49 protein-coding genes (1 of these 49 only partly in view) are annotated in these 57,671 nt (G+C 65.4%); 37 read left to right on the top strand and 12 right to left on the bottom strand.

Annotated features, from left to right (window positions below; all coding sequences use genetic code 11):
• Nucleotides 1-175 precede the first annotated feature (175 nt).
• The 3 genes from pcaG to ABIC50_RS25645 form a co-directional block, all read right to left on the bottom strand.
• A complete protein-coding gene (pcaG, locus tag ABIC50_RS25655) occupies nt 176-769 on the bottom strand; it encodes a protocatechuate 3,4-dioxygenase subunit alpha (protein ID WP_354167751.1) in 594 nt (197 codons plus the stop codon).
• Between the two features lie 3 nt (nt 770-772).
• Complete coding sequence (gene pcaH, locus ABIC50_RS25650) at nt 773-1,480, bottom strand: protocatechuate 3,4-dioxygenase subunit beta (RefSeq protein ID WP_011658600.1); 708 nt, start codon at nt 1,478-1,480, stop codon at nt 773-775.
• A 305-nt stretch (nt 1,481-1,785) separates the two neighbouring features.
• Nucleotides 1,786-2,349 (bottom strand): YiiX/YebB-like N1pC/P60 family cysteine hydrolase, encoded by a 564-nt coding sequence (locus ABIC50_RS25645; protein ID WP_354167748.1) that lies wholly within the window; start codon nt 2,347-2,349, stop codon nt 1,786-1,788.
• A gap of 120 nt (nt 2,350-2,469) precedes the next feature.
• Here ABIC50_RS25645 and ABIC50_RS25640 point away from each other — a divergent pair, with 120 nt between their 5' ends.
• The 13 genes from ABIC50_RS25640 to ABIC50_RS25580 all read left to right on the top strand — a co-directional run bounded on the left by ABIC50_RS25640 (nt 2,470) and on the right by ABIC50_RS25580 (nt 16,576).
• Nucleotides 2,470-3,207 carry a helix-turn-helix domain-containing protein gene (locus ABIC50_RS25640; protein WP_006751195.1) on the top strand — a complete coding sequence of 246 codons (738 nt, stop codon included), beginning with the start codon at nt 2,470-2,472 and terminating at the stop codon, nt 3,205-3,207.
• Between the two features lie 77 nt (nt 3,208-3,284).
• Nucleotides 3,285-4,271, top strand: a complete 987-nt coding sequence (pcaQ, locus tag ABIC50_RS25635; protein WP_175698341.1) for a pca operon transcription factor PcaQ — start codon at nt 3,285-3,287, stop codon at nt 4,269-4,271.
• Between the two features lie 134 nt (nt 4,272-4,405).
• On the top strand, nt 4,406-4,765 hold the full coding sequence (locus ABIC50_RS25630) for a type II toxin-antitoxin system RelE/ParE family toxin (RefSeq protein WP_354167745.1): 360 nt from the start codon (nt 4,406-4,408) through the stop codon (nt 4,763-4,765).
• Between the two features lie 69 nt (nt 4,766-4,834).
• A complete protein-coding gene (locus tag ABIC50_RS25625; RefSeq protein WP_012365874.1) occupies nt 4,835-5,131 on the top strand; it encodes an XRE family transcriptional regulator in 297 nt (98 codons plus the stop codon).
• 556 nt (nt 5,132-5,687) lie between these two features.
• Nucleotides 5,688-7,103 carry a TolC family outer membrane protein gene (locus ABIC50_RS25620; protein WP_354167743.1) on the top strand — a complete coding sequence of 472 codons (1,416 nt, stop codon included), beginning with the start codon at nt 5,688-5,690 and terminating at the stop codon, nt 7,101-7,103.
• The gene (locus ABIC50_RS25615; RefSeq protein ID WP_354167740.1) at nt 7,103-8,899 is read left to right on the top strand and encodes a type I secretion system permease/ATPase; all 1,797 of its coding nucleotides are present in this window, start codon (nt 7,103-7,105) and stop codon (nt 8,897-8,899) included. Before ABIC50_RS25620 ends, ABIC50_RS25615 begins: the two co-directional genes overlap by 1 nt.
• Nucleotides 8,900-8,907: 8 nt before the next feature.
• Nucleotides 8,908-10,275 (top strand): HlyD family type I secretion periplasmic adaptor subunit, encoded by a 1,368-nt coding sequence (locus ABIC50_RS25610; protein WP_354167737.1) that lies wholly within the window; start codon nt 8,908-8,910, stop codon nt 10,273-10,275.
• Nucleotides 10,276-10,312: 37 nt separating this feature from the next.
• Nucleotides 10,313-11,164, top strand: coding sequence for a hypothetical protein (locus ABIC50_RS25605; RefSeq protein ID WP_354167734.1), 852 nt, complete (start codon nt 10,313-10,315; stop codon nt 11,162-11,164).
• A 213-nt stretch (nt 11,165-11,377) separates the two neighbouring features.
• The gene (locus tag ABIC50_RS25600; protein WP_354167732.1) at nt 11,378-11,650 is read left to right on the top strand and encodes a hypothetical protein; all 273 of its coding nucleotides are present in this window, start codon (nt 11,378-11,380) and stop codon (nt 11,648-11,650) included.
• 36 nt (nt 11,651-11,686) lie between these two features.
• Nucleotides 11,687-11,941 (top strand): hypothetical protein, encoded by a 255-nt coding sequence (locus ABIC50_RS25595; protein ID WP_354167729.1) that lies wholly within the window; start codon nt 11,687-11,689, stop codon nt 11,939-11,941.
• Nucleotides 11,942-12,145: 204 nt separating this feature from the next.
• A complete protein-coding gene (locus tag ABIC50_RS25590) occupies nt 12,146-12,709 on the top strand; it encodes a hypothetical protein (protein WP_354167726.1) in 564 nt (187 codons plus the stop codon).
• Between the two features lie 167 nt (nt 12,710-12,876).
• A complete protein-coding gene (locus tag ABIC50_RS25585) occupies nt 12,877-13,668 on the top strand; it encodes a hypothetical protein (protein ID WP_354167723.1) in 792 nt (263 codons plus the stop codon).
• A 76-nt stretch (nt 13,669-13,744) separates the two neighbouring features.
• Nucleotides 13,745-16,576 (top strand): hypothetical protein, encoded by a 2,832-nt coding sequence (locus ABIC50_RS25580; RefSeq protein ID WP_354167720.1) that lies wholly within the window; start codon nt 13,745-13,747, stop codon nt 16,574-16,576.
• Nucleotides 16,577-16,737: 161 nt separating this feature from the next.
• Here the strand turns inward: ABIC50_RS25580 and ABIC50_RS25575 are convergent, their stop codons facing one another.
• The 3 genes from ABIC50_RS25575 to ABIC50_RS25565 form a co-directional block, all read right to left on the bottom strand.
• Nucleotides 16,738-18,009 carry an APC family permease gene (locus ABIC50_RS25575; RefSeq protein WP_354167717.1) on the bottom strand — a complete coding sequence of 424 codons (1,272 nt, stop codon included), beginning with the start codon at nt 18,007-18,009 and terminating at the stop codon, nt 16,738-16,740.
• Between the two features lie 128 nt (nt 18,010-18,137).
• Nucleotides 18,138-22,664 (bottom strand): DEAD/DEAH box helicase, encoded by a 4,527-nt coding sequence (locus ABIC50_RS25570; protein WP_354167714.1) that lies wholly within the window; start codon nt 22,662-22,664, stop codon nt 18,138-18,140.
• Between the two features lie 243 nt (nt 22,665-22,907).
• On the bottom strand, nt 22,908-23,432 hold the full coding sequence (locus tag ABIC50_RS25565) for a metal-dependent hydrolase (protein ID WP_212081998.1): 525 nt from the start codon (nt 23,430-23,432) through the stop codon (nt 22,908-22,910).
• A gap of 397 nt (nt 23,433-23,829) precedes the next feature.
• On the opposite strand from ABIC50_RS25565, the gene ggt reads away from it, so the two are divergent.
• Both ggt and ppk2 read left to right on the top strand, forming a co-directional pair.
• Entirely contained in the window at nt 23,830-25,551 is a 1,722-nt protein-coding gene (gene ggt / locus ABIC50_RS25560) for a gamma-glutamyltransferase (protein WP_105832710.1), read from the top strand.
• Nucleotides 25,552-25,816: 265 nt separating this feature from the next.
• A complete protein-coding gene (ppk2, locus tag ABIC50_RS25555) occupies nt 25,817-26,767 on the top strand; it encodes a polyphosphate kinase 2 (protein ID WP_175702331.1) in 951 nt (316 codons plus the stop codon).
• 54 nt (nt 26,768-26,821) lie between these two features.
• Here the strand turns inward: ppk2 and ABIC50_RS25550 are convergent, their stop codons facing one another.
• Both ABIC50_RS25550 and ABIC50_RS25545 read right to left on the bottom strand, forming a co-directional pair.
• A complete protein-coding gene (locus tag ABIC50_RS25550; RefSeq protein ID WP_011658615.1) occupies nt 26,822-27,109 on the bottom strand; it encodes an H-NS histone family protein in 288 nt (95 codons plus the stop codon).
• Between the two features lie 206 nt (nt 27,110-27,315).
• Entirely contained in the window at nt 27,316-27,903 is a 588-nt protein-coding gene (locus ABIC50_RS25545; RefSeq protein WP_012365880.1) for an IMPACT family protein, read from the bottom strand.
• 304 nt (nt 27,904-28,207) lie between these two features.
• Here ABIC50_RS25545 and ABIC50_RS25540 point away from each other — a divergent pair, with 304 nt between their 5' ends.
• The 18 genes from ABIC50_RS25540 to ABIC50_RS25455 are packed head-to-tail and all read left to right on the top strand — an operon-like array spanning nt 28,208 to nt 45,124.
• Nucleotides 28,208-28,903: a beta-ketoacyl synthase chain length factor gene (locus tag ABIC50_RS25540; RefSeq protein ID WP_354167712.1), complete on the top strand. Its 696-nt coding sequence runs from the start codon at nt 28,208-28,210 to the stop codon at nt 28,901-28,903.
• The gene (locus ABIC50_RS25535) at nt 28,887-29,681 is read left to right on the top strand and encodes a lysophospholipid acyltransferase family protein (protein ID WP_175674498.1); all 795 of its coding nucleotides are present in this window, start codon (nt 28,887-28,889) and stop codon (nt 29,679-29,681) included. Before ABIC50_RS25540 ends, ABIC50_RS25535 begins: the two co-directional genes overlap by 17 nt.
• Nucleotides 29,656-29,961, top strand: coding sequence for a phosphopantetheine-binding protein (locus ABIC50_RS25530; protein ID WP_011658619.1), 306 nt, complete (start codon nt 29,656-29,658; stop codon nt 29,959-29,961). The genes ABIC50_RS25535 and ABIC50_RS25530 overlap by 26 nt, the downstream gene beginning before the upstream one ends.
• Entirely contained in the window at nt 29,958-30,206 is a 249-nt protein-coding gene (locus ABIC50_RS25525; protein ID WP_011658620.1) for an acyl carrier protein, read from the top strand. Before ABIC50_RS25530 ends, ABIC50_RS25525 begins: the two co-directional genes overlap by 4 nt.
• Nucleotides 30,203-30,844, top strand: a complete 642-nt coding sequence (locus ABIC50_RS25520; RefSeq protein ID WP_354167710.1) for a COG4648 family protein — start codon at nt 30,203-30,205, stop codon at nt 30,842-30,844. Before ABIC50_RS25525 ends, ABIC50_RS25520 begins: the two co-directional genes overlap by 4 nt.
• Entirely contained in the window at nt 30,841-32,532 is a 1,692-nt protein-coding gene (locus tag ABIC50_RS25515) for an ApeI family dehydratase (RefSeq protein ID WP_354167708.1), read from the top strand. Before ABIC50_RS25520 ends, ABIC50_RS25515 begins: the two co-directional genes overlap by 4 nt.
• A complete protein-coding gene (locus tag ABIC50_RS25510) occupies nt 32,529-34,235 on the top strand; it encodes a glycosyltransferase family 2 protein (protein WP_354167827.1) in 1,707 nt (568 codons plus the stop codon). The genes ABIC50_RS25515 and ABIC50_RS25510 overlap by 4 nt, the downstream gene beginning before the upstream one ends.
• Nucleotides 34,222-35,844, top strand: a complete 1,623-nt coding sequence (locus tag ABIC50_RS25505; protein WP_354167705.1) for an HAL/PAL/TAL family ammonia-lyase — start codon at nt 34,222-34,224, stop codon at nt 35,842-35,844. Before ABIC50_RS25510 ends, ABIC50_RS25505 begins: the two co-directional genes overlap by 14 nt.
• Nucleotides 35,841-36,269 (top strand): acyl-CoA thioesterase, encoded by a 429-nt coding sequence (locus tag ABIC50_RS25500; protein WP_011658625.1) that lies wholly within the window; start codon nt 35,841-35,843, stop codon nt 36,267-36,269. Before ABIC50_RS25505 ends, ABIC50_RS25500 begins: the two co-directional genes overlap by 4 nt.
• Nucleotides 36,260-36,937 carry a LolA family protein gene (locus ABIC50_RS25495; protein WP_354167703.1) on the top strand — a complete coding sequence of 226 codons (678 nt, stop codon included), beginning with the start codon at nt 36,260-36,262 and terminating at the stop codon, nt 36,935-36,937. Before ABIC50_RS25500 ends, ABIC50_RS25495 begins: the two co-directional genes overlap by 10 nt.
• Entirely contained in the window at nt 36,934-39,345 is a 2,412-nt protein-coding gene (locus ABIC50_RS25490; RefSeq protein WP_354167701.1) for an MMPL family transporter, read from the top strand. The genes ABIC50_RS25495 and ABIC50_RS25490 overlap by 4 nt, the downstream gene beginning before the upstream one ends.
• Nucleotides 39,342-40,529, top strand: coding sequence for a beta-ketoacyl-[acyl-carrier-protein] synthase family protein (locus ABIC50_RS25485; protein ID WP_354167698.1), 1,188 nt, complete (start codon nt 39,342-39,344; stop codon nt 40,527-40,529). Before ABIC50_RS25490 ends, ABIC50_RS25485 begins: the two co-directional genes overlap by 4 nt.
• Before the next feature lies 1 nt (nt 40,530).
• Nucleotides 40,531-41,034, top strand: coding sequence for a hotdog family protein (locus ABIC50_RS25480; RefSeq protein ID WP_011658629.1), 504 nt, complete (start codon nt 40,531-40,533; stop codon nt 41,032-41,034).
• Nucleotides 41,031-41,756, top strand: coding sequence for a 3-ketoacyl-ACP reductase FabG2 (locus tag ABIC50_RS25475; protein WP_354167695.1), 726 nt, complete (start codon nt 41,031-41,033; stop codon nt 41,754-41,756). The genes ABIC50_RS25480 and ABIC50_RS25475 overlap by 4 nt, the downstream gene beginning before the upstream one ends.
• A complete protein-coding gene (locus ABIC50_RS25470; RefSeq protein ID WP_354167693.1) occupies nt 41,756-42,985 on the top strand; it encodes a beta-ketoacyl-ACP synthase in 1,230 nt (409 codons plus the stop codon). Before ABIC50_RS25475 ends, ABIC50_RS25470 begins: the two co-directional genes overlap by 1 nt.
• Nucleotides 42,982-44,220, top strand: a complete 1,239-nt coding sequence (locus ABIC50_RS25465) for a beta-ketoacyl synthase N-terminal-like domain-containing protein (RefSeq protein ID WP_354167691.1) — start codon at nt 42,982-42,984, stop codon at nt 44,218-44,220. The genes ABIC50_RS25470 and ABIC50_RS25465 overlap by 4 nt, the downstream gene beginning before the upstream one ends.
• A gap of 32 nt (nt 44,221-44,252) precedes the next feature.
• The gene (locus ABIC50_RS25460; protein WP_175659377.1) at nt 44,253-44,678 is read left to right on the top strand and encodes a signal peptidase; all 426 of its coding nucleotides are present in this window, start codon (nt 44,253-44,255) and stop codon (nt 44,676-44,678) included.
• A gap of 11 nt (nt 44,679-44,689) precedes the next feature.
• Nucleotides 44,690-45,124 (top strand): excinuclease ABC subunit A, encoded by a 435-nt coding sequence (locus ABIC50_RS25455; protein ID WP_354167689.1) that lies wholly within the window; start codon nt 44,690-44,692, stop codon nt 45,122-45,124.
• Between the two features lie 44 nt (nt 45,125-45,168).
• Here the strand turns inward: ABIC50_RS25455 and ABIC50_RS25450 are convergent, their stop codons facing one another.
• Nucleotides 45,169-45,888, bottom strand: coding sequence for a class I SAM-dependent methyltransferase (locus ABIC50_RS25450; RefSeq protein ID WP_354167825.1), 720 nt, complete (start codon nt 45,886-45,888; stop codon nt 45,169-45,171).
• 110 nt (nt 45,889-45,998) lie between these two features.
• Between ABIC50_RS25450 and ABIC50_RS25445 the strand changes: the two genes are divergently transcribed.
• Entirely contained in the window at nt 45,999-47,246 is a 1,248-nt protein-coding gene (locus tag ABIC50_RS25445) for an NAD(P)/FAD-dependent oxidoreductase (protein WP_354167686.1), read from the top strand.
• Between the two features lie 65 nt (nt 47,247-47,311).
• Here ABIC50_RS25445 and ABIC50_RS25440 read toward each other — a convergent pair whose 3' ends face one another.
• Together ABIC50_RS25440 and ABIC50_RS25435 are read right to left on the bottom strand one after the other, a co-directional pair.
• Nucleotides 47,312-49,513: a glycoside hydrolase family 3 C-terminal domain-containing protein gene (locus tag ABIC50_RS25440; protein WP_354167684.1), complete on the bottom strand. Its 2,202-nt coding sequence runs from the start codon at nt 49,511-49,513 to the stop codon at nt 47,312-47,314.
• A 455-nt stretch (nt 49,514-49,968) separates the two neighbouring features.
• Nucleotides 49,969-51,228 (bottom strand): oligosaccharide flippase family protein, encoded by a 1,260-nt coding sequence (locus ABIC50_RS25435; RefSeq protein WP_354167681.1) that lies wholly within the window; start codon nt 51,226-51,228, stop codon nt 49,969-49,971.
• Between the two features lie 581 nt (nt 51,229-51,809).
• Here ABIC50_RS25435 and ABIC50_RS25430 point away from each other — a divergent pair.
• A complete protein-coding gene (locus ABIC50_RS25430) occupies nt 51,810-53,666 on the top strand; it encodes a serine aminopeptidase domain-containing protein (protein WP_354167679.1) in 1,857 nt (618 codons plus the stop codon).
• A 161-nt stretch (nt 53,667-53,827) separates the two neighbouring features.
• Here ABIC50_RS25430 and ABIC50_RS25425 read toward each other — a convergent pair whose 3' ends face one another.
• Nucleotides 53,828-54,319, bottom strand: a complete 492-nt coding sequence (locus ABIC50_RS25425) for a hypothetical protein (RefSeq protein WP_354167676.1) — start codon at nt 54,317-54,319, stop codon at nt 53,828-53,830.
• Nucleotides 54,320-54,394: 75 nt separating this feature from the next.
• On the opposite strand from ABIC50_RS25425, the gene ABIC50_RS25420 reads away from it, so the two are divergent.
• Both ABIC50_RS25420 and ABIC50_RS25415 read left to right on the top strand, forming a co-directional pair.
• Nucleotides 54,395-55,618 (top strand): polysaccharide biosynthesis/export family protein, encoded by a 1,224-nt coding sequence (locus ABIC50_RS25420; protein WP_354167673.1) that lies wholly within the window; start codon nt 54,395-54,397, stop codon nt 55,616-55,618.
• Nucleotides 55,619-55,676: 58 nt separating this feature from the next.
• A protein-coding gene (locus tag ABIC50_RS25415; RefSeq protein WP_354167670.1) for a polysaccharide biosynthesis tyrosine autokinase crosses the window boundary here: on the top strand, nt 55,677-57,671 show its 5' portion. The gene runs 288 nt beyond the window's last position; 1,995 of the gene's 2,283 nt are visible here — the first part of the coding sequence; the start codon lies at nt 55,677-55,679; the stop codon falls past the right edge of the window.

Here is a 57,671-nt window from a genome sequence, read left to right as displayed (position 1 = left end):
GACGCCGAGGTCGGAGGCCGCCAACCATGGACTTGGGCCATGGTCGTCGGGCGTGCTGCGCCACAACATCGAATGTTGTCGCCCGAAAACGAAAACCGCCGCATGACGCGATGCCTGTCGGTATCGCGCCACACGGCGGTTCGGTGCGAGCAGCCGGCCTGCGCCGGCTCGCGCGTCACACGTCGAAGAACACGGTTTCGTCCGGCCCCTGCATGCGGATGTCGAAGCGGTACACGACGGGGCGGCCCGGCTGCGCATCGCGTTTCGCGACGAGCGTCGCACGGCGTTCGGCCGGCACCAGGTTCAGCACCGGATCGGCCGCGTTCGCCGCGGCTTCGTCGTCGAAATACACGCGGGTGAACGCGTGCGTCAGGATCCCGCGCATCATCACGGTCACGTTGATATGCGGCGCTTCGTCGGCGGCGACGCGGCCCGGCTTTACCGTCGGGACCACGAAGCGGTTCTGCGGGTCAGTGCCCGTGCCGACGCGTGCGAAGCCCGTGAAGCCGGACTTCGCGATGTCGTCGCGCGACGCGGGATAACGGCCCGCGCCATCCACCTGCGTGAATTCGAGCACCGCGTCACCGACGACGTTGCCGTCGCCGTCGAACACCTGACCCACCAGCAGCACGTGCTCGCCTTCGGCGTCCGGCGTGGCGATCGCCGGCGTGAACAGGCTCTTCAGGTCGTAATCGTATTGCTGCGGGCACAGGCCGTATGCGAAGTACGGGCCGACCGTCTGCGAAGGGGTTTGCTTCAGCGTCGTCATGGTTCAGCGCTCCATCGGGGTAGCGTCGCGGCCGCGCAGCACGATGTCGAATTCGTAGCCGAGCGCATAGCCTTCTTCGGTGATGTCCATCGAGAAGCGCGAGATCAGGCGATCACGCGCGGCTTCCGGCGTGCCCTGGAAGATCGGGTCGTACGCGAGCAGCGGATCGCCGGGGAAGTACATCTGCGTGACGAGGCGCGAGCCGAAGTAGTCGCCGAACAGCGAGAAGTGGATGTGATTCGGGCGCCACGCGTTCGGATGGTTGCCCCACGGATAGGCGCCGGGCTTGATCGTCAGGAAGCGGTAGCGGCCTTCGTTATCGGTCAGGCAGCGGCCCGCGCCGAGGAAGTTCGGATCGAGCGGCGCGTCGTGCTGGTCGACCTTGTGCACATAGCGGCCGGCGGCGTTCGCCTGCCATACCTCGACGAGCGTGTTGCGCACGGGCTTGCCGCCTTCGTCGAGCACGCGGCCGGTGACGACGATGCGCTCGCCGAGCGGCTCGCCGTTCTTTACCGAGTTCTTCGTCAGGTCGTGGTCGAGCGCGCCGAGATCCTCCGCGCCGTAGACCGGCGCGTACTGGTCGCGCAGCTTTTCCTTCAACGGGATCATCGGGCGCGTCGGGCCGCGCTTCACCGACGAACGGTACTCGGGGTGGACATATGCGGGATGCGACGGCCAGTCGCGCGGCGTGAGGATCGTGGGGGAATCCATCGGGTGTCTCCTGATAGGTATTTCGCGAGGGGATGGCAAGACTGTAACCAATCCGGAAAGTTATGCAAAATGACCTTTTTTAGCGAATCGCATAACCGTTAGTTATGTTCGCCGACCCCAATGAAAATCCGCCGGACAGGCGGCCTGTCCGGCGGAAAAAGCGATCGGGCTTCGCGTCGTCGGTGACGACTCCGTGCACGGCCCTCCAGCCAGCCCGTCGCTGCTTTTTTGTGTTTCGTTGTTGTTGTTATCAGGCCTCCCCGAGCGTGCCCGTCGTTCGTTTTTCGTCCTTCGTCGTTCGTTGGTTACGGTCGGGCGGGATCGAAGACGATCCCGTCGAATTCGAGCGACAGCGTGCCGCTGCGCAGCAGCGCGGCCGGCGTCGCGGTGCGCTCGGCGCCGAGCACGTCGCCCACGTAGTTCGCGCAGAACCCGCGGTGCGCGAGCAGGCTGAAGCGGCTGCCGAGCAGCGCGTCGATCCGCTGTTCGGCCAGCGCGTGCACGGTGCGCTGCGCGTCGGCGGTCGGTGCCGCGACGCGGCGAGCCAGCGCAACGCGTCCGCCGTCGGCGCGGGCGATGAAGCGCGACAGCGGCGTGAGCTTCGTCCGCGCAAACGCGGGCTCGGCGACCAACGGTTCGTCGCCCGACGTATCGACGACGATGCCGAAGCGATCGGCCCACGCGCCTGCGTTGCCCGCCGCGTCGCGCAACGCGCCGGCCGGTACGCGAATGAACACGAGATCCCCGACGTGCGCGCCGGCGGCCAGTGTGCGCACCGTGGCGAGCGGCAGCGTGCGGTCCGTGTCGCGGGCGTCGCGCGGCGCGGTGGGATGCGGTTCGAAGGCGGTGGTGTCGGTTCGGGTGCTCATCGCGGCTCCGTGGGGCAGTGACAGGACGGAGCGGATTATGCGGACAAGTATCCAAAAGTGCTTGTGTGGATGCTTGAGTAGCCTAATATCCGACCTTGAGCACCATTTTTCGATACCAATATGACCGAGACCGCCCAACTCATCGAAACGCTGAAGCGCCAGCTGAAGGCGCAGGGAATGACCTATCGCGACGTCGCGCGGGCGCTCGACGTGTCCGAGACGAGCGTGAAGCGGCTGTTCGCGAGCGGCCGCTTCACGCTGGAGCGCGTCGCGGAGATCGCGCAACTGCTCGGCTATACGCTCGCCGAACTCGTGCAGGAGGCGTCGGCATCCGCGCCGCGCTTGCGCGTGCTGACGGAGCAGCAGGAGGCGCTGCTCGTGTCGGACGAGAAGCTGCTGCTCGTCGCCGTTTGCGCGGTCAACTACTGGACCGTGCAGGACATCGTGTCGGCCTATTGCCTGACGCAGGCCGAGTGCGTGAAATACCTGCTGATGCTCGACCGGATGAACGTGATCGCGCTGCTGCCGGGCGACCGGATTCGCGTGCGCGTCGCACGCGATTTCGACTGGCTGCCGGGCGGGCCGATCCGCCGTTATTTCCATGCACACGTGCTCGACGACTTTCTCGGCAGCCGTTTCGACGGCCCGGGCGAGACGATGACGTTCTCGCAAGGGATGCTGACCGACGCGGCCGCCGCGGAACTCGAGCAGGAACTGCGGCGGCTCGGCGCCAAGGCGGCGGCGCTGCACGCGGAGTCGTCGTCCGCGCCGCTCGGGCAGAAGCGCGGCACGGGCCTGCTGATCGCCAAGCGGATCTGGGAGCCGACCGGCTTCCACGCGCTGCGGCGCCATGCGTGACACCGCGCCGAACGCTTGGGCCTTTCCGGAAAGTTATGCAAAATGGCCCCACGTCATCACTTGCATAACCGCCCGTTATGAATAACCGTATCGCCGACGGCCGCGTCAAATTCCGGCACCTGCAGTGTTTTCTCGCGGTCGCGCAGCTGGGCGGCGTGCAGAAGGCGGCCGAAAGCCTGTCGATCACGCAGCCGGCCGTGTCGAAGACGATCGCCGAACTGGAGTCGATCCTCGGCGTGAAGCTGTTCGAGCGCGGGCGGCACGGCGCGCAGCCGACCCGCGAAGCGCAGCTGTTCCTACCGCATGCGAACGCGTGCGTGCTGGCGCTGCGACAGGGCGTCGGGCTGCTTGCGCGCGAGGGCGGAGCGGCCGCGGCGACCCTCGAGATCGGCATGCTGCCGACCGTCGCGGCATCGCTCGCGCCCGCGCTGATGAAGGCGCTGGCCGCACGCTGGCCGCGCATCGTCGTGCGGATCGCGACGGCCGCGAACGCGGAGTTGCTGGAGCGGTTGAAGGCGGGCGCGATCGAATGCGCGATCGGGCGCCTGTCGGAGCCGGAGCGAATGATCGGGCTCGCGTTCGAGCAGCTGTACAACGAGCCGCTCGTCGCGGTCGTGCGCGCCGGGCATCCGCTGCTGGCCAGCGCCGCACCGGCCGCCGAACTCGCGCGCTATCCGGTCGTGTTGCCGCCGTTCGGCACGCTGATCCGCCAGTCGGCCGAGCAACTGCTCGGCGCATGCGGCGCGCCGCCGCTGGATTCGTTCATCGAGGTGCTGTCGGTGTCGGTCGCACGCGCACTCACGCTCGAGAACGACGCGGTCTGGTTCGTGCCGCTCTATGCGGCCGAATACGACCTGTCGGCCGGTGCGCTCGCGCGCCTGGCGCTGCCGTCCGCGGGCACCGACGAGCCGGTCGGGCTCGTGCTGCGCACCGATGCGCAACCGTCGCCCGTCGCGCGGACGCTGATCGACGCCGTGCGCGAAATCGCTCGCGCCCGGTTCGGCGATACGCGAGCGCATCGCGCGCCGCCCGGCGCACGCAAGCCGGCTCGCCGCGCACGTTGAGACGCCGCGCAGGGCCGCGCCACGCGGCGCTCGGCTGCCGTTCCTTCCCCCTCATTCGTTAGCCGTTCGGTCAGTAGCGGGCTTCGTCGTGCTTGGCATATCGTATCGTTTTTGATACGCTTGATGGCACGACGATGGCGAGACAGCAGATTCAGATCACGCTCGGCGTGCGATTCTTCCGCACGGCGCGCGGCAACGAGCCGGTGCGCGAATGGCTCATGGCGCTCGGGCAGATCGAGCGCAGGGTGATCGGCGAAGAGATCAAGACCGTTCAACTGGGCTGGCCGCTCGGCATGCCGCTGGTCCGGAAGATGTCGAAGGATCTGTGGGAAATCCGCGTGATGTTGCCGAGGCGAAGCGCGCGCGTGCTGTTTACGGTCGTCGGCGACACGATGGTGCTGCTGCACGCGTTCTTCAAGCAGTCGCAGGCCACGCCGTCCGACGATCTCGACGTGACCGTCGCGCGGTTGAAAGCGCTCACGCACGCCATCTGAATTTCCCGGTTGCGCCGGCACGTGCGAGCGCCGCTGTGCCGGCCGGCAACGCCATGCATTGGAGTATCCATGACGACCACGAACAACCCGCATATCGGCAGCGATTTCGACACCTTCCTCGACGAGGACGGCCATCTCGAAGCGGCCACCGCCACCGCGATCAAGCGCGTGATCGCGTGGCAGATCGGGCAGGAGATGAAGGCGCAGCACATCACGAAAACCGCGATGGCCGCACGGATGAAGACCAGCCGCGCCGCACTCAACCGGCTGCTCGACGAAACCGACACGAGCCTCACGCTCGCGACGCTCGCGAGCGCGGCCACCGCACTCGGCAAGCGGCTCAGCTTCGAGCTGGTGCCGGCCTGACGCGTGCCCGGTGAACCGGCGGGCAGCCGATTTCCGATGGAGGCTCACGCTGTTTTCCGGTGGTCCCATGGAGGGAGCGGCGGCTTACCGGTTCGCGGTGTCGTTCAATTCCGCTGTCGTGGTGCAAATTGATTAGATTGAAGGCTCAAATTGCTCCAGCACAGCGCACCCTCCCGTGGTTATTCAAACCACTATAGAAAATCGCCGTTACCCGACATACCTAATGCGCCTTCAGCGCGATCCCGGCGTCGGGTTGCGATATCCGAGGACGCTTGCCTATTGGGCGATGTCCAAGCACGGTCGATTGTGTGTTAGTCGGGGCGACTGACGTTCGAATTTCTTGGATTTTCAGACTCTTTCTAGTGAAGCGCTAAAGGAATTCGGACCCGTTCTATTTTTACCAATTGTTGTTTTTCATACACTCGAAAAGATCTGCAATGTGACGTGCAATTGTGCTCAGTAAGACAAACGTTTGCGCTCGACTCAACTGCAGTGGATGCGCGAATAAAGGAAAACGATGAGCAACTGCAGTCGGCACAGTCGAACGGATGGGGGCATGTCACGAGAGCCCAACCTCAAGGTCGGGCGTCCTCGGTACGCTGCGCGCAATGCGCTAAAGGCAATTTCCAGCTTTCTTGCGATCATATCGGCTACGCATGCCAACGCGTCGAGTCTGGCGAATCTCGCCGGCGAGGCGCTCGCGCAAGATGCCACGTTCAGGAGCGCCGAAGCTGCGTGGCGTGCAGGGATCGAAAGAGCGCCTCAAGGGCGGGCGGGACTGCTGCCGCAAGTTGGCATCCAGCAGGTCATCTATCGCAATGGCGTGCGGATTCCAGGGCAAACCATTCCCGGCTATTCGACCAACGGTTTCACCCTGACGCTGAACCAGCCTCTCTTCAACTGGGCCGCGTGGGAAAACTGGCAGCAAGGCCAACTCCTGGCGATGGATGCCGATCTTGCGTTGGCGCAAGCGAAGCAGGACTTGCTCCTTCGCGTTGCTCAGGCCTATCTGGCCGCACTGAATGCACAGGACGATCTCGCGCTCGCCGTCGGCCACCGCAAGGCCGTCGCGGAACAACTGGCGCTCGCGAAGCGCCGCTTCGCGCTGGGTGATGCGACCATCGTGGATACGAACGAGGCATTGGCCGGTTTTGATGCTGCGCGAGCCGATGAAGTCGCCGCGCAAACGCAGCGCGATACCAGCTACGCGGCGCTCCAGAAGATTGTCGGTCATCCTGTCGACAGGGTAGACGGATGGCGTGACGATGCGCATCTGCCGCCCGTGGCGACCGCAGACCTGCAACAGTGGATGGACACGGCTGCCACTGCGGATTACGGAGTGCGTCGAAAAATGATCGCGATCCAGCTCGCCAGCCGCGAGCGAAGCAAGGCACGCGCCGGTGACTATCCCACTGTCTCGCTGGTCGGCAACGCCAGCAACGGCAATGCGGCGTTTATCAATGGACAGACGAACTTCTACACCGGCGCAAGCCGTGGCAGCTCCGGCTACGTTGGCATCCAGATCTCGTTGCCTCTGACCGACGGCCTGATGACCCGCAGCAAAATTCGCGAAGCGCTCGCGCTGGAGGACAAGGCTCGCGAAGATCTGGACGACGCCCAGCGCAGCGCCCGGCTCACGGCCCACGACGCGTATTTGGGCGTCACGCGAGGACTGGCGCAGACCGATGCGCTGGCGAGCGCGGTGCGGTCCGCCACGATCGCGTTGCGGTCGAATCAGACCGGCTACCGGGTCGGCGTTCGTGTGAACGCTGATGTGCTTGGCGCAGGCGATAAGCTCTACCGGGCCCAGCGCGATTTCGCGCGCGCCCGTACGGAAACGCTCGCCCAAGCGCTGAAGCTGAAAGCGAGCACCGCCGACCTGGGCGAAGCCGACCTTGCGGCACTCGATACGATGATGGTCGAGCACACGCCCGCCCGCATCCCGAGCTCCGGCGCATCGGGAGGACACTGATGTATCAACTCATCAGGCGCCATCTGGTGATCGCTGCCGCGTTCGGTATCGCATCAAATTTGCTGCTGCTGACGCCGACCATCTACCTGCTGCAGGTCTACGACCGCGTGCTACCGAGCCAGAGTATTCAAACGCTGCTGATGTTGATGGCCTTCATGGCGATCACACTTGGGATGAATATCTGCGTCGATATTGCCCGCAGCCGGATCTTGTCGGACCTGGGCGTGCAAATCGGCAACCGGCTCGAGCGACTCGCATTGCAGGCGCAAATTTCCGCTCACGCCCATCGCCTGCCGTCACGCACGCTCGCGAGTCAGGGTGACATCAATACGTTGCGTGCCTTTCTTGCGGGTTCCGGTGTGATCGCCTTTTTCGACGCCCCGTGGCTGGTGGTCTACGTGGTGGTCATCGGCCTTTTTCATTGGTCTTTGGCACTGATTGCGGCGCTCAGCGCACTGCTGTTGGTGAGTGTCGCGCTGGTCAACGACCGGCTCACGCGCAAGGGCATCGAGTCTTACCTCGCGCGGCAGCGGGAGGGGGATGCGTTCTACCAGCACCTCATTCGCAACGCCGAAGTCATGACCGTGCTCGGCATGACGGAAAACCTGGTGGGTGCCTGGGATGTACGCAAGCGCGACTACATCGCCGCGCAGCGCGACGTGTCGGATCGCAGCGCGTTTTATCGCGACTTGACCAAGGGGCTGCGGCAGGCGATCCAGGTGATCATGATGGGGGCCGGCGCATGGCTGGTGATTTCGGGCCATGCGACGCCGGGCGTGATGCTGGCCACGACCATCCTGCTCGGCAAGGCGTTGGCGCCGATCGAACAGTTGATTGGCAACTGGAGGCAGGCCGGCGAGTTGCGCGAAGCATGGCCTCGTCTGGAGGCACTGCTGGCCAGTCAGACCGAGGCCGAACCGATCGCGTTGCCACCGCCCACCGGCGAAATTCGGGTCGAGCAGATCGCGTTCAGCGTGCCGTCGCGAACGCCCGGCCTGGGACGGCTATTGCTGCGCGGTATCAATTTCACGCTGGCCGCGGGCCAGACGCTGGTGATCACGGGGCCGAGCGCATCCGGCAAGTCGACGTTGCTGCGGGTCATCGCGGGGTTGTGGCGACCGCAGGCAGGTGCGGTGCGGCTGGACGGCGCCGACATGGCGCAGTGGCCCCGATCTTCCCTGGGCCGGTATCTCGGGTACGTGCCGCAGGACGTCGAGCTGTTCGCAGGCACCGTCGCTGAAAACATCGCCCGGACCGCGAAGCCGCTCCCGCTCGATTCGGCCGCGATCGTGCGCGCGGCGAAGCGAGCGGAGGTTCACGAGATGATCTTGAATCTTCCCGATGGATACGAGACGCTGATCGGTGACGCGGGAGAGCTGTTGTCCGGGGGCCAGCGTCAGCGCATCGCCCTCGCGCGTGCCTTGTACGGCGAGCCAGCCGTGCTGCTGCTGGACGAGCCCAATGCGAGCCTCGACACGATGGGGGAAGCCGCGCTCGAACGCGTGCTGCGCCATCTGAAAGCCGATGGAATGACCGTCATCGCGGTCACCCACCGGCCGTCTCTGCTCGCACTGGCTGACCGGATATTGCGGCTGAAAGATGGCCAAATGGAACGGCTTGACATGCCACCTGGACCGGAGCAAGTCGATAGCGATTCGTGCACAGCGAATGGGCAAACCGACGACACCAGTGGCTTACCGCAGGGAATCGATTTCTCCGCGTTGCAGGCAAGCCGGTCTTCGTTGCAGGCCGCCCGGGTGCCAACGCTTGGTCCGGCGATGGAAGGCAACCGATGAGAACATCCATGCCGTTACATCGTGTGAGCCAACGTCTGAAACGCTGGTGGCCCGCTTCCGTGGCATCCGACGGCAGCGTGCTGCCGTTGCCGCGCCGCTTGATCGGCGCCAGCGTCGGCGGTCTCGTCGTCGGTCTGGGTTTGATGTGGGTGTGGGCTGCGCTCGCGCCGATTTCTGGCGCCGTCGTCGCAGAGGGCTCGGTGCGCACCGAAGGCGAACGCAAAACAGTGCAGCACCTGGAGGGCGGGATCGTGAAGCAAATCCTGGTCCGGGATGGCGATCGTGTGAAGGCGGGCCAAGTGCTGGTTGTGCTGGACAACGTGAGTCCGGCGGCCGAATTATCGGCGTTGCAGGCGCAATTCGATGCGGAGCAGGCAAAGATTGCGCGTCTTTCCGCCGAACGCGAACTGAAGGAAACGCTGGCGTTCCCGGCCGCGCTCGAGAAACAGCGCGACGATCCGCGCGTTGCCGAGTTGCTGGCACGCGAGTCTTCGCTGTTCATCGCGCGCCGGCGTGCGTTCGCCGACCAGAGCACGATGCTGCGCACCGAACTGGCGCAGACCCGCCAGGAAATCGCGATCAGTTCGCAGTTGATTCAGACGATGAACCGCAGCTACGACATGGCGCGCCAGCAGCGGCGGACCAACGAAACGTTGCAACAGGAAGGTTTCGTTGCTGAAACGAAGGTGCTCGATTTGCGGCGGGCCGAGGCTGATGCACTGTCGCGCGTCCAGTCAGGTGCCGCCGATCTGAGCCGCGCGAAACAGCGGCAGACTGATCTCGAACTCCGTATTGCCGGGCTACGTCATGACTATGTGAAGGCGGCTGACGACCAGCTTAAGGAAGCGACCACACGCGCGATCCAGATTGGTGAGCGGCTACGCCCAGCTCGCGATCAGTCTGCCCGTACCCGCGTGACGGCACCGGTGGCAGGCGTGATCGTTGGCTTGAAGGTGCACACGATCGGCGCAGTAATCGCGCCTCGCGAGCCGATCGTTGATGTTGTCCCCGAAGGGGCGCCGTTGATCGTGGAAGCGAATATCCGACCGGACGACGTGCGCGAGATCGCGCCTGGTAGCCACGCCGACGTTCGGCTGACGGCCTACAACTCGCGCACCACGCCGATGCTCGACGGCAAGGTCACATACATTTCGGCTGACGCGCTGACCGACAGCGACAAGCGCACGCGGTTCTACGTGGTTCGGGTCGAGGTGCCGGCGCAAGCACTGGAAAGGGCCAACCGTCTCGCCAAGGAGCCGGTCGCGCTCGGGCCGGGGCTCCGGACCGAGGTGTATATCAGCACGCATGCGCGCTCGGCCTTCGATTATCTGCTCGAACCGGTCAGGGACGGGATTCGGAAGTCGATGCGGGATTGATTCAATGGGGCATCGGATCGACTCCAGGACTTTTTATATGTGGTTTTTAGCGGCCAGGATGATGAAGGCTGCAGCACTAGTTGTCGTAGTGGTTACCGCAACTGCGAGCAATAGTTATGCGGAGCCCGCACCCGCGTCCGACGCGTCGGCTAAGGTGCCGTGCAGTCAGCATTCTGCACAACGCAAATACGTGTATCAACCGCATACTTCATGGAAAAGCTATCTGGGGTTTACGGAAGAGTTAGATTCGATAATTGCCAGATTAATTTTCTCGAAAGAGGGTGAAGAGGCGACGAAAATGATATCCAGGCCGAAAAATACTGTCGATTTGGTCGGGAATCTTAAGGTGATTTTTGATGGAGATATCCTGCTTCAAGATAAATTTTATACAGCTGAAAATCTGAAAGATATTTTTAACCTCGAGGAGGTGGCTGTATTAGATGACCGCAACGGAGCTGAGCGACATATTTCAATTTCGGGGGGCGTTTCAGATTCGGTATCTCCGAGAATACAGGCGTCAGAACGCTTTGGAGGATCGATGCGCGGTGCCGGATTTGGGGGCGGGAAAACGATTCATCAATCGGGTGTGGTCGCGGCAGCCATAAACTTTGGAATTTACAAGGGCGGTCCGGATTTCGAGGCGACCTTGAAAATATTCTCGAAGAGATTCGTTCTTGTTCCGCCGCAGCCATCGCCCCACGGTGGCCCAGGTGCGCCAACAGCACCTCATGGAAACCAGACGTTGCGGTACCAGCAGGTAGACGATCAAATCGAGAAGGCGATTACAGTTGGATTCAATCGGAATGCTGAGCTTTCTAGGGTTATTGTTGAGATTAAGAGAAATAAAAATGATGGCGAATCAGAGAGCCAACGAAACTTGCCGCCATGAAGGTTTTGTTTCTGAAACGAAGGTGCTCAGTCTACGACGGACTGAGGCAGGCACACGCGTATACATCCAGTTGGGTTTTGCCAATCTGAGTAGCTCGATGCGGTGGTCGAAGATATAGCCTATTTGGCAAGGTGCTTCTTCATGGATTCGGGGTCCGTCAGATAAATTCCGTAATCTGTAAATTGAGCGATTTTTTTTAAAGGAGTAAGTCTCATGAAGGATGTGAAAGTAACCGGTGTTGCGGGTGCGGTGGTGGAAAGTAATATCGATTTTGCTCGGCCGGAAGTTTCCTCTGCTCGCCTGGTAAGTAGTCTGCGCCATGCGCAGTCAGTTGAGTTTCCAGAAATTCCGCCTGCAATGACGAGTCGCCTTAGCTTCGTTCAGTTGAAAAATCCGACGGCAATGTATTCGGGTTCGGTCGATTCTAATTATTCGTCCCCGGTGACATCTCTAATTATAAATACCAAATCAATTGGTCTTGACTAAAAGGCTTTGTGTCAAATGAGGAGAATTTCACTTTTCTTGCTCGCACCTGGATTGATCGCCCTTGCGGCATGTGTGAATTATGAGGCGGGTTTGGCGTCACCTCGTTCATCACACGATATTCTGTTTGGCATCAAGGCTGTGGCGGACTCGAAAGATTTGACCGACGTGGATTTTGTTGGAAAGCGATTGCAGATTGATCTTGTAAAGGGTCCTGAGATGCCAGTTTTCATTATGGGATATTTCGGCCCCGCGACAGAAATTTTGAGCGCGTCCTTATTTCTGTATCAATGAATGTGGCGGAGATTTGTATTAGTCCGGCTGATGTGAGGGGTGTATTTCATAAGATCGATCGATCTGTAAACCCACATGCTTCGTGGTCGACCTTTTCTTACGATAGTCCGAAGATGAAGGGTGTCGGGGCTTACTTCCAGTTTGGAGAGGATGAGTGTCTTCGTGGTTTTGGATTTTTTCAAAATACCAAAAGGAATAAATAATATGTCAGTCATTACCGGTAAAGAGGCGATGTTTGTCAACGTCAAGATAACTCAGGATGAACTCGGTCTGATCAATCGGAGTCCCACGCTTGTGGATCAATTGTTGAAATACAATAACGATGTGTTGAAAGAGGCGGTTCACCCTATTCAGGTCAGTGCGGGCGAGAGTGGTATGATCTGGGACGCGAAAATTAAGACCATTCAATTCGGGAGGTATGACAATAAGGCCTATGATCAGCTCGAATCACGAGTCTTTGTCGGAGTATTAAGTCATGAAATCGGCCACTACATCAACGATGCACATGATCGAGACATTAATAGGCAGTATGGCGCAAAAATGCGAGAGGACTTCGATCTTGCAGCAGTCATCGGTGTAAACAAGGAGAGGGAGGCAGCCTATAACAACTGGCTGGTTGCCCGGGAAATTTTTCAGAATAATGGGCAACAGATCGTTGTGCGTGGCGACCGGGCGGATTATGTCGGTGCATTGGAATATATATATCCGCACGCATGCACGCTCGGCAATCGATTATCTGCTCGAACCGGTCAAGGGCGGGATTCGTAAATCGATGTGAGGTTAACGTGACGACTCGATATCGGAAAGCGGGTCGTGCAATTTCCGCGCAGCCACCGAAATTAAATCCATTTCGATGATGATTTTGTGAAGTCGGAGTTCGTTGGATCAACTCCTTGCCTGGTTGTTAAACGCAGTTTCTGAAAGGAGCAAGACTAATGAAAGCTGTGACAGCAGCCGCAGTGGCCACCGCCACGGTGGCAAGCAACATAAGTTATGCGCAACCAGTGCCGGCATCCGACCTGCTGGTCGCGTTGCCGGGAGGTTTGGGTTATACCCGACCGGATGACACACCACAAATAGCTCCTGCATTGTCTAGCCATTTGAGTTCCACGCAACAAGCTGATCTTACAACTAGTCAGTCTGTTCTTCGGAAAAATGGAAAAGAGGTGGGGAAAATGATATTTAGACCGAAAACTCCCGTCGAATTTGCTCAAAACCTCAAGATAATTTTTGATGGCGATCTTCTGCTGCAAGATTCATTCTACACCGAGGATAATCTGAATGATATTTTCAGTCTGGAAAAAGTCAATATAGATAATGATATCGAGGATCGTGAAAAAAATATATCAATTTCGGGGGCTGTATCCGATTCTATTTTTCCGAGAATAAAGACATCCGAATTTTTTGGTGGATCGGCTTCCGGTGCGCATTTTGTTGGTGGAAAGCTTGATCAAGCAGAGTTTGTCAGGGCTGGTTTGAATTTTCATATGTATGTAGGCGGTCCAGATTTTTATGCTGCCGCGAAAATATTTGAGAAGAAATTTGTTCGCGTTCTGCCTCAGCCATCTCCTCATGGCGGTCCGGGGCTAGCCACGGCCCCTCACGGAAACGAAACGTGGAAGTTCGAGCAGGTAGACGGTCAAGTAAATAGGGCAATTACCATCGGCTTTAACTCCGCCGGTAGCCTTTCTAGTGTTCTTATTCAAATCAAAAAAATTAAGAAATAAGAGGTGTGAAAGTGGCAGTTGCTCTCGAAAAAAAGCACTTGACAAGCTGGCTGCAGTGTTCGATCGGGATTCTCCGATGTATAACGCAATTATCATTGCAGCAGAAAAATCCCCGTTCCTGGCCGGCGAACTGAATGCCTTCGGTCGCGACCCCGACTGGGAGTTCGTAAAGGGGGAGGCAAATAAGGGAATCTTTACTGATTCGTCCAAGAAGAAGATCGCTTTTGATCCTACATGGAGCGAATCTGCAACCTTATTCGCCACCACGCTGGCGCATGAACTCGGACACGCGCTGCTGCCAGGCGGGACGGGCGGTTCTTTGGCACTGAATCCGGATCAGGCCGTCGCGAATGGTTTGTCGAACGAAGGGGTTGCGCTCCTTTCCGAATATATTGTGGCCATCCAGTTGGGGTTGACCGGTGGTGCGGCCGGCCACATGCATTCGGACCAATCCGACAGTCGGCTGACGCTGCAACTGAATCAACTGGCTCAGTCGGTTGGCATCGACGTCAAAAGCGTGACGTGGGGATCTGCTGCCGCTCACGCGCTCGCCGATTCGAATTCGGCCCTGGTCGATGCTGCGGGGAAATACTACGGCACCGTCCATCCGTCCCCGGCCTTGCAACTGACGTATAGCCAGTTTTATGCGGATTGGTGGATTATCCAGCATTCCGGCATGGATCCGAATCTCGTCGACTGGCAGAAGGTCCAGGGCGACATGATCAAGTACACCAGTTTCACAGTTGATGGCCAGTCGGTATTCACGATTGATACGAAGGGAATTCCGCTGCTGAACGGCGGATGGGTGATGGTGAATGGTGACCTTTCGTTGAAAGGTGCTGTGACTACGGCCCTGTTCGGTCCCAATGGCCAAATCCAGGAACAAGCAAAATTCGACTACACGGGGTTCAAGTTCCAGGATGTATTTTTTGGTGCCGACGGCAAGGCAACCCAGCGGTACGACTTCCGGCTTGACAAAAGCTATACGAAGTACGACTTCGGTGCCGATGGCTCACAGACCGCAACGTTGTACGGAGTGAACGGTAAGATCACCGAATACGCGAAGTTCAACACCAATGGCTTCAAGACGCTGGACATCTTCTATGGAGCCGATGGTAAGGCGACGCAGCAATACAACTTCAACCTCGACAAGAGCTACACGCAGTACGACTTCGCCGCGGATGGTTCGCAGACCGCGACGCTGTACGGCGTGAACGGCAAGATCACCGAGTACGCGAAGTTCAACACCAACGGTTTCAAGACGCTGGATATTTTCTACGGCGCGGACGGCAAGGCCACGCAGCAGTACAACTTCAACCTCGACAAGAGCTACACGAAGTACGACTTTGCTGCTGATGGTTCACAGATCGCGACGTTGTACGGCACGACTGGCCAGATGACCGAGTACGCGAAGTTCAACGCCAATGGCTTCAAGACGTTGGATATCTTCTACGGTGTGGATGGCAAGGCCACGCAGCAGTACAACTTCAATCTCGACAAGAGTTATACGAAGTACGATTTTGCTTCTGACGGTTCACAGACCGCGACGCTGTACGGTACCACGGGCCAGATCACCGAGTACGCGAAGTTCAACGCTAACGGCTTCAAGACGTTGGACATTTTCTACGGAGCGAACGGCAAGGCCACGCAGCAGTACAACTTCAACCTCGATAAGAGCTACACGAAGTACGATTTCTCTGCCGATGGTTCTCAGACCGCGACACTGTACGGCACGACAGGCCAGATCACCGAGTACGCGAAGTTCAACGCCAACGGCTTCAAGACGCTGGACATTTTCTACGGAGCGAACGGCGAGGCCACGCAGCAGTACAACTTCAACCTCGATAAGAGCTACACGAAGTACGACTTCCCCGCCGATGGTTCTCAGACCGCGACACTGTATGGCACGACAGGCCAGATCACCGAGTACGCGAAGTTCAACGCCAACGGCTTCAAGACGCTGGACATTTTCTACGGTGCTGACGGCAAGGCGACGCAGCAATACAACTTCAACCTCGACAAGAGCTACACGAAGTACGACTTTGCTGCCGATGGCTCCCAGACCGCGACGCTGTACGGCACGGCTGGCCAGGTTACCGAGTACGCGAAGTTCAACGCCAACGGCAACAAGACACTGGACATCTTCTACGGTGCTGACGGCAAGGCGACGCAACAGTACAACTTCAACCTGGATAAGAGCTACACAAAGTACGACTTCAATGCCGACGGCTCGCAAACGGCGACGTTTTTCGGCGCCAATGGTCAAGTGAGCGAGTATGCGAAATTCAACGCAGCCGGTGTCAAGACGCAGGATATCTTGTTTGGCGCGGACGGAAAGGCAACCAAGCAGATCGACTTCAATATCGATGGCAGCTACGCCTCTCACGTCTTTAATAGCGATGGCTCACAATTCGCAGCGCTGTTCGGCACCAATGGACAGATGACAGAATATGCGACATTTAATGCGGGCGGGTTCAAGACACAGGACATTTTTTACTCGAACGGACGGGCGACGCATCGGTACGATTTTGCTCTTGACAAGAGTTTCATCGCTCATGTGTTTGACGGTTCAGATGAAATGGTCGCACTCTTCGGTGTGAACCATATTGTTTATGATTATTATAAGTATTCCTATGGAAAACTATTCGAACGTGACATATTCGATGGTCTGGGGCGTCAGATCGAGGCTGACCGCTTTAGCACCTCAACGGGCAAGCTTACCGGGTTCTCAAAGTTCACGTACAACAGTGATGGCACGTACAATGCAAAAAGCTATGATTCATCGGGACACTTGACCGCCAGTTCAAACTACACCGGCGACGGACACTTGATCCAGAACAACACCATCTATATTCCCGGAAGTAGCGGTTTCCCTTCTGCTCAATTGTGGGGGAGTTTCCAGATCTGATTGATTCAATGTACGCGCAGGTATGTCTCGTCCAGGACATATCTGCGGCGTCGGCTGATTCGGATATCGACCATGTAGGTATCGGAGGCCGTTGATTCGAGCCCTGCTATGGTGAAGAGATGACGCGGCAGGTTCGCAATCGGCGACAACTTCATTGGGGTCTATGGCCGCCCGGCCATCCTCAGATAAAGCAACGCACCGCCCGCGAGCAGCAGCGGGCACAAGATATACCACCCCGTCGTCAGAAACAGCCCGGCAACGGCGACCAGCGAAATCCACGCGCAGCGGTACGCGATGCCGCCACGCGGCAGCAGTTTCAGCGCCGCGGCCGCGCCGAGCCCGTACACCATCACGAAGCAACCCGACGTGACGAGCACGAGCGGTTTCGGCCCGACGTCCGTGAGCGTCGTTGCCGCGAGCGCCACGGCCGCCAGCACCGCGATCACGCCGAGGCTGCGGCGCGGCACGCCGCCGACCTGGCTGCCTTGCGCGAGCCACGCGGGCAGCGCGCCGTCGCGCCCGAGCGCTGCGCCGAGTTTGGCCGCACCCGCGAAATAGGCGTTCATCGTGCCGAGCGTGAGCAGCACCGCGGCCGTGGCCGCCAGCACCCGCGCGTGACCGCCGATGCCGCCCGCGATCAGTTCCGCGAGCGGCGCGCCCGACGCGCCGGCCGACGGCCCGAGCACCGCCACGCTCGCGGCCGCGACCGACAGATACAGGAACCCGACGACCACGACCGCGATCGCGGCCGAGCGCGGCATGTCGTGCGCGGGGCGGCGGAATTCGGCGGCGAGGTGCGTGATCGCTTCCCAGCCCGCGAAGCTCCATACGAGCAGCGCCGCCGCCTGGCCGACCGCCAGCCAGCCGTGCGGCGCGAACGGATGCAGGTTCGCGGCGCGCGCATGCGGCGCGGATGCGAGCACCGCGGCCAGCAACAGCGTGACGAGCAGCGCCGACAACACGAGCTGCATGCGGCCCGACACCGTCACGCCGAACGCATTCGCGGCCGATACCGTGGCGATCAATGCGGCGGCCGTGACGATGACCGTGGCATGCCCGCCGCCCGTGACGGCCGCGACATACGCGCCGCCGAACATCGCGGCGGCCGGCGCGCCGGCCGGCACCGCGAAATAGAAGCACCAGCCGACGATCGCCGCGGCCTTCGGCCCGAATGCGCGTCGCGCGTAGGTCGATACGCCGCCCGCGTCCGGATAGCGCGCACCGAGTGCGGCGAAGGTGGCCGCGAGCGGCCCCGACAGCACGACGAGCGCGGCCCACGCGAGCAGCGATGCCGGGCCCGCGACCTCGGCGGCGAGCGCGGGCAACGCAATGACGCCGGTGCCGAGCACCGCGCCGATATACAGCGCGGCGCCCTGGAAAATCGTCAGCGAGCCCGCGTGATGAACGGCGGGCGAATCGGCATGCGAAGGCATGAAAGGCAGTCTCCGGAAGGCTTGTTCTGGGCGCGGTCCGCGCGGTGAATCGTGGGATGCTACCCGAACGGGCGCGGCGATGCGGCGCGGCGTTCAGTAGTCCGCGATGTGCCGCGTGTCAGCCGATGTCAGTAGCGGCGGGCGAGACGCAGGCGCGCATCCTCGCGCGCGGCGGGCGTCAGCTCGGGCGCGTAGTGGAACGCGCCCGCCACGAGCGACGCGACGGGCACGCCGTCGCGGAACAGCACGCGATTGCCGGCCAGCGCGGGCACCTTGTCGCCGGGCAGCAGCGTGCCGGCAAGATTCAGCGGATCGGCGCCCGTCACGCACACATATTGGCCGTCGCCCGGTTGGCGACGCAGTTCGCGCAGGATCGGAATCGCCTCCGGCAGCGCGAACTGCTCGCCCGCGAGCCCGGCGACGAACCGTCCGCCGCGAATCTCGCCGCGCGCTTCGAGCCGCTGCAGCACGCGCACGAGCTCGCGCCAGCTCGGCAGCCAGTCGGCTTCGCGTTCGAGCAGCCGCCAGAACACGACACCATAGCGGCGCAGCAGCGTCCAGACGATGTGTTCGAGCGCGGCGGGATCGGTCGCGGGCGCACCGCGCTTCGGTGCCGGGGTTGGTGCGTCGTCGTTCGTTGGCGAAACGCGTTGCACGAGCGCCCAGCGGCCCGCATCGTCCATCCCGCCGATCAGTGCGCCGCCGCGCCGCGTGCGCGGCGCATATGTCGCGCTGCGCTTGACCGCCGGCTTCAGCAATGCGCGCAGTCCGGCGAAGCTGTCCGCATTCACGAGGCCGGCCGACACGAGTTCGCCGAGTGCCTGTTCGAGTTCGACGGGCAGCATGTGTAGTTCGTCGAGCAGTGCATCGAAGAACATCGCGCCATGTGCGGCTAGCGCGTCCCGCACCTGCGTCGCGCGCGCGGACAGCGCCGGTTGCGCGTCCGGGTCGCGCAGCGCCTGCCATGCGCCGAGGTGGCGGCGGGGCAGCAGCACGACCGGCGTCGTCTTCACGGGCGTGCCGGCCGGGCGGGCCGGCGCGCCGATGCGGGTCCACACGAGCTTGCCCGAGCGGCACAGATCGTCGAGGCCGCCGGCTGTATAGTCGGTCAGCCGTGCGGGCAGGAGCGCGTCTTCCCATGCGCTCGCCGCGGCTTCGTAGCCTTCGAGCTGCTCGACGACGGCCGCGAGCGCGTCGCGGCCGGTTCCGCGCGTATCGGGTGTCAGGCGCTGCCAGTGGAACAGGAAGCGCATGAAATCGGCGCGCTCGACGGGCTCGATCTCGCGGCGCAGTCGTTTCACCGTATAGCGATGAATGCGCGCGAGCAGATGGCGTTCGCACCATTCGTCGGTCGTCGCGCCCGGCGTGAAGCGGCCGCGCATCACGTAGCCTTCGCGCTCCAGTGCGGCGAGCGCCGTCGCGATCGTCGCGGGCGGCAGGCCGAGTGGCTGTGCGATGGCGTCGAGCGTCAGCGGCCCGAATCCGGTGAGTCGCGCGCGGATCACGTCGACGAGCGCGGCGTCGGCGTCCCATGGCTGCGCGCACGCGGCCGGCACGTTCAGCGCGGGTGCGACACGGGCGTCGGGATGCAGCGCGCGCATGCAGACCAGCCGTTCGACCGGCACCCACAGCGCGGCGCCATCCGGTGTGACGAGTTTCGTCGCGCGACGCCGTTCGGCCAATTCCGCGAGCCGCTCGGGCCAGCCGTCGTGCGCGTGCGCTTCGCTGTCGGCGACGCATGCGAGCGTGAGCAGCGCGTCGTGCATTTCGTCGGCATCGCGCACGAGCGGCCACGCTTCGTCGCGCACCGCATCGATCGCGTCGGCATCGAGCGCGCCGAGATCGTCGGCCGACTCGGGGTCGCTCCAGCGGCGCGACTGCACGGCCTGCGTGCGGCGCTCCTCGAGCGGCGCATCGTCGAGGAACGCATAGGGCTTCGCGTTCAGTATCTCGGCCGCGAGCGGCGACGGCGCGGGCAGGTCGCGCGCGATCAGTTCGATCGCGCCGCTTTCGATCCGGCGCAGCAGCGCGAGCCAGCCGTCGGTATCCATCGCGTCGTGCAGGCAATCGTCGAGCGTCTGGTCGACGAGCGGGTGGTGCGGGATCTCGCGTTCGCCGACGACATTTTCCAGGCACGCGACCTGTTCGGGAAACACCGTCGCGAGCAGGTCGTCGCTCTTCATCCGCTGCAGTTGCGGCGCGGTGCGCCGGCCGCCGGTGAAGCGCGGCAGCGCGAGCGAGGTCGTCGCGTTCCAGCGCCAGCGCACGCCGAACATCGGCGCGTCGAGCAGCGCCTGGATCAGCACGTGTTCGGCGCTCGCCGAGCGCAGGTAGCGCCACACTTCATCGAGCGCGAAACTGTGCGCGAGCGACAGCGACAGAACGATCGCGTCGTCGGTCGCGGCGGCTTGCAGCTCGAAGTCGAACGTGCGGCAAAAGCGCTTGCGCAACGCGAGCCCCCAGGCGCGGTTGATGCGGCTGCCGAACGGCGAATGGATCACCAGCTGCGTGCCGCCCGACTCGTCGAAGAAGCGCTCCATCACGAGCGTGTCCTGCGTCGGCAGCGCACCGAGCGCCGCGCGCGTGCGGGCGAGGTAGTCGACGATCTGGCGGGCCGCGTCGGGAGCCAGATGCAGATCGTCGGCGAGCCAGCGCAGCGCCGGCGCGAGGCGGCTTTCGGCCGGGACGATCGCGGTGCCGTCGGCATCGCTTCGCGAATCGGCGACGGTTGAGGCTTCGGCGGCTCGTTTGGCCTTGCCGCGCGTGGCCGTCTTACCGGTTGCATCACCATTCGCGCCGTTCACGCCGCTCGCACCGCGCTTGCGTCCGCCGGCATCCGTGTTGCGATCGCCTTCGGCGAACAGCGCGTCGAGCCGCGCGCGCAGCCGGCCGACCGCGGCCGACAGTTCGTCGCTGCGCCCAGGCGCCTCGCCGAGCCAGAACGGAATGCTCGGCGACTGGCCTTGTGCGTCCTCGACGCGCACGCGGCCCGTTTCCACGCGAATGATCCGGTACGACTGGTTGCCGAGCTGGAACACGTCGCCGGCCAGGCTCTCGACCGCGAAATCCTCGTTGACGGTGCCGACCTGGATGCCCTGCGGTTCGAGCAACACCGCGTAGTCGGCCATGTCGGGAATCGTGCCGCCCGAGGTCGTCGCGGTCATCATCGCGTTGCGGCGTCCGCGCACCGTGCCGCCGACCACGTCGCGATGCAGATACGCGCCGCGCACGCCGCGGCGGCTCGTGAAGCCTTCGGCGAGCATCTTCATGACCTCGTCGAAGCGTTCGCGCGACAGGCGCGCGTACGGCGCCGCACGCGTGAAGCTCGCGTACAGCGCATCCTCCTGCCATTCCGCGCAGGCGACTTCGGCGACGATCTGCTGCGCGAGCACGTCGAGCGGCGCCTCGGGAATCCGCAATGCGTCGAGCTCGCCGCGCTGCACGCAGTCGAGCAGCGCCGCGCATTCGACCAGCTCGTCGCGCGACAACGGGAACAGGCGGCCCTTCGGCACGCCGCCGACCTGGTGCCCGGAACGGCCGACGCGCTGCAGGAACGGTGCGATCCCGCGCGGCGAACCGACCTGACATACGAGATCGACGTCGCCGATGTCGATGCCGAGTTCGAGCGACGCGGTCGCGACGAGCAGCTTCAGCTCGCCGCGCTTGAGCCGCTGTTCGGCGTCGAGGCGATGTTCCTTCGCGAGACTGCCGTGGTGCGCGGCGATCGCGTCCTTGCCGAGGCGCTCGGCGAGATGGCGCGCCATGCGCTCCGCGGTGCGCCGGGTGTTCACGAACACGAGCGTCGTGCGATGCGCGGCCGCGAGCGCGGCGATGCGGTCGTACACCTGGTCCCACACGTCGGTCGCCATCACCGGCCCGAGCGGCACGTTGGGCAGTTCGAGCGCGAGGTCGCGTTCACGCGTGTGGCCGGTGTCGACGATCGTGCAGTCGCGCGGCGCATCGGCCGGGCCGCCGACCAGGAAGCGCGAGACCGCGTCGATCGGTTTCTGCGTGGCCGACAATCCGATGCGCGGCAACGCGCGGCCCGTCAACGCATCGAGGCGTTCGAGCGACAGCGCGAGATGGCTGCCGCGCTTGGATGACGCGAGCGCGTGGATCTCGTCGACGATCACCGAACGCACGCTCGACAGCATCTGCCGTCCCGACGTCGAGGACAACAACACGTACAGCGACTCGGGCGTCGTCACGAGGATGTGCGGCGCGCGTTTGCGCAGCGCCGCGCGTTCGGCCTGCGGGGTGTCGCCGGTGCGCACGGTGGTGCGGATCGCGGGCACCGGCAAGCCGAGCTGCGCGAGCGATTCGGCGATACCGGCGAGCGGCGCGTCGAGGTTCACGTGGATGTCGTTCGACAGCGCCTTCAGCGGCGACACGTAGACGACGAGCGTCGCGTCGGGCAGTGCCCCGTCGTGCGCGAGCGCATCGCGCACGAGATCATCGAGCGCGCACAGGAACGCGGTGAGCGTCTTGCCGGAGCCGGTCGGCGCGGCCACGAGCGTCGACCGGCCCGCCTTGATGTGCGGCCACGCGAGCGCCTGCACGCCGGTCGGCGCGGCGAACGTGCGACGGAACCATGCGGCGACGGCCGGGTGGAACACGTCGAGCGCGTGGGCGGGGCGGGTGGCGGTGACGTCCATCGGAGCGTTGAAATAGGGTGCGAGCGCACGGGCGGCCGCGCGCGAATCGTCAGTGTGCCAGACGTCGCAACTGCGCGCCGGGCACCTGGGGCGGGGAGAATACGCGCGCCTCGTAGATGCAGATGAGGCGCAGTGCCGGCGTTTCAATAGGCGTGCGTGTGCAACGCCACCCGTTCGGTCACGGGTGCCGGATCAGCGAAAGGGAGCGACGCTTGCGTTCGGCGTGCGCGGCCCTGGCCGCAGTTACACGCGATGCAACCAGCCCAGCCAGTGTTCGAGGAAAGGCGCGCGCGTCCACAGCGACTGCGCGAGCCACAGCGTGCCGCCCCATGCGGCGGCGACGATGATCAGGTCGCAGTGTCCGCTGTTCCACAGATTCAGCGAGTGACGCCGCCAGATCCACGGCACGCCGAGCGGATTCGGCCAGTCGGCGAGCAGGTGCATCACGCCGCCGCACGCGAAGCCGAACAGCGGCGCGGCCCACAGCGGATGCGGATGATGCGTGAGCCCGTGCCAGCCGAGCGCGAGCAGCGCGATCCAGCCGATGCCCCAGTGCGTGACGGTGCGGTGGGTGATCCACAGGCGGCGCTTGCGGGTCCACCATGCGATTTCGAGCCAGTCGGGCGCGGTGCCGCCCGCGACGCCGGCCACGAAGGCGGCGAGCAGGCCAGTGTGCCAGGGGCCGGTCGCGCCGGTTTGTGCGACGAGGACGGCGGCGGCGACGCCGGCCGCGAAGCCGGACGCGTGATGCGCATTGTGTGATGCCATAGGGAACGAGACGAACGAACGTGAAGCGGCGTGCGAGCGAAAGCCTGAACGCAGCGCGAAAGCGGGGCGCTATCTTCTCAGATCGGCCGGCACAGCGGGCAGCTCTGGCGCCGTTTTTTTGCATGTGCGGCATGAGGGGACCGCGGTTTGCAACTTTCGGATTTTTGCATTGCAACGAGGATCGGCCGCGCAGGAAATTTCGACCGATGAGCACGCCCGTTTCTACCGGGTAGGTGACCTCGCTGCCCACAATTTGCACGCGTTGATCGCACGTCGCGTGTTCGACCCTTTTTGTCCCCCTATACTACGAAGCCGCAGGTGTCCGCCGGCGAGCCAGCGGATACGCGCGCATCGGGCGCCTTTCCCGCCTGAAGAAGATCCACATGGGGGACATGCAATGACTACGCTGAATCGCTTCAAAACATCCGCCGTCGTGCTCGCGACGGTGGCCGGCGTCGGTTTCCTGCCGAACGCGCCTGCCTATGCGAAGGGTCCGCAGCCGGCGGTCCTGACGAGTTCGGCGGTCGCAGTAGCCGACAAGTACAGCGCGGATGCCGCGGAGCGGATCTTCAAGGAAGGCGGCAACGCGATCGACGCGGCCGTCGCGATCGCGTTCACGCTTGCCGTCACGTATCCGGAGGCCGGCAACATCGGCGGCGGCGGCTTCATGACGATCTACAAGGACGGCAAGCCGTACTTCATCGACTACCGCGAGCGCGCGCCGCTCGCCGCGACGAAGGACATGTACCTCGACAAGGAGGGCAACGTCGTCAAGGGCATGAGCCTGTACGGCCCGCGCGCGGCCGGCGTGCCGGGCACGGTCGCGGGGATGTGGGAAGCGCAGAAGCGCTTCGGCAAGCTGAAATGGAAGCAGGTGCTCGCGCCGGCGATCCACTATGCGCGCGACGGCTTCATGGTCGACGAGCAACTGGCGCAGCGCGGCGTCGACGCGTCGAAGGAGTTCGGCGGCAAGACCAACTTCGACAAGTACTTCTCCGGGTTGAAGGCGGGCACGAACTTCAAGCAGCCCGATCTCGCCGACGTGCTCACGCGGATCGCGAACGGCGGCGCGGAAGGTTTCTACAAGGGCAAGACGGCCGAGCTGATCGCGGCTTCGATGAAGACCGGCGACGGCAACGGGCTGATCACGACCGAGGATCTCGCGCAATACCGCGCGGTGTGGCGCCAGCCGGTGCAGGCGAAGTGGAACGGCTATGACGTGATCACCGCCCCGCCTCCGAGTTCGGGCGGCATCGGCCTCGTGCAGTTGCTGAAGATGAAGGCCGATCTGAAGAAGGACTTCGACGGCGTGGCGCTCAACTCGCCGCAGTACATCCATCTGGTCGCGGAAATCGAGAAACGCGTGTTCGCCGACCGCGCGCAATACCTCGGCGATCCCGATTTCTACAAGGTGCCGATCGCGCAGCTCACCGCCGACTCGTACATCGCGAAGCGTGCGGCCGAGGTCAATCCGAAGGAGCCGTCGGACACGAAGAGCGTGCAGCCGGGGCTCGGCACGTCGATGCCGGAGAAGGCCGAAACGACGCACTTCTCGGTCGTCGACAAGTGGGGCAACGCGGTATCGAACACGTACACGATCAACGGCTATTTCGGTTCGGGCGTGATCGCCGACGGCACCGGCATCGTGCTGAACGACGAGATGGACGACTTCTCCGCGAAGCCGGGCGTCGCGAACATGTTCGGCGTGGTCGGCAGCGATGCGAATGCGATCGAGCCGAAGAAGCGCCCGCTGTCGTCGATGTCGCCGACAATCATGACGAAGGACGGCAAGGTATCGCTCGTGATCGGCACGCCGGGCGGCTCGCGGATCTTCACGTCGATCTTCCAGGTGATCAACAACATCTACGACTTCAAGATGCCGTTGAAGGACGCGGTCGGCGCGATGCGTTTCCACCACCAGCTGCTGCCGCCGAACACGATCTTCTGGGAGCCGTACCATCCGATCGAAGGCGAGCTCGCGAAGCAGATCGAGGCGCGCGGCTACACGCTGAAGGGGCAGGACTTCAGCGGCGATATCCAGGTGATCAAGATCGACGGCCGGACGCCGGAGGCGATGGCCGATCCGCGCGGGCGCGGCGTCACGCGGATCATTCGCTGACGGGGCAGGTCGTGGGCGCGACCGCCGTGGCGGTCGTGCCGACGGCAATCGATGCCGGGCCGGTGTGCCCGGCATTTTTCATGGTGTCGGCGGGCGGCGCGCGTTTGGATCGCGTGGCGAGCGCCGGCGCGTGTCGCCTGGCGGTCGACGCCAGCCGGTCGCCCCAGCCGGTCGCCTAGCCGCTCGCCCCCTTTTTCATCAATTTGACGCGCGACGCTGGGATAATGGCGGAGTATGGCTGCGTCAATTGAAGCAAGGAGGCCCCATGGAAGATAACGATACCCGCAACGAGACCGACGACCTCACCGATATGGCGTCGGGCGAGTCGCGCCGGCACCATTTCGAGGAAGACCTCGTCGACGCGTACGACGAAGAACTCGAAATGGAGCTTGACGACCGCCGTTTCGATAGCGGCGAGGATCTGCTGTTCTCGCCGGAGCGCCGCGAAGCGCGCAAGCAGTATTTCCGCGAGCTGTTCCGGCTGCAGGGCGAGCTCGTGAAGCTGCAGGACTGGGTCGTGAGCACGGGGCACCGCCTCGTCGTGATTTTCGAGGGGCGCGACGCGGCAGGCAAGGGCGGCGCGATCAAGCGCATCACGCAGCGCCTGAACCCGCGCGTGTGCCGCGTGGCGGCGCTGCCCGCGCCGAACAACCGCGAGCGCACGCAATGGTATTTCCAGCGCTATGTCGCGCATCTGCCGGCCGGCGGCGAAATCGTGCTGTTCGATCGCAGCTGGTACAACCGTGCAGGTGTCGAGCGCGTGATGAATTTCTGTACCGACGACGAGTACGAGGAATTTTTCCGTTCCGTACCCGAATTCGAGAAGATGCTGGCGCGTAGCGGGATCCAGATCGTCAAGTACTGGTTCTCGATCACCGATCGCGAGCAGGAAGTGCGCTTCCAGAACCGGATCCAGGATCCGCTGAAGCAGTGGAAGCTGAGCCCGATGGATCTGGAGAGCCGCCGCCGCTGGGAAGCGTATACGGCCGCCAAGGAAGAAATGCTGCAGCGCACGCATATTCCCGAAGCGCCGTGGTGGGTCGTGCAGGCGGTCGACAAGAAGCGCGCGCGCCTGAACTGCATCAGCCATCTGCTGACCCAGGTGCCGTATCACGAGGTGCCGCGCCCGACGATCGATCTGCCGCAGCGCGAGCATCACGAGGACTACATTCGGCGTCCGGTGCCGGACAGCATGATCGTCCCGGACGTTTATTGAGCGGTTCAGGTCGGCTGGACCGACCGCCGGGACGCGCCGTGCACGCGGCGCGCGTTATTCCCGGATCAGGAACGCGGCACGGTCGCGGCCGGCGATCCACGCGGGTTCGCGACCGCGTCCGCTCCACGTGGCGCCCGTCGCCGGGTCACGATATTTCGCGCCGATCGTGAACAGCTTCGCGCGATCGCTGTAGCCCTGCCCGAAGATTTCCCGCGCGGTCAGCGCATAGTCCTTCACGAGCTGGCGCACCTGGACCAGTGCCGCATCGCGTTCGCGGCGACGTGCCGTCTGGATGCGTCGATCGAGTTCCGCGAGTTGGGCTTGCAGTTCTTGCAGTTGCATGCGTCCGATATCCCCTGGCTGAATTCTGATTGTCGGCGACGCGCGAGGTGCGGCGTGCCCCATGCCCGGCCAGCCGTTTGCGCAACGCCGTACCGGGAATGCAGGGAGATTAAATTTGGGTGCGCGGTTTTTCTATGGGACTTATCTGAATTTTGGCGGGGATCGTCATGAAGCCGGGGCGCGGAGGCTGCGCGGCCGGCGGCGCGTCACAGGTCAGGGAAGCCCGAGCGCCCCTGCGTCAGGTCGAACAGCTCGGCTTTCGCCGTCGCTTCGGCCGTTTCCGGCAGCTTGATCACGAGTTTCACTGTCATCCCGTACGCACTGTCCGCCAGTTCATAACCCGCCTGTTCGATCCAGCGGCGCACGCGCGCTTCGTCCGGATAGCCGATTTCGATCGCGAACCGCGTGTGGCGAATGCGTTCGATGCGCTCGGCGTCGAGCAGCGCGGAGGCGATCGCGTCCGTATAGGCGCGCACCAGGCCGCCCGCGCCGAGCTTCACGCCGCCGTAGTAGCGGACGACCGCGCCGAGCACGCCGTCGAGATCGTGATGACGCAGCACCTCGAGGATCGGCCGGCCGGCGGTGCCCGAGGGCTCGCCGTCGTCCGACATGCCGGACTGGCCGCCCGCGAGCAGCGCCCAGCAGACGTGGGTGGCCGCGGGGTGCGCGTCACGCAGGCGCTGCAGCGCCTGCATCGCGGCGTCGCGGTCGTCGACGGGGATCGCGTGTGCGATGAAGCGGCTCTTGCGGATTTCGAGCTCGCGGGTGTATTCGGTGGCGAGCGAATAACTCATTGAACGGGAAAAGGGGATTCGGAATCGCGCCCATTATGAGCCATTTGGGTGCAGGATCGGTACAAAGTACGTGGGACGACGGATTGTCGGGATAACCGACGATGCACAACTTTCCGGGAAATTAATAAATAGTTAAATAATGGAGAAGTCGCACGCTGTAACGTTGATCTTTTGTAACAGTCCTGTTACAGTTCCGCCGCACCGGGATGCCGGTCACTCGGCATGGAAAGCGGAGCGCAACGGCCCGATACGCGGCGGCGCTATATAAAAACACTCAAGAGAAGTCACCTCAACGAGAACAACAATGGCCGATTTGCATTGGACCATGCCAATCGCCAGATGGACGTCGATTTCGACCGCGGGGGTGCCGGGCGTCGAAGCCCTCGATCCGATGGTGCGTCGCCGCTTGAGCCGGCTGTCGCGTCTCGCGCTTCAGGCTGCGTATGACTGCGCCGGAGCGGAAAATCCGTTGCGGATGGTATTCGCGTCGCGCCATGGCGAACTGACGCGCACCACCGGCATTCTCTCCGACATCGGCGCCGCGGAACCCGTCTCTCCGACGGCCTTCAGTCTTTCCGTTCTCAATGCGGTCACGGGCATATTCGGGATCGCAAGGCGCGACCGATCGCCCGCGACCGCGATCGCGGCCGGCCATGAAACCCTCGGCTACGCGCTGCTCGAAGCATTTTCCCAATACGACACGTCGCCGGCATCGCCGGTGTTGCTCGTCCATGCGCACGAGCCGGCCGACGCTGTATACGGCGATGTCGATGACGACCCGGAGAGCGTCGGGCTTGCCGTGCTGCTTGACGCCGATGAGCCGGTCGGTTATCTGACCTGCGAAATGGCGGTTGACGGCGCGAGCGACACGCATGTTGCCGACGACGCGGCGAATACGCAAAGCGCGGCAGTGCTGCGCTGCCTGTCGGCGCGCACGACGGCGTCATGGCGTGGCGAACACGCATTCTGGCGATGGAGCTGGCATGATCGCGCGGCTTGACTACGGCTGGCGCCTGTTCGCGACCGGCATGAGCCTGACATTCTTTGCGTTTTGCGGATCGGTGTTCTCGGTGCTGGCGATCGTCGTCGGCGCACTGTGGCCGCATCGGCGCTCGCGCCAGCGTTGCGTGACGCTCGTGATCCACCATTTCTTCCGCGTGCTGGTCGCGCTGCTGCAGCGCATGGGCGTGATGAAGCTCGAGCTGAGCGGCGTCGAGCGTCTCGCCAACGGCGGCCCCGCAATCGTCGTCGCCAATCATCCGACCTGGCTCGACGTCATGGTGCTGCTGTCGCTGACGCCGAAAGCCTGCTGCGTCGTCAAGCGCGGCCACTGGGGCAACCCGTGTTTCTGGGGCATCGTCCGTGCAGCCGAATACGTGAGCAATGCCGATGCCGTCGGGCTCGTCGAGGCCGGGGCACGGCAACTGGCGGCGGGCTACACGATGATCGTCTTCCCGGAAGGCACGCGCAGCCCGGGTGGCAATCGTCTGCATGCGTTCTCGCGCGGCTTCGCGCATATGGCGCTGCAGTCGCGCAGCCGGATTCAGCCGGTGCTGATCGATTGCGATCCGCCGGTATTCACCAAGACCCTGCAGTGGTATCACGTGCCGTCTCGTGCGTTTCGCATGCGCATCGACGTGCTGGAGCCGATGGATCCGAACCGGCTGGCGTCGGATGTGACGTCGCCGTCGATTGCCGCTCGCAGTATTGCCCGCGAGGTGGAAGTGCACATTACTCAAAGCCTGTTTCAGTATGGATACTTTAAAACTGCAAATTAAGCAGCTTCTGATCGAGATGCTCGATCTCAGCGACATGACGGTGGACGATATCGATGACGATGCGCCGCTGTTCTCCACCGATGGAATCGGCCTCGATTCCGTCGATGCGCTCGAAGTCGGCATCATGCTGCGCAAGAAGTTTCAATTGACGATCGCCGCGAACGACGAGCGTACGAAAGCGCATTTTCGGTCGATCAACACACTGGCGGCATTCATTGCCGAGCAGCAGTCGCATCAGGCATCGCAAGAAGCCGTGCTGGAAAAGGGGAGTCACTCGTGACCGACGCAGAAATCCTGGAGCGCATCCGCGCCATTTTTCACGAGAATTTCGCGATCGAGCCGGAGCGCGTGACACCTGAAACGCACCTGTTCGAAGAGCTCGACCTGGACAGCATCGACGCGGTCGATCTGGCCATCAAGCTTCAGGAAATGACGGGCAAGCGCATCAAACCCGAGGAATTCAAGTCGGTGCGCACCGTCGGCGATGTCATCGCCGCGGTTCACGCGTTGCTCGCGCGCGCATGACGATGGCGATGACGGGCACGCGGGCGAATACCGGCACCGGCTTGCCACGCTGGGCAAGCGTGGCGGCCAGGGCGGTGCTGTTTGTCGCGTATCCGCTCGTCATCCTGTTTGCGTGGCAGACCATGTCGCCGCGCTACGTCGGTTGCCTGCTCTTCGCATTGCTGTGGCTTCAGCGCACGGTCGGCAAGGGCACGCTCGCGAAGGCGCTGCGACGGCTCACGACGCTCGACTGGTGCGTGGCCGGTGCATTGACCGCGTTGTCCGTCGCGATTGCCGTGACGGACAGCGAACGTCTTCTTCATCTCTACCCTGCATGTGTGAGTGCCGGCTTGCTCGTCGCGTTCGGCGCGACGCTGCGGCGCGGTCCGACAATGATCGAAAAATTTGCGCGATCGACCTATCCCGAGCCGAGTCCGGAAATCGTCCGCTACACGCGGCGCGTCACACAGGTGTGGTGCGTATTCTTCATCGTGAACGGCGGCTTTTCGGTGTACACGGCGTTGTACTGGAGCCGTGCATCATGGGCCCTTTACAACGGCTTCATCGCGTACCTGCTGATCGGTGCGCTGCTTGCGGGCGAGTGGCTGTGGCGCAGCGTTGTCATCGCTCCCAGACGAAAGCGCACGGGTGTCGCATGATCGCGCTGCACGAGATGCTGTGTGCCGCGGCGGATAGCGAAACGACAGTCTGCCGCGACGGCGCCGAGGTGCTGACGCTGGGCGATTTGCGTGCGCGCGTGGACGTCATTGCCCGCACGCTCGACGCGAGCGGCGCGCGACGGGTCGCGATCTGCACGGACGATCCGTACGACTTCGCGTGCGCGTTCTTCGCGGTCGCGGCGGTGCACGGCGAAATCGTGATTCCGGCCAGCAACGCGCCCGGCTATCTCGGCGATCTGGCCCATGCATACGACCTGGTGCTGGATGCGCCGGCATTGGCCGCGTGCGGGCACGACACGGAACGCGAACCTGCCATCTTCGTCCGCCCAATCGACGCGACGGCCGCGGTGACGCTCTATACGTCCGGCAGCAGCGGCATCGCGAAGCCGGTGCGGAAGTCGCTCGCGCAGCTCGATGCCGAAGTGCGCACGCTGCAGCGCGAATGGGCCGACCGGATCGGCGCGGCCGTGACGCTGTCGAGCGTGCCGCATCACCACATCTACGGACTGCTGTTCAGGATCCTGTGGCCGTTGGCGGCGGGCCGCGCGTTCGACCGGACAGCGGTGCTCGAGCCGTTGCAACTGCAGCAGCGGCTTGCCGAATACGGCGGCGGTGTCGTGGTCTCGACGCCGTCGCAACTGATGCGCTGGCCTGCGTTGTCCGGTTTTCCGATGCAAGCGCCCGCGCCGTGTGCGTTCTTCTCGTCGGGCGGCCCGCTGCCGGCCGATGCGGCAGCGGCCTACGCGAACGCGTTCGGCGCGGCGCCGCTCGAGATCTTCGGCAGCACCGAAACCGGCGGCATCGCATGGCGGCGTCAGGACGTCTCTCTCGCATGGCAGCCGTTGAAGGGCGTGGACGTGCGCTGCGACGACGAAGGCGTCCTGTGCGTTCGCTCCGCGCACCTCGGCCACGATCGCTGGCACCGCACCGACGACACCGCGCGATTCGACGCGCAGGGCCGCTTCGCGCTCGCGGGACGGCGCGATCGCGTGATCAAGCTCGACGGCAAGCGCGTGTCGTTGCCGGAGCTCGAGACGCGGATACTCGCGCACGAGTATGTCGAGCAGGCGGCCGCGGTGGTCGTCGACGGCGCGACGCGGCCACACGTGGGCGTCGTCGCGGTGTTGAGCGCGGCGGGGCGGGACGCGCTGGCGGAGCACGGGCGGATTGCCGTTGCCACGACGTTGCGACATGCGCTCGGTGCGTATTTCGATGCGGCCGCATTGCCGCGCTACTGGCGATTCCGCCACGCGATGCCGTTCGATGTGCGCGGGAAGCTGCCCGCTGCCGCGCTGGCGGCGGCCTTTACGGCCACGCCGGAGGGCTTCGAGCTGCTCGCGTCGTGGCGCAGCGACGACGCGTTGCATTACGAGCTGCGCGTGCCGCCCACACTCGCGCATTTCGACGGGCATTTTCCCGGGCTGCCCATCCTGCCCGGCGTCGTGCAGATCGACTGGGCCGCGCGCCTTGCCAGCCGCGAGATGCCGGCCGTGCGGGAAGTCCGTTCGATCGAACACCTGAAGTTCAAGGCGCCCGTGCCGCCCGGCGCCGTGCTGGCGCTGCGTCTCGCGCATGATCCGGTATGCGGCCGCACGCGCTTTGCGTTCCGGTGCGGCGGCCGGGAATGCACGTCGGGCGTGCTCGTATACGGCGCGGCGGCGGCATGAGCGACACCTGCATCGTCATTCCGATCTACAACCATCGCGACGCGATCGGGGGCACGCTGGCGCGTCTGGTCGTGCACGGCCTGCCGATTCTGGTGGTCGACGACGGCAGCGACGAGCCGACCCGGCGGGTGCTGGCAACGCTGGCCGCGCAGTATGCCGGTTCCGTGACGTTGCTGCGGTTGCCCGTCAACGGGGGAAAGGGTGCGGCCGTCATGGCCGGCATGCGTGCCGCGCGCACACGGGGATACCGGCATGCGATCCAGATCGATGCCGACGGCCAGCACGATGCCGACGACGTGCCGAAGTTCGTCGCGGCCGCCCAGGCCGAGCCGCACGCCGTGATTCTCGGGCGGCCACGTTTCGACGACAGCGTGCCGAAGGCGCGCCTGTACGGCCGCTATCTCACGCACGTGTGGGTGTGGATCGAAACGCTGTCGCTGGACATTCCCGATGCGATGTGCGGGTTTCGTCTTTATCCGGTCGATGCCGTCTGCGAACTGATCGACATGGTATCGATGCCGACGCGGATGGCTTTCGACAGCGAAATCCTGGTCAGACTGCACTGGCGAGGCCTGGCGTTCAGGACGATCGCGACGCGCGTCGTCTACCCGGCCGACGGCGTGTCGCATTTCGACGTCTGGCGCGACAACGTGCGCATCAGCGCGAGCCACACGCGGCTCGTCGCCGGGATGCTCGTGCGCGCGCCGATGCTGCTGACGCGCCGGCTCATCGGTCGGCGCGCCGCGCCGCCGACGGCGCGCACGCGCGCATGGTGGCGCATGCCGGAACGCGGCAGCCGGCTCGGCATGGCGTTGCTGGCCCTGAGCTGCCGCTGGTTCGGTAAGGATTTCACGTCGCTCTGGCTGCATCCGATCGTCGGCTATTTCGTGCTGACGAACCGCACGGCGCGCACGGCGTCGCATGCGTACATCGCGCGCCTGCGCGACGCGCAAGCGGCGGCCGTGCCGAAGCCGGGATGGCGCAGTGCGTATCGGCACATGCTTGCCTTTGCGCAGGCGGGATTCGACAAGTTCGTCGCATGGTCCGGCCGTCTCGACGAACTCGACGTGCGCTTCGACGATTCGTCTGCATTCGATGCGCTCGCCGCGAGCGGACGCGGTGCGCTCGTGATCGGCGCGCATCTGGGCAACCTCGAGATGACACGCGCGCTTGCGCTGCGCGATGCGCACACGAAGGTGACGGCGATCGTCTATACCGAACACGCGAAGCGCTTTACGGGTGTGCTGGCCGGCGCGAACCAGGCATTCGGCAAGCAACTCGTCGAGGTATCGGACTTCGGGCCGGATACGGCGATGATGATGCAGTCGCGGATCGATGCGGGCGAGCTGCTCGTGATCGTCGGCGACCGCGTGCCGCCGCATGATTCGGGGAAAACGGTCGACGCCCGTTTTCTCGACGCGCAGGCCCCGTTCGCGCAGGGCCCGTACATTCTCGCCCATGCGCTCGGCTGTCCGGTCTACCTGTTCTTCTGCCTGAAGGAGCAGCGCGGCTACCGGCTCTATTTCGAGTCGTTCGCAGACCGAATCGAACTGCCGCGCCGCGAGCGCGCGAGTCACGTCGCGCATTGGGCGCAGCGCTATGCCGCGCGGCTCGAACACTATTGCCGCAAGGCTCCCTATCAATGGTTCAACTTCTTCGATTTCTGGGCGCGGCCCGATGGAGGTCCGCGTGGCCGAGCATGACATGAAGAACGTCCCGGCCACCGCCGCGGCGGACGCGAGCCGGCCGCCCGTCGTGATCGGCGACCGGCATCTGACGATCGAGGACGTCGTCGCGATCGCCCGCGATGGTGCGCCGGTCGCGCTGAATGCGGCGAGCGCGTGGCGCTCGCGGATCGAGCGCGGCGCAGCCTGGCTGCGCGACTATCTCGCGAACGGCGGCACGCTGTACGGTGTCACGACCGGATATGGCGACGCCTGCGTGGTCGAGGTGCCGCCTTCGCTCGTCGAAGCGTTGCCGCTGCAGCTGACCCGTTATCACGGATGCGGGATGGGCGAGTGGTTCGACGCGACGCAGACGTTATCCATCATCGTCGCGCGGCTCAATTCGCTCGCGTTCGGCTACTCGGGCGTGCGGTTCACGTTGCTGGAGCGGCTGGCCGATCTGGTGAATCACCGCATCCTGCCGCGCATTCCATCGGAAGGTTCGGTTGGCGCAAGCGGCGACCTGACACCGCTGTCCTACGTCGCCGCGGCGCTGGTCGGCGAGCGCACCGTATCGTTCGCCGGCGACGAGCGCGACGCGCGGGACGTATGGCGCGCGATCGATCGCGCGCCGCTCACGCTTGCGCCGAAGGAAGGGCTGGCACTGATGAACGGCACGGCGGTCATGACGGGGCTGGCCTGTCTCGCGTTTGCGCGTGCCGAGCACCTGACGTCGATCGCTGCCCGCCTGACGGCATTGACGACGGTCGCGCTCGACGGACGGGCGGGGCACTTCGATGCGCGCTTGTTCGACGCGAAGCCGCATGCGGGGCAGGCCGAGGCGGCCGCATGGATACGCGCCGATCTGGCCGGCCGCGACGAATTGCCGGGGCGGCGCCTGCAGGATCGCTATTCGGTGCGGTGCGCGCCACACGTGATCGGCGTGGCGCGCGACGCGTTGTCGTGGATGCGTCGCGATATCGAGAACGAACTGAACAGCGCGAACGACAATCCGCTGATCGATCCGGACGAAGGGTGCGTGCTGCACGGCGGCAATTTCTACGGCGGCCATATCGCGTTCGCGATGGATGCGCTGAAGACCGCGGTGGCGAACCTCGCGGACCTGATGGATCGCCAGCTCGCGCTGCTGGTCGACGACAAGTTCAGCAACGGACTGCCGCGCAACCTGACGGGGGCGACCGGGGAACGGGCCGCGATCAACCACGGGTTCAAGGCCGTGCAGATCTCGTCTTCCGCATGGACGGCGGAGGCGCTGAAGCACACGATGCCGGCGAGCGTGTTCTCGCGCTCGACGGAGTCGCACAACCAGGACAAGGTCAGCATGGGAACGATCGCCGCGCGCGATTGCCTGCGCGTGCTGGCGCTGACCGAGCAGGTCGCCGCGGCGCACGTGCTTGCGACCGTGCAGGCCGTCCGTCTGCGGCTGCGCGACGACCCGCGCACGCAGCTTTCGCCCGCGCTGCGCGCGTTCATCGACGATGTGGGTCGCCAGTCGCCGCTGGTGGTCGAGGACCGGCCGCTCGAAGCGGAGCTGCGCGCGTTGACGGCGCGCCTGGCAGCCTGCGAGCCGATTGGCGAGCCGATTGGCGGATCGTTCGGCGCATGCCGGCGCGGGGAGGCGGCATGAACGAGAACCGTCCGCCGCTCACCGCGACCGCACGCGTCGAGGTGCTGTTCCACGATGTCGACGCAATGAACGTCTGCTGGCACGGGCATTACCTGAAGTACTTCGAAAGCAGCCGTGCCGCACTGCTGCGGATGATCGACTACGACTATCCGGCGATGCTGGCGTCGGGCTACGTGTGGCCGGTGGTGGAGGCGCATCTGAAATACGTCCGCCCGGCCCATTACAGCCAGCAGCTCGACGTGCGCGCGACGCTCCTTGAATTCGAGAACCGGCTGAAGATCGGTTACGAAATCGTCGACGCTGCCTCCGGCGAGCGTTTGACGAAGGGCTATACAGTGCAACTTGCGATCGATGCGACGACGCGCGAACTGCAGTTCGTGTCGCCGCCGGCCTTGATCGAAAGGGTGCGTGCGCAATGGGCCTGATGCTGCGCAACCGACGGTTTGCGGCGACGATGCTCGGCGCATGCATGATGTTCGCCGGCGGCGCGCTGGCGGCCGCTCCGGCGCCGAGCGCGGCCGCAGCGGTGGCCCGGCCAGCGAACGCCGCGCTCGTTGCCGATGTCGCGGCGCGGCTGGCGCGAGTCGGCGCGATTCGCGCGGATTTTCGGCAGACCCAGACGCTGTCGGCGATGAAGCAGCCGCTCGTCAGCACAGGTTCGATGTTGTTCGATCGCAGGTCGGGCGTCGTCTGGCGCATCGACACACCGTACAAGGCCACCTATGTGATTACGGACGGCGGCATGCGTGAGGTCGGGGCAGACGGACGCCTCGTCGCGCCGGCCGGTGGCGGCCGCGGCGTCGCGCAAGTGTCGCGCATGATGCGCGACATGCTCGGCGGCGACCTGTCGGCGCTGTATGCGCAATTCGACGTCGAAGCGAGCGGCACGCCGGAACGGTGGCGGATGGTGTTGCGGCCGAACCAGCCGCAGCTCGCACAGGCGATCCGCGTGCTCGAAATGAGCGGCGGTGCCTATCTCGGCAAGCTCGACATGACGTTTGCGAACGGCAACGTGACCGTGCTCGAGTTCGTGCGGCCGACGCCGGTCGATGCGCCCGCGCCCATCGAGCGCGGTTGGCTGGAGGCACGATGATGAATACGGCGCGCGACGCGATCGACGCATCGGGCGACCGCGGCCGGCGGCGCGTGCTGTGCGCCGCATGGCTGACCGTCGCGCTGGTTGCGATCGCGTTCATCGTGTGGCGCTTCAGCGGCCCCGCACCGTTGCAGACGAACCTGCTTGCACTGCTGCCGGCCACCGAAGCGAATCCGGTGGCCGAACGAGCGGTCGACGTGCTCGGCGATGCGCTCGGTAATCGCACTGTCTATCTGGTCACCGATCGGGACGCCGACCGCGCGAAGGCCGCCGCGAAGCAGTTTGGCGCGCGGCTCGCGGCGAGCGGGGCATTTCGTTCGGTGACGGTCGAAGTGCCGCCGTTCGACCTGTCGCAGATCGCGGCGACCTACCTGCCGGCCCGTTTCGGTCTACTGACGGACGCGGATCGCCGGTCGCTCGAACAAGGCGACGCCGCGCTCGGCGAGCGCCTTGTCCGGCGGCTCTACGCGCCGCCCGTCGACGGTCTGCAGACTGCGGTGGCGGACGATCCGTTTGGCTGGCTGCAGCACTGGCTCGGCGAGCTGCCGCTCGCGGCATCGAACCTGTCGCTCGAAGACGGCATGCTGGTGTCGCATCGCGCCGGCGCAACGGGCGTGCTCGTGATGACGTCGCTGGCAGGGTCGGCCTATGAATCCAGTGTCCAGCACGCGGTACGTGTCGCGACTGCCGATGCGGAACGCGCTCTCGCGGGCGAGTTCCGCGGCGTTCGCGTCGACCGGGCCGGCGCCGTCTTCTATGCGGAAGCGGCGCGCGCCAGTGCCGAGCGCGACGTGCACGTGATCGGCGCGGTGTCGCTGGCCGGCATCGCGCTGCTGCTGATGAGCGTATTCCGGTCGCCGCGCCTGCTGGTGCTCGCGTTTGCGTCGACGGCATTCGGCATCGTGTGTGCGCTGGCCGCGACGCTGTTGGTATTCGGCAAGCTGCACCTGTTGACGCTGGTGTTCGGCGTGAGCCTGATCGGCGAGGCCGTCGACTATTCGATCCAGTATTTCGTCGCATACCTTTCCGCCGGGCGGCAATGGGATGCGCGGCGCGGCGCGGCGGCGGTCAGGCCGGCACTCGCGGTGGCGCTGGCGACCAGCCTGCTGGGTTACGCGATCCTGATGTGGGTGCCGTTTCCGGCACTCAAGCAGATCGCATGCTTCGCGATCGTCGGGATCCTCAGCGCGTTCGCTGCGGTCACCGGCTTTTTGCCGCTGATGCTGACTCAGCCGCCCCGCAGCGCGCCGTCTCGCGTGTTCTCGGGCGCGGCCCGCTTGCTGAGCGGTTGGCAGTCGCTGCTGGCAGGGCGGCGCGCGGTGGCCGCCGCCGTGCTGGTCGCGCTGGTTGCGATTCCGGGGTGGGTCGTCCTGAAGAGCGACGACGACATTCATCTGCTGATCCAGCGGGATGCGGGCCTCGCTCGACAGGAAAGCAACATCCGCGCGGCGGTCGGGCTGGCAAACACCGCGCAGTTCTTCGTCGTCCAGGGCGCGTCTCAGGAAGAGGTGCTCGAGCGTTCCGAGGCGCTGCTCGGGGCGCTCGAGCAGCAGCGGGTCGGCCGCGTCCAGTCGATCGCGACGTTCGTGCCGTCGGCGAAGCAGCAGGCACACAATCGCGCGGTGCTGGGCACGCACGTGTTCGCCGATGCCGCCGCACTGCGTGCGACGCTGGCGCATGCGGGCTTCCGCGACGAGGTCGCCGACGCGTGGCTTCGCGCGTATTCCGTCGATGCGCCGGCGACGCTGTCCGTCGATACGTGGCTGGCGGCCCGCTGGTCGGCCCCGTTCAGGCATCTGTGGCTCGGGCGGGTCGACGGCGCCACCGGCCCCGTCGATGCGGCACTGGCGATTCCGGAACGGGTCGACGCGGCCAATGCAGCGACGTTCGCGGCGCTGGCGCGCACACTGCCGGGCGTGTCGTGGGTCGACAAGGCCGCAAGCGTGTCGAGCCTGTTCGGCGCCTATCGGGTCGACAGCGGCCTGTGGCTGGCCGGGGCGCTGATCGTGGTCGCCGCGCTGCTGATGTGGCGATACGGCATGCGCGGCGGTATCGCGACGACGTTGCCGGTCGTGTTCGCCATCGCGTTGACGCTCGCGGCGTTCGGCTATGCGGGGGTGCCGCTCACGCTGTTCAATTGGCTCGCGCTGATGCTGGTGCTCGGCGTGGGCGCGAACTACGCGGTGTTCCTCCGCGAAGGCTGCATGCGGGACGCAGGCGGTCTCGGCGCCGTATGGACCGGCGTGCTGCTGTCGGCGGCCACGACGTTGCTGTCGTTCGGGATGCTCGGTGCGAGCGCGATGCCCGCGTTGCGCAGCTTCGGCACGACCCTCGCGATGGGCATCGTTTTTTCGGTGCTGTTCGCGCCGCTCGCCACGCCGTCCACGAAGGAGGGGTGCGCATGAACGCCAGACTGACGCCGGTCTACCTGTCCGCGCCCGGCATGATCAACGCGCTCGGCGCAACCACCGACGAAATCGTCGACGCATTGCACGCCGGCGTCGCGCCGGGCATGGCGCCGCGTACCGATGGCGTCGCCGGCGGCTGGATCGGGAGCGTGCGGGCCGCGCTCGACGTCGCGCCGCCCACCTCGCTCGTGCATTTCGATTGCAGGAACAACCGGCTGTTGCTCGCCGCGCTGGCGCAGATCGGATCCTTCGTCGACGCGGCGATCGCGCGTTACGGTCCGCGCCGGATCGGTGTCGTGATCGGCACGAGTACGTCCGGCATCCAGGCGGCGGAGCACGCGCTTGCGCAGCGTGCCGCGACGGGCACGATGCCTGCCGCGTTCGATTATCGACAGATGGAAATCGGCACGGCGGCGCCGTTCGTGCGCGCGGTGCTGGGTGTGGCCGGGCCTGCCTATACGTTGTCGACCGCGTGCACATCGAGTGCCAAGGCATTCGCGGCCGCGCGCCGCCTGCTGCGGCTGAAGCTGTGCGACGCGGTCGTCGTCGGCGGCGCGGATTCGCTGTGCGAGCTGACGCTGCAGGGCTTCGCGTCGCTCGAATCGGTCAGCCCGGGTCGGACCAACCCGATGAGCCGAAACCGGAACGGCATCAATATCGGCGAAGGCGCCGCGCTGTTCGTGATGAGTCGCGATGAAGCGGCGGTCCGGCTGGCCGGCGTCGGCGAGTCGAGCGATGCGCACCACATTTCGGCGCCGGATCCGGCGGGCTGCGGCGCGGAGGACGCGCTGCGCGCCGCGCTCGCGGACGCCGGCGTCACATCGTCCGCGGTCGGCTACGTGAACCTGCACGCGACGGCGACGCGGCTAAACGACGAGATGGAAGCGAACGTGATGGCACGGGTGTTTCCGCACGGCGTGCCGGCGAGCGGGACCAAGCCGCTGACAGGACACATGCTCGGCGCGGCGGGCGCGACCGAGCTTGGATTCGGCTGGCTGACGCTGGCGCGCGGGATCGCGCTGCCGACGCACGTCTGGGACGGCGAGCGCGACCCGGCGCTGCCGGGGCTCGAGCTGGTCGACCGCGAGCATCGTCTGGCCGGCGCTGCAACAGGACGCTACGTGATGAGCAATTCGTTCGCATTCGGCGGCAGCAATGCCAGCCTGATTCTGGGAGGCTGACATGGATGCCGCACCATTGATCGACGCGCTGCATGGCGGCGCGGATATTCCCGTCGGCGACGTGCGGGACGTGTTGCCGCATCGCGGCACGATGCTGCTGCTCGACGCGATCGAGCGCTGCTCGGAAACCGGCATCGAGGTCAGCGCGCTCGCGCGCCGCGATGCGTGGTATGTCGACGGCAATGGCGCGATGCCGGCGTGGATCGGCATCGAGCTGATGGCGCAGGCGATCGCCGCGCATGTCGGCCTGCTCGCCGCGCATGCGGGCGGCCGCGCGAAACCGGGCGTGTTGCTCGGCGCCAACCGCTATCTCGCGCATCGCACGGCGTTCGGCGCCGACACGACGCTGCGCATCGTCGCGCGGGAACTGCTGCGCGGCGACGAGGGGCATGGCGCGTACGAATGCGCGATCCATGCCGACGGCGAGTGTTGCGCGGAAGCCGTCGTCAAGGTGTACCAACCAAACGATTTCCAATCCTTTATCGAAGGGAGCTTCAATTCATGACTCGGCGAGTTCTCGTGACAGGGGCGAGTCGCGGCATCGGCCGCGCCGTGGCGCTGCGCGCGGCGTCGGACGGTTTCGCCGTGACCGTGCATTGCCGCACCGGCCGCGATGACGCGGAAGCCGTGGCCGCGACGATTCGCGCGCAGGGCGGCACGGCAAGCGTGCTGCAGTTCGACGTGCGCGACCGTGCGGCGTGCCGGCAGGAACTGGAGGCCGATGTCGAAGCGAACGGCGCGTACTACGGGATCGTCTGCTGCGCGGGCGTGACGCGGGACGGCGCGTTTCCGGCGCTGTCCGAAGAGGACTGGGACATCGTGATCGAAACCGGGCTGGACGCCTTCTACAACGTCGTTCATCCGCTGACCATGCCGATGGTGCGCCTGCGCGGCGGCGGCCGCATCGTGACGATCGCGTCCGTGTCGGGCGTGATGGGCAATCGCGGCCAGGTCAATTACAGCGCCGCGAAGGCCGGGCTGATCGGCGCGACCAAGGCGCTGGCGATCGAGCTGGCGTCGCGCAGGATCACCGTCAATTGCGTGGCGCCCGGGCTGGTCGACACCGGCATGCTCGACAAGGTGCCGCTGGAACACGCATTGAAGACCGTGCCGATGGGCCGCGTCGGCCAGCCCGACGAGGTCGCGGCGGTGGTCGGTTTCCTGATGTCGGATGCGGCGAGCTACGTCACCCGGCAAGTGATCGGCGTCAACGGCGGGATGGTGTGATGAAGCGCGTGGTCGTGACGGGAATGGGCGGTGTGACCGCGTTTGGTCAACGCTGGCCGGAAATCGAGGCGCGCTTGCGCGACGGGCGCAACGCGGTGCGGTGCATGCCGGAATGGGACTGCTTCGAGGCGCTGCATACGCGGCTTGCGTGTCCGTTGCCGGCGTTCGAGCTGCCGCCCACGTATCCGCGCAAGAAGACGCGTTCGATGGGGCCGGTGTCGATGTACGCGGTGCGCGCGAGCGAACTGGCGCTGGAGGATGCGGGGTTGTCCGACGATGCATCGATCCGCGACGGCCGGATGGGCGTCGCATACGGATCGTCGTCGGGATCGGTCGAGCCGATCCGGGCATTCGGCACGATGCTCGAAACGGGCTCGATGCGGGACGTCACGTCGAACAGCTACGTGCAGATGATGCCGCATACCACGGCCGTCAACGTCAGCCTGTTCTGGGATCTGAAAGGCCGGATCGTGCCGACGTCGTCCGCATGCGCGTCCGGCAGCCAGGCGATCGGCTACGCGTACGAAGCGATTGCGACGGGCAAGCAAGCGCTGATGCTGGCGGGCGGTGCGGAAGAATTGTCGGGCCCGGCGGTGGCCGTGTTCGATACCCTGTACGCAACCAGTACGCGCAACGATGCCGCGCACCTGACGCCACGGCCGTTCGACGCCGATCGCGACGGTCTGGTAGTCGGCGAGGGCGCGGCGACGCTGGTGCTCGAGGAGTACGAGCACGCGCTCGTGCGCGGCGCGACGATCCATGCGGAGATCGTCGGCTTCGGCTGCAATTCCGACGGTGCGCACATTACCCAGCCGACTGCCGAGACGATGGCGGTCGCCATGCGTCTCGCGCTGAGCGACGCGACGCTCGACGCCGGCGCGATCGGCTACGTGAACGCGCACGGTACGTCGACCGATCGCGGCGACGTAGCGGAGAGTCATGCGACGGCGTCCGTGTTCGGCGAACGCATGCCGATCAGTTCGCTGAAAAGCTATGTGGGCCACACGCTCGGCGCGTGCGGCGCACTCGAGGCATGGTGGACGATCGAAATGATGAAGCGCAACTGGTATGCGCCGACGCTCAATCTCACCCAGGTCGATCCGGCGTGCGCGCCGCTCGACTACATCATCGGCGACGCACGCCGGATCGATGCGGAATTCGTGATGAGCAACAACTTCGCGTTCGGCGGGATCAACACGTCGTTGATCTTCCGCCGGGTCGGCGCATGACGGCGGGCGGCGGCGCGGCGACGCGCGTCGTGGTCACGGGGCTCGGCATCGTGTCGTGCCTCGGCAATTCGTTGGCCGAAGTATCGGACGCGCTGCGCACCGGCCGCTCGGGGGTAAGCCGCGTCGACGCGTGGCGCGAGCGCGGTTTCCGCAGTCAGGTCGCCGGGGTCGCGAGCGTCGCGTCGGCGGCGCGATTCGCGCGCAAGCACGAGCGCTTCATGGGCGACACCGCGCGTTTCGCCGCGCATGCGGCCGCATCGGCACTCGATGATGCAGCGCTCGACGCCGGGATGCTGCGTTCGCCGCGCGCGGGCGCGATCGTGGGGTCGGGCATCGGATCGATCGCCGACTACGACGACGCGATGGAGATCGCGCGGCATCGCGGTATCGAGAAGACGCCGCCTTATGTCGTGCCGAAAGCGATGAGCAGCACGGCGTCGGCATGCGTCGCGCAATTGTTCGGCATCGAAGGCGTGTCGTACTCGCCGTCGTCCGCGTGCACGAGCGCGGCGCTGGCGATCGGGCAGGCGGCGCACTGGATTCGCTCCGGGTACCAGGACATCGTGCTGGCCGGCGGGAGCGAGGCACTGCACGACAACATGACGCTGATGTTCGACGCGATGGGCGCGTTGTCGAGCGGTTTCAACGATACGCCGGAGCGCGCGTCGCGCCCGTATGCGCTCGGCCGCGACGGCTTCGTGATCGCGTCCGGCGCCGGCGTTCTCGTGCTCGAATCGCTCGAGCATGCGCGTGCGCGCGGCGCGCGAATTTACGCGGAAATCAGCGGGTTCGGCCAAGCCACGGACAACGCCGGCATGGCGGCGCCTCATGCACCGGGGATCGCACGCGCGATGCGTGGCGCGCTCGACGGCGGCGGGCGGCGTCCGGACTACGTCAACACGCATGCGCCGTCGACGCCGCTCGGCGACACCGAGGAACTCGACGCGCTGCGCGACGTATTCGGTGGCGACGTGCCGGCCTTCTCGTCGACGAAAGGGCTGACCGGACATCCGCTCGGCGCGAGCGGTGCGCATGAAGCGATCTACACGATCCTGATGATGCGCGACGGTTTTGTCGCGGGCACCGCGGTCGGCTCCGAGCCCGATCCGGCGGTTGCCGGCATGCCGCTCGTGCATACCGCGCGCGAATGCGCGATCGAACGCGCGCTGTCGGTGTCGTTCGGATTCGGCGGCAGCTGCGCAAGTGTGTTGTTGGACGCCTGGAAGGGCGATTGAAGTGAACTTACTGAGCTGAGAGGACGATAACAATGAAGCACAAAGGACATCTGGCCGGCATGTTGGTGGCCGCGTCATTGCTGACGGGGTGCGGTACCGTGGTGCGTTCGCTGCCGCTGCCGGCGGCGGCAACGACGCCGGACACGAGCGGCGTCGCGATCTATTTCGGCACGCAGCCGCATCCGGACGTGAAGACCAGCATCGGTCCGCGTTCGGAATCGGTACGTGTGGCGCGCGGGACGCAAGCCGAACAGCCGACGTGCGATCAGGCGCTGGCCGAAGCGTTGAACCGTCTTCGCATCTATGCGAAGAATCATGGCGGGAATGCGGTCGTCAACGTGACGACGCGCTTTCATGAAAAGCGTTCCGAGTCGACGTCCGAATACACGTGCGGCGTGAGCGGCAGCGCCGGCGCGATCGCCGTGTCGGGCGACGTCGTGCAGCTGAACGCGCAATAACGGGAGCACACGTGAAATATCGCATCGCACTGGCGCTGCTCGGCGCGACGTTCGTCGCGTCGGCCGCGCACGCACGGGACACGATCCGAGACTATCCGATCGAGAAAGCGTTGAAGAGCGAGGAAGGAAAGCTCGACGACGGCGTCGCGCTCTATTTCGGCGATCAGTCGCATCCTCGCGTGCTCAAGTCGTACGGCACGTTCGCGACGAACAAAAAGACCAACGCGTTCGGCAAGAGCGACGAGGCGGCGTGCCAGCATGTGTTCCTGTCGGCAGTGATCGAACTGCAGGCGCGCGCGCGAAAGGAAGGCGGCAATGCCGTCGTCGGCATCAAGAGCAATTACCGCAACGTGTTGCGCTCGAGCACGACGGAGTTCACGTGCGGGGCCGGCGCGGTCGTGGCGGGTGCGGCGCTCACCGGCGAGATCGTGACGCTGAAGCGTTAGCCGGCGCGTGTCGGACGGGGCCGCCGAGCGGCGGCCTCCGACACTCAGGCGGGCTTGCGCGCGGCGACGTTCACGAGCGTCTCGCGGCGCTTGCCCGGCTTCGGTGCGTACAGGCCGATGCGCTCGAGGAGTCCGAAGTCTTTCGCGCGGCTCCACCAGAGGTAGGGGAACGACACATTGCAGGCGTCGAACGTGAACCCGCCGTCGCGCAGCATCGCAAGGTAGCCGTCGGCACTTTTCTGAACTTCCATCGGATGACGGAACAGCAGCCGGATCACCCACGACTTGATGTACGCGTCGGTCGATTCGGCGAACAGCAGCAGCCCGCCGGGTTTCAGTACGCGGCGAAAGTCGGCCAGCGCATGCTCCTGGTCGACGAGATGATGAAAGGTCTGATGGCAGAACACGATGTCGACGCTCGAATCGGCGAGCGGGATCTGTGTGCAGTCCGCGCGATGCAGTTCGACGGGCGTGGCGCAGCGACGCGCGGCTTCCGACGCATGCGTGAGCGAGTCGTCGTGACAATCGATGCCGATGATTTTGCCGGGCGCGAACGCTTCGCCGAGCAGGCGGAACGACTTGCCCTGACCGCATCCCGCATCGAGGATGACGGGGGCCGTTGGCAGGGGCGCGCCGATGAGCTGCTTGAGGTCGTCGATGGCCACCCTAAGCACGTGATGCTCCCAGGTATGCGTGCGAAGAAACCAGATGCCGAAGCGGGTTTCTGGAACATAGGCGGGAGCGTGCGTGCGGCAGGACGTCATGGGCCTCTCGTCGGAATGTTGGATTTGTAGACCGCCTATTGTAGTTTGCAACGCCAGATCGTGGCGTGAGAAACGTAAGATATCCAATCCATCGAAATGGAACGGCAAGCATGAGTGAAATGAAATCGAATTCCGTCGACGTCGCGATCATCGGCGCGGGGCCGTCCGGCGCGGTCGCGGCCGCATTGCTGCGCAGGGCGGGCCGTTCCGTGCTGGTGCTCGAGCGCCAGCATTTTCCGCGCTTTTCGATCGGCGAGAGTCTGCTGCCGCAAAGCATGCAGTATCTCGAAGAGGCCGGTATGTTGCAGGCCGTCGTCGAGGCCGGCTTCCAGTTCAAGAACGGTGCGTATTTCGTGTATCGCGACAGGATGTCGTCGTTCGATTTCCGGGAAAAATTCTCCGACGGCTGGGGGACGGCCTATCAGGTCGAACGCGCTGCCTTCGACGATCTGCTGATCCGTTGTGCGGCGGAACAGGGCGCGGACGTGCGGTTCGGTCATACCGTGCAGGCGTTCCATCCGGGCGATACGCAACGGCTCGAGGTCGTCGACGAAGCGGGGTGCGAATATACCGTTCAAGCGTCGTTCGTGCTCGACGCCAGCGGATTCGCGCGCGTGCTGCCGCGGCTGCTCGATCTCGAGGCGCCGACCGGCATGCCGACGCGCGCGGCAATCTTTTCGCACGTCGAAGACAGCCTGCCGGCCGGGTCGACCGATCGCGACAAGATCTGCATTGCCGTCCATCCGGAGCGTCGCGACGTGTGGTTCTGGATGATCCCGCTGACGAACGGGCGCTCGTCGGTCGGCTGCGTGGCCGACGCCGGTTTTCTCGATGTGCCGCAAGCGCAGCAGGAATCGTTGCTGCGGGAATTGCTGCGGAGCGAGCCGACGTTGTTGCGGCTCGTCGGCAGCAAGCCGTTCGTGATGCCGGTGCGTCGCATCGCGGGCTATGCGTCGAATGTCGAGCACCTGCACGGGCGCGGCTATGCGTTGCTCGGCAACGCTGGCGAATTCCTCGATCCGATCTTCTCGTCCGGCGTGACGATCGCGATGCGCTCCGCGCAACTGGCGGTCGCCGTTCTCGAACGTCAGTTGCGCGGCGAGGCGGTCGATTGGACACGCGATTACGACATCGCGCTGCGCAAGGGCATCGACACGTTCCGCGCGTTCGTCGAGCGCTGGTACTCAGGCGCGCTTCAGGACATCGTGTTTCATGAAGACAAGGCGTCCGACGTGAAGCGCATGGTCTGCTCGATTCTGGCCGGCTATGCGTGGGACGAGTCGAATCCGTTCGTGCGGGAACCGGCGCGCGGCCTCGACGTGCTCGCCGAATTCTGCCGTGCCGGTGGCCTCGGGTGATTCGATGAATCGAGGCGGGCGCCGGGCGATGTTTCGTCCGGCGCCCGCCATTACATCACCGTCGCTCAGCTACCCTGCAGCCGGATATCGCGCGATGACGCGCCGACATACACGGTCCCGCCCGGCACGAACTTCCAGCCGTTTCGCGACGTATCCCACACGCTCTGCATCCGCGGTGAAACGGTCACGCGCACATGCCGTGCCTCGCCCGGGTTCAGCCGGATCTTCTCCCAGCCGACCAGCCGCTTCGGCGGTTCATCCTTGTACGGCACGCCGAGATAGACCTGCGGCGTTTCCGCGCCTGCGACGCGGCCGTCATTGCGCACGGTGAACGCGACGCTCAGCGAGCCGTCCCGTTGCCGCGACACCGACAGCCCGGAATACGCGAAGTGCGTGTACGACAGCCCGTAGCCGAATTCATACATCGGCTTGATGTTGCGCGCGTCGTACCAGCGATACCCCATGTTCAGCTTCTCCGCGTAGACGGGATCGTTCTCGAACGCGCCGCCTTGCCGCCACGCCGGCGAATCCTCGTCGCGCGCCGGGAACGTGACGGGCAGCTTGCCGGACGGATTGACCGCACCGAACAGCACGTTCGCGATCGCCTTGCCGCCACCTTCGCCCGGGTACCACGCCTCGACGATCGCCGACACGCGATCCTTCCACGGCATCAGCACCGGATTGCCGCTCTGCACGACGACGACCGTGTGCGGGTTGGCACGCGCGACCGCTTCGACGAGCGCGTCCTGGTTCGACGGGTTCGCGAGGCTCAGGCTCTGCAATTCGCCGAAATCCTCGCCCGCCGCCTGCGCGACCACGACGATCGCGACGTCCGAGCGTCCGGCGAGCGCCGCGGCCTGGTCGATTTCCTGCTGCGTGTACGCGCGGAACGGCGACTGCTGGTCACTGTTGCCTGCGAACGTGACGTGCGCCGCCGGCGCGAGCGCGCGGATCGCCGCGACGATCGGCACGTCGACCTTCAGCCACGGATTGCGCCACCAGCTGCAGCCCGTCGACGAACCGAAGGTCAGGCCGCCGCAGCCTGCGAACGAACCGGTGACCGGATCGCGCGTGTTGCCCGAGCCGCCGCCCGACAGCACGGCCGCATCGGCGTGGCCGCCGATCACGGCGATCCGCGACAGCGCGGATGCGACGAGCGGCAACTGGTTGCCGTCGTTCTTCAGCAAAACGATCGACTGCTCGGCGACGCCCTGCGCGAACCGGTTCGCGGCCGCGAAATCGATCGTGCCGCCGGCCTTGGCCGGATCGTCCATCACGCCGACGCGGATCATCACGGCCAGCTTGCGGCGCACCATGTCGTCGAGGCGTGCGGTCGACACCGAGCCGTTCGAGATCGCCTGCTTGACGGCGGCCGGCGTCAGGTAGACGCTCGGCCCGACGTCCTCTTCCTCGTCGAGCCCGGCGTTGATCGAGGCGGCCGTGCTGTGCGCGGCGCCCCAGTCGGATTGCACCTGGCCCTGGAAGCCCCATTCGTTCTTCAGCACGTCGTTCAGCAGGTGATTGTTCTCGCACGCGTACGTGCCGTTCAGGCGGTTGTAGCTGCACATCACGCTGCCGGGCTGCCCGCGCTTCGCGGCGATCTCGAACGGCAGCAGGTAGAGCTCGCGCAACGTGCGTTCGTCGATCTGCGTGTTGCCGCCCATCCGGCCGTGCTCCTGTTCATTGCCGGCATAGTGCTTGATGGTCGCGATGACTTTCTGCCGCTGCGTGGCGAGCGTGCGCTCCGCGAGCAGCTCGCCGGCGAGCAGCGGATCCTCGCCGAGATACTCGAACAGCCGGCCGCCGCGCGGCTCGCGCGCGAGGTTGGTGCCGCCGGCGAGACCCATGCCGAATCCTTGCGCACGCAACTGGATCGCGACCTGCTTGCCGTAGTCGTACGACAGGCGACGATCCCAGCTCGCGGCGACGGCGATCGTCGCGGGAAAGGTGGTGCTCGCGAGTGACGTGCTGCCGGAGCCGGTCGCCGAGTCGACCATGTTGAGATCGGGAATGCCGAGCCGCGGCACACCCTGGATGTAGCCGGCGCCACCGCCAGGCACCTTGGACATTTCGTATTGCGAATGAATGAACTGCAGTTTCTCGTCGAGCGTCATCTTGCGCACGAGGAGGTCGGCGCGTCGCTGCGCGGCGGACGACGCGAATGCGTCGGCGGCGTCGCCCGGTGAGTTGAAATCGGCGTTGCCCGCATAGACGCTGGTGCAGAGGGTCGCCGCCAGGACGGCGGCCGGCCAGAGTGTGTCCCGCATGTTGCTCTCCATGATCGTATTGCCGGTTGTTGTTCGGATATGTCTGGAGCTGCGTACGTCCGATGGATTCGCATCGAACGCATTCGGCTGGCGATGCAGGGTGATTGCGCGTCGGCATGCCAGCCAGGCGGGGAATCGTTACGGCCGGTTGGGCCCGATCGGAGCACGCGGACGGCGACGCGGACCGCCCGACACTGCCGAATCGGATGTAGCGATTCTCTGCAGCGACCAATCGTACGAATGTAGTATGACTACAGCATCGGTGTTTCTACTGATCCGTATGATCTTTTTTCGATGCGATGGCTGGCCGCCGGAAAAAGACGGTCATCGTTCCCGACAGGGTGCGCGCGGCGGAGTAAGAAGTACCTGCGCGATGCGCTTCGTTGTGCGCGCATCGAAGGGAGCGTCATCGGATTCCGGCCGCTGCGAGGAAATCGCGCAGCACGGCCGACGCGCTAGCTGCGTCGAGCGACAGCGCTGCCAAGCAGCGGAATCCCGGCGCGATAGACGACGATCGCGAGCGCCGCGGCAACCGCGGCCTCGGCCGTCAGCACGGCGGCGGCCGCGCCCAGTTCCGCGAAGTACTTCGCGAGCACGGGCACCAGCACGATGTTCAGAATGCCCGACGACATCAGGATCCGCGTGAACGCCGATTTCATCCCGAGCGGCAGCATCGTCTGCACACCGAACAAGTCGGTCATCCCGGCCATGAATGGAATGAAGGCCATCCAGCGCAGCACCTGGACCGTCGGTTCGTACGAAGGGCCATACAGGAGGCGCACGGCAAGCGGCGCGCCGAAGAAGATCGCGAGCGAGATGCCGAGCACCATCACGACCTGCACGACGAACAGCTTGCGCAGGAACGAGAACGCGTCGTTGCGTGCGTGCCGCATCAGGTAGCTGATGCGTGGATAGGTGGCGGCCTTCAGCGGCTGGAGCATGCTGAGCGCCGCGCGGATCAGCTTGTCGCCGGCGGCGAAGTAGCCGGCCGCGACGTTGCCCGACACGAAGCCGAGCAGCACGGTGTTGGTCGACGCGTAGAACGCGATCGACGTCGACGCGAGGAACACCTGCCAGCCGCCTTTCAGCGATTCGGCGATGTCGGCGACGCCGACGCGCACGAAGTCGATTTCCCGCTGGAAATACAGATAGGCGGCGAGCACGATCGCGGACAGCGTCGGCACGGCGGCGTTGACGATCATCGCGCGATCGATGTCCGCCGGGCTGTGCACGAGCGCGAACATCGCGGGCAGGCTCAGGATGCGGCCGATGAACAGGATCACGCTCAGCGCGCGCAGCTTCTCCATGCCCTGGAAATACCAGCCGGGCGTGAACGCCACGCCGGCCACCATCCCGAAACCGATCAGCAGCAGGTCGCGGTCCTCGCCGAAGCGCTCGACCAGGAAGGTCAGCGCGATCAGCACGATGAAGCAGATCACGGCGATGCCGATCTGCGCGTACAGCGTCGCCCAGAAGATGCGCGAGCGTTCGGCGCGGTCGTCGCGGGCGAGGGCGATGCGCGGCGTCGCGGTCAGGTCGAAGCTGTAGCTCGTGCAGTTGGTGAGGTAGGCGATGACCGCGAGCGAGAACGCGAGCTGCCCGTAACCCTCCGGTCCCAGCGCGTGCGTCAGCAGCGGTGCGATCAGCAGCGGCACCGCGTACATCGAAATCTGCAACGTCAGCAGCAGCAGGAAGTTCTTCTTGATGTTTGACATTCGCTCGGTCGGCGCCGTGGGTGCCGCATGGCGGCGGAGTGCGGGCCGCCGTGCGCGCGCGGCCGGCCGGCGCTGGCCCGGCTGCGTGGGTTCGCGGCCCGTTTCCGGCGGGCGCCGGTTTCGTCCGGCGATGCCGGACCCGGCCACATCGTATGGCGGTCATGATACGGGCCGCGCGAGACATCTGTGTTCGCGAGCCTACCGTTCGCGGATTCCGTGCGCGCGTGCGGCCCGAATCGTGCTGTGGCGCGCATCGTTGTATCGCCGCCGTGGTGAATGCATTTGTAAGCTGGCGCACCGAAGGACGCTCGGGCCCGGTGCTCTAATCAAGCGCACTGTTTTGGTTCAGCGCGCAAAGGGCTTGACGACGACTCGGGCCGACAACCGTCGTCCCCGGGCGACGGGAACACGACGACGCATGGCGAAGGGCGAGCGGGGCGCCCAGGGGCGCGACGGCAGTCCGTTACCCGAAGGCCGTGCGTTCGCCGACCGGTCGCACGATCGCGGCATGGCCGATCCCGGCGGAGCCGCCGGCGCGGGTGTCCGCACCCGATAACAAATACCGATCCGAGGAGTACCGATTGAAGCCGATAACGTTCGGCAGCTGCGTGGGGTGGCTGCACGAAGGACAGACGACACAAGGCGTGATCCTGTGCGAATCGCTGGGGCACGAGGCTTCGTGGACGCACAAGCTCATGCGAGCGATCGCGGAGCGGCTGGCGCGCGACGGCGTGACGGTATTGCGATTCAACTATCCGTGCACCGGCGACTCGGCGGGCGACGATCGCGACGCCGGTCGGCATGCCGCGTGCATCGCCAGCATTCACGACGCGATCGACCTGTTGCGCGACCAGGCCGGCGTCACCGCGCTGACGCTCGTCGGGATTCGCGCGGGTGCGCTGTTCGCGATGCTGGCTGCCGCGGGCATGGGCTCGCGCGCGTCGCCGCGCGTCGATGCGCTGGTGGCGCTCGCACCGGTCGTGCGTGGCCGCGCCTATCTTCGCGAGCTGTCGTTCGTGCATCGCCAGTGGCTCGACACCACGTCGCCGGCAATCCGCGCCGCGCATCGCGACGAACCGTGCATGAACGTGCTCGGCCACCGCTTTCCCGGCGATTTCGTCGATGCGCTGAAGGCGCTCGATCTGTGCGACGTCGTGCGCGATGCGCCGACGTTGCCCGGTGCGATGCTGCTGATCCAGCCCGATCAGGGCGACGGGCCGGCATTGCGCGACGCGCTGCTCGCGCGCGGCGTGGACGTGACGAGCGATCCGTTCCGCGAATGGCCGACGACGATGCTGGACGGTACGCGCTCGCGCTTGCCGCTTGCTGCGATCGACACGCTCGCGAACTGGATCACCGAACGTGCGCCACACAAGCTAGCCAGCGCCGACACCGCGTCGCGAGCGGACCCGGCATGGAATGGCGAGTCGGCCGTCGCGCTCGACATGAACGACATGACCGAGCAGGTCGTCGCGGTCGGTCCGGACCGGCTGGTCGGCGTGCTGTGCCGGCCCGCCGATATGCGGCCGGCGAAGCCGGTCGGCCCGGCGGTCGTGATCGCGAACACATCGACGAATCCGCGCAGCGGCGAAGGGCGCTTCAGCGTGCGGCTCGCACGCACGCTGGCACGCGCCGGCGTGGCGACGCTGCGGATCGACGTGCATGGCGTCGGCGACAGCGGGCGCGCCGTGACCGACGATCAGTCGGGCGTCGTGTATTCGACGCAGTCGAGCGACGACGTGGCCGCCGCCGCGGACTGGCTGCGCTCGCTCGGTCATCCCGAGGTGGTCGCGGCCGGCATTTGCTCCGGCGCGTATGCGGCGTTGCATGCGGCATTGAAGACGCCGGCGCTCGGCGGCGTGATCGCGGTCAATCTCGCGCGCTTCGTGTGGCCGGCCGGGCTCACGCTCGAAGCCGTGCAGAAGCAGCGGAACAACTCGGTGCGCGGCTACTGGCTGTCGGTGCGCGACTGGCAGAAGTGGAAGCGCCTCGTGCGGGAGCGCCGCGACCTGCGTCCGATCGTGCGGGCCGTGGCCGCGAATGCGATCGCGCGGGTCAGCGTGCCTGCGAAGGCGCTCGCCGCGCGCGTCGGGTGGAAGCCGCGAAGCAGCACGCCGCGCGGCGTGATGCACGAACTCGCGCAGCGCAACGTCCGGACGACACTCGTGTACGGCGCGCTCGATCCCGGCATCGACGATGTCCGGCGTCACTTCGGCGCGATCGAGCACGCGTTCCGGCGCTCGCGTCACGTGCGTCTGCATCTCGAGCCGGAGGTCGACCACGCGGTGTACGGCGCGGCGGGCACGGACATCGTGATCGACCTGTGCATGCAGGCGCTGGGCCACGACTCGCCCCGGCCGGTCGCGCGCGTCGCCGATCCGGCCACGCAGGAGGCGGCCGCGCGATCGTACGCGAACGTGTCGGTCGGCAGATCGTGATGTGTGCCGTGCCCCTTGCGTCGACGCTTAGGGGGGGCGATCGCGTTTGGCTTGAAGATCGGCGTTCGGTGGGCTCGCTCACAGACGCGCCGTTCGCCGTGGTGTCCAATCCCGTATCGGCGCGTGCGCGGTCACGCCGTGGCATGACCGCCCGGGATGCGTTAGTCCGGATCACCCGGCTGCGCGTAGGGCGACTTCTCGTAGGGCGACGTGTACAGCGTGCCGGTGTGCCAGGGGTCTTCGGTGGGCGCATCGGCCACTTGCGGGCGATGCGGCCGCGTCGGCACGAGCGGCCGGCGCAGTGCACCGCGGCCGCGGGATTCGGGCGTTGCGGCGGTGCTCGCGGCGGGAAGCGCGGCAGGAAGCGCAGCGCCAGGTGACGCGACGTCGGATGCCGCCGTGGCCGGCCCCGCGGCCGCGCCGGTTATCGCGGTTATCGCGGTTTGTGCGGAGCGCTGGAGCGGCACCGGCGCGAGCGGCGTCGACGACGCGAAGACCGGCGCATCGGCCGACGTGGCAGGCAACGTCTGCGCGCCGGCGGCACAGGCAACGCAGGCCGAGACGATGCAGACGAGTGACGCAAGCGATGCAGAGCAGTTCATGACGAATCGTACGGAGTACGTGCAGTGAAGAGGGAGGCGCGGCACCGCCATGCGAGCCGCGCCGCCAAGCGTAATGCCGGAATTCGCCGCGTTCGGCGGGTTACCGCACAGTTTTGGAAGGACACGATGTCAATCACCACGCAACCGGAATGGACGCTCGGGACGCCGCGGTCACACACCGCAGGCATCCGGCGCGCGCCGTGGCTGTCGCGCATGGCGATCGTGGCGGCCGCGTGCGCGCTGAGCGCATGTGCGTTGTCGCCGGGCATGAGCTACCGGGCGCCTGCCGCGCGCGACGCGAATGCGCGCGTGAGCGCCGACGCATCGGGCGCGGGCGGCCTCGACGGCGTGCAGAACGTGTCGAGCGAGGATCTGATCGAAATCACGCCGGCGTTTGTCGCGCAGCATGCGGGCCCGCGCGCCGATGTCGACGCGGAGATCCGCCAGTTGTTCGGCAAGCCGAAGCCGTATGCGATCGGCCCGGGCGACGTGCTCGGCATCGTCGTCTGGGACCACCCCGAATTGAACCTGCCGACGACGCAGACGACGGGCGGCGGCGACGGCGTCGGCGCCAGCTCGGTCGCGACGGGCTACACGGTCGATGCGAACGGCAACGTGCAGTTCGCGTATGCGGGTCTCGTGCATGTCGCGGGATTGACCGAGGCGCAGGCACGCGCGCTGCTGACGAAGCGGCTCGGCGAATACGTGCGCAAGCCGCAGATCGCGCTGCGCGTGCAGACCTATCGCAGCAAGCGCGTCTATCTGGACGGCGAAGTGCGCACGCCGGGTCTGCAGATCGTCAACGACATGCCGATGACGCTGCCCGAGGCGATCGACCGCGCAGGCGGTTTCACCCCGACGGCCGACCGCTCGCAGGTATCGGTGACGCGCGGTGACCGGACCGTGAACGTGAGCCTGCCCGCGCTGATCGCCGCGGGCGTGAACCCGTCGAACATCCTGCTGCACGACGGCGATCTCGTGCGCGTGCGCGCGGCGAGCGACGCAAAGGTGTTCGTGCTCGGCGAGGTGTCGCGACCGGCGACGCTGACGCTGACCGACGGCCGAATGAGCCTCGGCGAAGCACTCGGCGACACGGGCGGCGTGAGCCAGTACACGTCGGACGCGCGCCAGGTGTTCGTCGTGCGCCGCGGCCCGGACAACCGCCCGCGGGTGTACCACCTCGACGGCAGTTCGCCCGCGTCGTTCGCACTGGCCGACCAGTTTCCGCTCCAGCGCCGCGACGTCGTGTTCGTCGATGCGTCGTCGCTGGTGCGCTGGAGCCGCGTCGTCAACCTGCTGATTCCGTCGTCCGCGCAGGGTGCGCTGACGGCCAGAGCCATTTCGCCGTGACGCTCGTGGCGGATTTCGTGACCGCGACGCGCGTCGCGCCATACGGGACTGATGCTGAATGACTTCTTCGACCCTGCCTGACCCGCACAGCGGGCCCGCCCTGCGGCCGTCCTATCCGGTGCGCCGCTATTGGGGCATGCTGTACGGCGGTCGGCGCCTGATCCTTTGCACGGCGCTCGCGGGCGTGCTCGTCGGCGCCGTGTATGCGCTGTGCGCGGCGCCCGTCTACCGGACCGACATCCTGTTCCAGGTCGAGCAAAGCCCGACCGACTCGAAACAGACGTCGCCGCCCGGCGATCCGTCGGCGGTGTTCGACCTGAAGACGGACGCGTCGACCGAGATCGAGGTGCTGAAATCCCGCGCCGTGCTCGACCGCGCGATCGACAGCACCAATCTGGCCGTCGACGCGCGGCCGCATTACCTGCCGCTGATCGGCTGGCGGTTCGTGAACGCGGCCGACGGATTGTCGTCGCCGTTGCCGGGCGGCTACGTGTACGGCACCGAGCGCATCGACGTGCCGACCTTCGACGTGCCGAAGCGCCTGCTCGGCAAGGGGTTCGCACTGACGCTCGGCGACGACGGTGTCTACACGCTGCAGCGTACGGGCTGGTTCGGCCGGAAGGGGCCGGCATGGCAGGGCCGTATCGGGCAGCCGCTGCATGTCGACACACCGCAGGGGCCGCTCGACATCTTCGTGCGCGACGTGGCCGGCAAGCCCGGCGCACGCTTCGACCTGACGCGCTACAGCGACGAGGAGGCGACAGTCTGGCTGCAGAAGAATGCGCTGATCTCGGAGCGCGGCAAGCAGTCGAACATGATCGGCGTGACGCTCGACGGCATCGATCCCGTGCACGACAGCCGCGTGCTGAACGCGATCGGCGACGCGTACCTCGCGCAGAACACGCAGCGCAAGTCCGAGGCGGCCGACAAGCTGATCCGCTTCATGGATACCCAGCTTCCGCAGCTGAAGGCGCAACTGGAACAGGCGGAAAACCGCTTCAACGCATTCCGTGCATCGCATGGCACCGTCAATACGAGTGATGAGGCGCTGGCATTGCGCCAGCAGTCGGTCGACATCGAGACGCGCGTGCAGACGCTGCAGCAGCGGCGCGAGGAATTGCTGACGCGCTTCATGCCGAAGCATCCGGCGTTGGTGGCCGTCGATGCGCAGCTGGCCGACGCGCAGCATTCGCTCGACACGACACGCAAGCAGATCCAGCAGTTGCCGACCGTCGAGCAGGGCGTGCTGCAGTTGCAGCGCGATGTGGCCGTCGATACCGCGCTGTACACGAACCTGCTCAACACGCGCCAGCAGATGATCCTCGCGCGGGCCAGCAAGACCGGCACCGTGCGGATCGTCGACACGGCGAAGGTTGCCGAGGAGCCGATCGGCCCGCATCGCGGCGTCGCGGTGATCGCGCTGATGATGCTGGGGCTGCTGGCGGGCGCGGCGATCGTGATCGTGCGGCAGCGTGTCGTCGGCACGATCGGCGACGCCGAGGAAATCGAATGGACGACGGGGCTGCCCGTATTCGCGACCGTGCCGCATAGCGCGGTCGCGGCGCAAGCGGAGTCGCGCCCGAAGGCCGGACGGCGCGGCACGCGCGCGCCGATGCCGCCGATCGGCGCGCGGGATGCGCACGACGCCGCGCTCGAAGGCCTGCGCAATTTCCGCGCGGCGCTGCAATTGTCGATGCCGGACGCGTCGAATCCCGTCGTGCTGATTTCCGGGCCGACGACGGGCGTCGGCAAGTCGTTCGTCGCCGCGAATATTGCGTCGCTCGTCGGCGCGGCGAAACGGCGGGTCCTGTTGATCGATGCCGACCTGCGCAAGGGTTCGCAGCACGAGCGGTTCCGCCATAGTCGCGCGCCGGGCCTGTCGGACGTGGTGGCAGGCACGCACGGGCTCGCCGAGACGATCCGGCGCGGGGTCGCGCCGGGCCTCGATTTCATTCCGATGGGCAGCATCGTGCCGGACCCGGGCGAGCTGCTGCTGCAGCCCGCGCTCGCCGAACTGATCGAGCAAGTCTCAGCGCGCTACGACATGGTCGTG

This window comes from Burkholderia sp. 567, from assembly GCF_040545115.1.
Lineage (GTDB): Bacteria > Pseudomonadota > Gammaproteobacteria > Burkholderiales > Burkholderiaceae > Burkholderia > Burkholderia ambifaria.
The sequence above is the reverse complement of the archived record's forward strand: the minus strand, read 5'-3'. Positions and strand labels throughout refer to the sequence as shown.

What these genes read in the sequence shown, in the direction of transcription:
- ABIC50_RS25485 (WP_354167698.1), top strand. Translation starts at nt 39,342, where the DNA reads ATGAACGCCAGACTGACGCCGGTCTACCTGTCCGCGCCCGGCATGATC.
- ABIC50_RS25545 (WP_012365880.1), bottom strand. Translation starts at nt 27,903, where the DNA reads ATGAGTTATTCGCTCGCCACCGAATACACCCGCGAGCTCGAAATCCGC.
- ABIC50_RS25445 (WP_354167686.1), top strand. Translation starts at nt 45,999, where the DNA reads ATGAGTGAAATGAAATCGAATTCCGTCGACGTCGCGATCATCGGCGCG.
- ABIC50_RS25630 (WP_354167745.1), top strand. Translation starts at nt 4,406, where the DNA reads ATGGCGAGACAGCAGATTCAGATCACGCTCGGCGTGCGATTCTTCCGC.
- ABIC50_RS25600 (WP_354167732.1), top strand. Translation starts at nt 11,378, where the DNA reads ATGAAGGATGTGAAAGTAACCGGTGTTGCGGGTGCGGTGGTGGAAAGT.
- ABIC50_RS25470 (WP_354167693.1), top strand. Translation starts at nt 41,756, where the DNA reads ATGAAGCGCGTGGTCGTGACGGGAATGGGCGGTGTGACCGCGTTTGGT.
- ABIC50_RS25465 (WP_354167691.1), top strand. Translation starts at nt 42,982, where the DNA reads ATGACGGCGGGCGGCGGCGCGGCGACGCGCGTCGTGGTCACGGGGCTC.
- ABIC50_RS25500 (WP_011658625.1), top strand. Translation starts at nt 35,841, where the DNA reads ATGAACGAGAACCGTCCGCCGCTCACCGCGACCGCACGCGTCGAGGTG.
- ABIC50_RS25570 (WP_354167714.1), bottom strand. Translation starts at nt 22,664, where the DNA reads ATGGACGTCACCGCCACCCGCCCCGCCCACGCGCTCGACGTGTTCCAC.
- ABIC50_RS25580 (WP_354167720.1), top strand. Translation starts at nt 13,745, where the DNA reads ATGTATAACGCAATTATCATTGCAGCAGAAAAATCCCCGTTCCTGGCC.
- ABIC50_RS25510 (WP_354167827.1), top strand. Translation starts at nt 32,529, where the DNA reads ATGAGCGACACCTGCATCGTCATTCCGATCTACAACCATCGCGACGCG.
- ABIC50_RS25550 (WP_011658615.1), bottom strand. Translation starts at nt 27,109, where the DNA reads ATGCAACTGCAAGAACTGCAAGCCCAACTCGCGGAACTCGATCGACGC.
- pcaH (WP_011658600.1), bottom strand. Translation starts at nt 1,480, where the DNA reads ATGGATTCCCCCACGATCCTCACGCCGCGCGACTGGCCGTCGCATCCC.
- ABIC50_RS25620 (WP_354167743.1), top strand. Translation starts at nt 5,688, where the DNA reads ATGTCACGAGAGCCCAACCTCAAGGTCGGGCGTCCTCGGTACGCTGCG.
- pcaQ (WP_175698341.1), top strand. Translation starts at nt 3,285, where the DNA reads ATGAATAACCGTATCGCCGACGGCCGCGTCAAATTCCGGCACCTGCAG.
- ppk2 (WP_175702331.1), top strand. Translation starts at nt 25,817, where the DNA reads ATGGAAGATAACGATACCCGCAACGAGACCGACGACCTCACCGATATG.
- ABIC50_RS25495 (WP_354167703.1), top strand. Translation starts at nt 36,260, where the DNA reads ATGGGCCTGATGCTGCGCAACCGACGGTTTGCGGCGACGATGCTCGGC.
- ABIC50_RS25625 (WP_012365874.1), top strand. Translation starts at nt 4,835, where the DNA reads ATGACGACCACGAACAACCCGCATATCGGCAGCGATTTCGACACCTTC.
- ABIC50_RS25540 (WP_354167712.1), top strand. Translation starts at nt 28,208, where the DNA reads ATGGCCGATTTGCATTGGACCATGCCAATCGCCAGATGGACGTCGATT.
- ABIC50_RS25480 (WP_011658629.1), top strand. Translation starts at nt 40,531, where the DNA reads ATGGATGCCGCACCATTGATCGACGCGCTGCATGGCGGCGCGGATATT.
- ABIC50_RS25585 (WP_354167723.1), top strand. Translation starts at nt 12,877, where the DNA reads ATGAAAGCTGTGACAGCAGCCGCAGTGGCCACCGCCACGGTGGCAAGC.
- ABIC50_RS25440 (WP_354167684.1), bottom strand. Translation starts at nt 49,513, where the DNA reads ATGCGGGACACACTCTGGCCGGCCGCCGTCCTGGCGGCGACCCTCTGC.
- ABIC50_RS25420 (WP_354167673.1), top strand. Translation starts at nt 54,395, where the DNA reads ATGTCAATCACCACGCAACCGGAATGGACGCTCGGGACGCCGCGGTCA.
- ABIC50_RS25535 (WP_175674498.1), top strand. Translation starts at nt 28,887, where the DNA reads ATGATCGCGCGGCTTGACTACGGCTGGCGCCTGTTCGCGACCGGCATG.
- ABIC50_RS25425 (WP_354167676.1), bottom strand. Translation starts at nt 54,319, where the DNA reads ATGGCGGTGCCGCGCCTCCCTCTTCACTGCACGTACTCCGTACGATTC.
- ABIC50_RS25590 (WP_354167726.1), top strand. Translation starts at nt 12,146, where the DNA reads ATGTCAGTCATTACCGGTAAAGAGGCGATGTTTGTCAACGTCAAGATA.
- ABIC50_RS25645 (WP_354167748.1), bottom strand. Translation starts at nt 2,349, where the DNA reads ATGAGCACCCGAACCGACACCACCGCCTTCGAACCGCATCCCACCGCG.
- ABIC50_RS25575 (WP_354167717.1), bottom strand. Translation starts at nt 18,009, where the DNA reads ATGCCTTCGCATGCCGATTCGCCCGCCGTTCATCACGCGGGCTCGCTG.
- ABIC50_RS25565 (WP_212081998.1), bottom strand. Translation starts at nt 23,432, where the DNA reads ATGGCATCACACAATGCGCATCACGCGTCCGGCTTCGCGGCCGGCGTC.
- ABIC50_RS25615 (WP_354167740.1), top strand. Translation starts at nt 7,103, where the DNA reads ATGTATCAACTCATCAGGCGCCATCTGGTGATCGCTGCCGCGTTCGGT.
- pcaG (WP_354167751.1), bottom strand. Translation starts at nt 769, where the DNA reads ATGACGACGCTGAAGCAAACCCCTTCGCAGACGGTCGGCCCGTACTTC.
- ABIC50_RS25610 (WP_354167737.1), top strand. Translation starts at nt 8,908, where the DNA reads ATGCCGTTACATCGTGTGAGCCAACGTCTGAAACGCTGGTGGCCCGCT.
- ABIC50_RS25605 (WP_354167734.1), top strand. Translation starts at nt 10,313, where the DNA reads ATGTGGTTTTTAGCGGCCAGGATGATGAAGGCTGCAGCACTAGTTGTC.
- ABIC50_RS25435 (WP_354167681.1), bottom strand. Translation starts at nt 51,228, where the DNA reads ATGTCAAACATCAAGAAGAACTTCCTGCTGCTGCTGACGTTGCAGATT.
- ABIC50_RS25520 (WP_354167710.1), top strand. Translation starts at nt 30,203, where the DNA reads ATGACGATGGCGATGACGGGCACGCGGGCGAATACCGGCACCGGCTTG.
- ABIC50_RS25640 (WP_006751195.1), top strand. Translation starts at nt 2,470, where the DNA reads ATGACCGAGACCGCCCAACTCATCGAAACGCTGAAGCGCCAGCTGAAG.
- ABIC50_RS25515 (WP_354167708.1), top strand. Translation starts at nt 30,841, where the DNA reads ATGATCGCGCTGCACGAGATGCTGTGTGCCGCGGCGGATAGCGAAACG.
- ABIC50_RS25450 (WP_354167825.1), bottom strand. Translation starts at nt 45,888, where the DNA reads ATGACGTCCTGCCGCACGCACGCTCCCGCCTATGTTCCAGAAACCCGC.
- ABIC50_RS25460 (WP_175659377.1), top strand. Translation starts at nt 44,253, where the DNA reads ATGAAGCACAAAGGACATCTGGCCGGCATGTTGGTGGCCGCGTCATTG.
- ABIC50_RS25490 (WP_354167701.1), top strand. Translation starts at nt 36,934, where the DNA reads ATGATGAATACGGCGCGCGACGCGATCGACGCATCGGGCGACCGCGGC.
- ggt (WP_105832710.1), top strand. Translation starts at nt 23,830, where the DNA reads ATGACTACGCTGAATCGCTTCAAAACATCCGCCGTCGTGCTCGCGACG.
- ABIC50_RS25530 (WP_011658619.1), top strand. Translation starts at nt 29,656, where the DNA reads ATGGATACTTTAAAACTGCAAATTAAGCAGCTTCTGATCGAGATGCTC.
- ABIC50_RS25475 (WP_354167695.1), top strand. Translation starts at nt 41,031, where the DNA reads ATGACTCGGCGAGTTCTCGTGACAGGGGCGAGTCGCGGCATCGGCCGC.